This is a genomic window from Hamadaea tsunoensis DSM 44101 (genome assembly GCF_000428945.1).
Taxonomy (GTDB): Bacteria; Actinomycetota; Actinomycetes; order Mycobacteriales; family Micromonosporaceae; genus Hamadaea; species Hamadaea tsunoensis.
Genome location: NZ_KE386821.1, coordinates 287,872 through 328,494 on the forward strand (window position 1 = coordinate 287,872; position 40,623 = coordinate 328,494).

Sequence of the window (40,623 nt, forward strand, 5' to 3'; positions counted from 1 at the left end):
CATCGCGCCCGGCCAGACCGGCGTCTTCGACCTCACGGTGAAGAGCACGGGTACGGCGCCGCTGCCCGACCTGGAGGTGTCCGACCCGGTCCCGGCCGAGCTGGAGTTCGACGAGACCGGTGTCGGCGGCCAGCCGTACGCCATCCAGCAGTTCGACGTCCCCGCGGGGACCACCCCGCCGGGACCGGTGCAGTTCACCGCCGAGAGCGACAGCTCCGGCCGGGTGACCCGGCTCGTCTGGAAGTTCCCCGGGAACTTCGCTCCCACCAGCGTCCTCGTCATCCGGGTCGGCATGCGCATGGCCCCGGGTGTCAGCGCCGACAAGACCGTCACCAACGTGATGGGCGCCGGCTCGTCGAGCACGGACGACTTCGACTGCAGCGACAGCCCGCCCGACGGCATCGTCGACGGCGACCCGTTCCTCGCCGGCCGTAACTGCACCTCCCCGGCGCAGCTGACCACCCTCGCGGGCGCGGCCTTCACCGCCCGCAAGTGGTCGGCCGGCAACCCGGACCTCGGGCTCTACAACTCCGCCACCGACAAGTTCGTCGCCCTCGACGACGCGTCCTGCCCGCACCTGACCCGCGACGGCGTGCAGTTCACCCGGTTCCCGTGCGTACCGCTGGTGTATCCCGGCGAGAACTTCACCTTCCTGGCCCGCATGACCAACAGCGGCACCTTCAACGCCCTGGACGCCCGCGTGATCGACGTCCTGCCCCGGCCCGGCGACACCGGCGTCATCGACCCGTCCGACCGCGGCACCATGTGGGACGTCGCACCCACGCTGGTCGCCCCGCCCACCGTCACCCCCGCGCCGTCCGCCGCCACCGACGCCGAACTCACCTACACCACCGACATTCCGCCGTGCACCGACGACCTCCACCCGCCGTCGACCTGCCCGGCCGGAGACTGGACCACCGGCTTCGTTCCCGACGCCTCCGGCTTCCAGGCGTACGCGACGTTCGCCGCGCCCGGCCTCGTTCCCGGTGCCACCTTCGACATCACCTGGCAGATGACTTCGCCGGCCGACCTGAAACAGCCGGTGAACCCGTCGATCGCCTGGAACTCCTTCGGGCACACCGAACTCATCGACACTCCCGGTACGCCCACCCAGCTCGGCGCGGTCGAACCGCAGAAGGCCGGCATCGGACTCGTCTTCGGCGGCGTACGCGTCACCAAGACCGTCGATGCGGAACCCGGAGCCGTCGTGCCGTCGGGACCGTACACACTCGCGTACACGTGCACGGTCACCCCGGACACCGGCGATCCCGTGGTGGTACGCGACGGCACGGCCGAGTTCGGGCCGGACGCGCCCTGGCAGCTGGACGGCGTACCCGCCCACGCCACGTGCACGATCCACGAGACGGATGCCCAGGGCGGCACCACCGACCACGGCACCGACAAGCCGATCAGCGTCGTCATCCCGTGGAACGCCGACGCCACCCCGGTGACCGCCGCGGTCGTCAACACGTTCGTGGCTCCGCCGCCCTCACCGACACCGAGCGTCAGCCCGACCGGGGGCGGCACCCTGCCGACCACCGGTACGCCGCTGCTGCCCGTGGCGCTCACCGGTCTGGTCACCGTCCTGGTGGGACTGATGCTCAGGCTCGGCGCCGCCATCCGTCGCCGAGCCTGACCGGAGTGCCCTTTCCCCGCCGCGCCTTCGTCTTTCCGGGCGAGGGCGCGGCGTTGCCCATCCCCGACACAATGTCCTCATGGCACAGTGGGCCAATCTCGCCGCCCGGGTCACCCGCGCCGACCTGACGCTGCTCGGCTTGCGCTGCTACGGCGGCTTCGCGGTCGAGGTACCCGCCGAACTGCCGGAGCTGCTGCGCCTGCCCGGCGAGTTCAGGCTCGACCTGTCGCAGATCCGCATCGAGCACGCCCAGGTGACCCGGCGTCGCCTGCGTTCCTACGCCGCCGACGATCGGAGCTTCGCCAACCTGTACCCCGCCGACATCCGGCCCGGCGACGTACTCCTGTCACCGGAGGTCACCGGCACACTCGGCAACCCAACACGCCGGCGGGTCGTCGTCGCGGCGGTGTTTCGCAACTTCGGAGCCGAAGGTGCTCCCTTCTACATCGGCTGCTCCGACGGCAGTGCCGTTGCCCTTGACGCCGGTCAGCGCTACAAGATCCGACGGCAGCGGCTGCCCGCCGACGACGGCCCGTCCGACGAGGGCGCCGCGCTGTTCGGCGTACTCCAGGCCTTGTGGCAGCTGGACGACACGGCTGCCGCACGGCCCACGATCGACGACGTCGCCGCAAAGATCACTGGCGCGTATGCGGATGAGCATGCCCTGACCGCGGGTGTGGCTGCCGGCTTCGCGTGGAATCTCGTCCGGCTCGGCGACCTGTCAGGGCGCAGCCAGGGCTGGGAAAAGTTGGTCATGTGGCCGAGACTCCCCGCGGTGCTGCGCGTCGGGGAAGCATCGGGCCGAGTAAAGCCTGATGGGCGGCGGGACGGGTTGATGCTCATCGGCCAGTTGGCCATGCAGAGTTATATCGGTGGCTACATCGCGCCCGTGCACCTCCTGGGTACAGGGGCGGAGTACCTTCCGCGCGGGATGATGGCCCGGGCCAAAGACTCGAACGGCCAGTCGCGCTGGACCATCGCCGACCGCCGCACCCAGATCTCGATCACTCCGGCGGGCCGAATCTGGCTGCTCGCCGATTGCCGGCTGTCCGGAGTGGAACTGCTGGAGGATGCCCTGCCGACGCAACCGACCCCGCCCCCGAGCCAGTACACGGTGAACTTCCACGAGCAGGTCCACGGCTCGGCCTTCGCGGTCGGCGACCAGGCCAGCCAGGTCGTGCACATCGAGAACGACAGTGGTGCGCGCGCCACAGCCGCCGCGCTCCTGGAATACCTGCTGCTTCGCCGTGCGGACCTCGACCTGCCCGCCGCGGACGGCGCCGAACTGGACGAGTCCTTGACCGTCCTGGGCGAGGGGGCGGAGGGGAAGCAGCCGGTCTCGGCGCTTCGGCTGGCTGGAAGGACGGTCTACCGGCTGGCGGGGGAGTTGCTCGTCGGAGCCGCCGGCAACGCCCTCTGGGAAGCGTTCAAGGCCGCGGTCGGGCTGTAGCGCTGGGGGCCCGGGTGTTGTCGCATCGCAGGAGCGCTTTCTGATGACCGTCTCGGATCATCCCACTGTCCCGTGGCCTCGACCGTCCGGGCAGAGCCGCTGGTCCGCGCGGGCCGGGACGTTGGTTCCGGATCGGACATCACGGTGGTTGTTCATGGCCGCAGCACGTAGTTGAACGATCGCGTGGATTCGCTGAAACCCATTCCCCCGTACAGGCCGCGCGGGACCGGGTAGCCGTCGTCGCCTCGGGCGCACACGACCGCCTGTCGGCCGCCGGCCCGGGCGAACGCGTGCAGGGTCGCGATGCACACCGCCCGGCCGAATCCCTGGCGGCGGTGCGTACTCGCGGTGCCGACCGGCTCGAACTGGCCGATCCCGGTCACCGGGTCGAACCAGCCCTGGCAGTACGCGACGAACGCGCCGTCCGGTGCCTCGACGACCAGATCGAATGCGGACTGGTACGGCCAGCGGGTCGTCATCTCGATCTGCCGCTGCGGCGTGAACCAGGTGGAGCCCCAGGCGGCGCAGTGCACCTCGGCCCGGCGTTCGCTGTCGGCGCCGACCGGGCGGATGACGAAACCGGGCGGCAGCTCGGGTACCGGCGGCAGGTCCGTCAGCGGCCGGGCGAGGCAGTTCATCCAGGTGTCGTCGAGGCGGGCGAAACCCGCGCGCAGCAACGCTTCGCGCAGGACGGGTTCGTCGTCGGCGCAGCCTACGGTGGGCGGCTCCGGCGAATTGCCGGCCACCCAGGCGACGACCTCGTCGGCCAGGTCCGGGAAGGCCGGGTCGACCTGCGCCATTGCGTCGGCGGGCGGTTCCAGCCAGGCCCAGGCGCGGACGGTGCCGGTCTCGTCCCGCCAGGTCGCGGTCGGGCACTGCTCGTCCCGGTAGTGGTACATGGTCCAGTTCCAGGCCAGGTCGCCGACCTGCCGACTGCCGGTACCCGGGCCGACCCGCTGCGCCAGGCTCTGCATGTCCTCGATGTCCACTGGCCCGGAGAACTCGGTACGCCGCATGGGCCGCAGTCTGGTCCGCGCACCCCTGACGGGCAACCGGATTCGGGCGTGCCCGGGCCGATGTCCGGCCCGGGCACGCTCACGTGCGCCACTCAGGCGGCGAAGTCCACCTCGGCCGTCGTGACGGTGCCGCCGGTACGTCCCGGCGCCTCCTGGTACTTCCAGTACAGGTTGGTGTGCGCGATGACGAGGTCCGGCGTCGGCGCACCGTACTGGCTCAGGTCTCCGGTGGTGTGGGCGTCGCCGACCAGGGTCGCGTCGTAGCCGCGGGTGAACGCGCCGTGCAGCGTCGAGCGGATGCACGCGTCGGTCTGCGCGCCCGTCACGAACAGCCGGCCGACGCCCCGCTCGGCGAGCACCTGCTCCAGCTCGGTGTCCTCGAACGAGTCGCCGTAGTTCTTGTGGATCAGCGGCTCGTCGTCGCGGCGGACCAGTTCAGGAACGTACTGCCAGCCCTCTGTGTCCCGCTGGAGGTGCTCGTCGTTGTGCTGCACCCAGACCACCGGCACGGCCGCGGCGCGGGCCTTGTCCACCAGCGTGTTGATGTTGGCGACGACCTGGTCGCGGTCGTGACCGTCGGCCACGACGTTGTTCTGGACGTCGATGATCACCAGGGCGGTGTTCGGACGCTCGGGCAGGGTCGTCATGGTTACCTCACATCTCGGGCAATTGCGTGCGATGAAGCTGTGGATGAAGCTGTAGATGAAGCTGTCGATCTTGTCTCACCGGCAGCCTAAACGCGACCCCCGACATTTCCGCCGCGAGGCGTCGCCCCAAATGGGTCGCCGCCCGCACCCGTCGTCGCTACCGTGGCCGCGTGCCACTCCTCGCCCTGCCCGTCGCCGACCGCCTGCGGTCCGCGCGCCACGTCCTCATCGCCGGAGCCGGCGGCGGCTTCGACGTCTATGCCGGCCTCCCGCTGGCTCTGGCGCTGCGCGCGGCGGGCGTACGCGTGTCGCTGGCCAGCTTCGCGCTCAGCGAGCTCGGCATGCTCAAGCCCGAGGCGTGGCTGCGTACCGGGGTGGCCGCCGTCGGACCGGAGTCGCCCGGCAACGACCGGTACTTCCCCGAGCGGGCGCTCGCGCGCTGGCTGCACGTCCAGGGCCACGAACCCGTCGTGTACGCGTTCGAGCGCACCGGCGTACGCCCGCTGCGGGCCGCGTACAGGAAACTGGTGGAGGTGCTGGACGTCGACGCGGTCGTGCTCGCGGACGGCGGCACCGACATCCTGCTGCGCGGCGACGAGGCCGGCCTCGGTACGCCGGAGGAGGACATGACCAGCCTGGTCGCGGTCGCGGGCCTGGACGTGCCGACGAAGCTGGTGGTGAGCCTGGGGTTCGGCATCGACGCGCATCATGGCGTGTGCCATGCGCACGTGCTGGAGAATCTCGCCGAGCTGCAGCGGGCCGGCGGCTTTCACGGCGCGTGCACCGTCGCGCCGGACGGCTACCTGGACGCGGTGGCGCACGCCGCGCGCGAGCATCCGGCGACGGCGAGCATCGTGCACGGCCAGGTCGCGGCGGCGCTGCGGGGCGAGTTCGGCGACGTGCCGGTGACCGCCCGGACCGGTGGCACAGAGTTGTTCGTCAACCCGCTGATGGCGCTGTACTTCGTCGTCGGCCTGGACGCGCTCGCCGCCCAGTTGCGCTACCGCGACCTGATCGAGCACTCCCGTACGCCGGGCGAGGTGGCCCTGGCCATCGAGGAGTACCGGGAGGGGATCGAGGTCCGGCCGCGGCGCCTTATCCCGCACTGAATTTCGGGGGCATGGGGCAGGATGGTGCGATGCCCCTCGACCGTATCGCGCTGATCTCCGACGTCCATGGCAACCTGACCGCGCTCGAAGCCGTCCTCGCGGACATCGACGGCCGCGGCATCGAACGGATCTTCAATCTCGGCGACTACGTGGGCAAGGGTCCGCGGGGGCAGGCGGTCGTCGACCGGTGCCGCGAGCGGTGCGAGGTCAACATTCTGGGCAACTGGGACGACTTCCTGCCCGACCTGAGCCGCACCTTCGACTCCGAGGCGCTGCGGTGGTGGCAGGCCGAGCTGCGCGAGGACCAGGCGGAATGGTTGCGGGCGCTGCCGTTCTGCCATGACTTCCTGATCAGCGGCCGCCGCGTACGCCTCTTCCACGCCTCGGCGACGTCGGTGCACCGGCGGGTCCGGTTCGATCACGACGAGGAGGAGTTCCTCGGCATGTTCGCCAACACCCCGGCCACCGGCGACGGCCCGCTGCCGACCGTCGTCGGGTACGGCGACACGCACGATCCGTTCTACGAGGTGGACCGGCAGCGGCGTACGTTGTTCAACACGGGCAGCGTCGGCAACAGCATGGACGATCCGACCCCGGTGTACGTCATCCTCGAAGGCGTGTTCGGCTCCGAGCAGGACGCGCCGTTCTCGATCCAGTTCGTCCGCGTCCCCTACGACTGGGCCGCCGAACTGGCCGCCGCCGAGCGGCTGGGCATGCCGGAGCTGGACGCGTACACGTCGGAGATCCGCGACGGGATCTATCGCGGGGAGATGGGCCGGCCGGGCGGCCCGGAGTACCACCGCCGGCCCCGGGCCGTCTGAGCGCGAGCGGGACACCCGCCTGGATCAGGCCGCTTCGGGCTCGTGGACCAGTAGCACGATCTCGCCGGTGGCGGCCTTCTGCACCTTCTCGCCGGTCTCCACTTCGAACACCAGGCCCAGAGCCAGCTCGGTGAAGCCACGCGGCCGCGGGCGGTGCCCGGTGAGGGTGGCCGTCAGGCGTACGCGCGACCCGACCGGCACCGGCGCCCGCAGCTTCAGCTCCCGCAGGCCCTGGTTGACCATCATGTCGATGCCGGTGATCTCGAAGATCTCGCCCATCAGGGCGGGGGTGAGCGAGATCGTGAGGAAGCCGTGCGCGATCGTGCCGCCGTAGGGTCCGGCCGCCGCGCGCGCCTCGTCGACGTGGATCCACTGGTGGTCCCAGGTCGCGTCGGCGAACATGTCGACCTGCTTCTGCGTGATCTCGTGCCAGGCGCTGCTGCCCAGGGACTCGCCGAGGTGACCCGCGATGTCCTGCACCGGTATCGACATCGTCATCGTTCGTCTCCTCGCTGGGCCTTCTCGGCGGTACGGGACCGGGCGGCCACGTGTCCCGAGGCTATCAAGCCGGCCGGTCACCGCCCGTGACCGGCGTGGCGTCGTCCGGCCGGACCGGGGCGCGTACGGTCCCGGTGAAGTAGTCGCAGTGCCGTCGGAAGGCGGCTCGCAGGAGGTCCGCGCCCAGGTTCTGCCCGGCCGGTTCCTGGCTGACGACCACGGCCGCGCAGCCGAGACCGGCCGCCCGTTCGACGGCTGCGGGCAGTGCGCGCCGCGGGTCGGTGACCGCGGTGAGGAACAGGACCGGCCCCGGCGGCGCGTACACCGGCGGGGCCGCGACGGTCCGCGCCATGGCACCCGGCAGGTCGATCTCGACGCCGGCAGTCCCGCCCGCCGACCCCTCGATCTCCCGCAGCCACCACGACTCCGCCCGGTTCAGCCCGGCGGTCCGCGCGAACCCGGCCCGCCGCCGCTCGTGCGTCGGGCACACGAACCGGACCCGCGTACCGGCGGCGTCGGCGGCCAGCGCGGCCCACAGCAGCCGGCCGTCGCCCGCCCAGTCCTCTTCCTCGGCGTACGCGTCGTCGACCAGCACGCCGTCCCCTCGTGCGGCGGCGATCAGGACGGACCGGTCGGTGCGGTAACCCCGGCCGCCCGCCACCCCCAGGACGTACGCGAGATGGTCGCGATGGCGTTCGGCGGCGTCGGGGGCCGGCCGCCAGAACAGGGGAGCGTGTCGCACGAGGGGTTCGCGGCGGCGGCGGAGGACCTCGACCGCCCAGTCCACGTCGTCGAGGGTCATGAGCCGGGCGGTCATCCGCCGACCCTAGCGAACGGACGGGCACGGTGGACGCGGCGAGCGCCGGCCCGGCGGGGGATCCGGGCCGGCGTCGCGTCCTCGTCAGTCCGGCGGACCGACGGTCAGCGGTCCCCGTCCTCCGCCGAGCCGCAGGGACAGCTCCTGGAACACCTTCCCGTCCGGCGTCAGCTCGATCACCCGGTTGCCGGTCGTCGCCAGGAGCTGGTCGTCGGTCGCCCAGACCGCGTCGTACGGGAAGGACCTGGCCGTGCCGGTCGCCACCTCGATGAGCTGGAACCTGCTCTTGGTCAGGTCGGCGTTCGCGATCACGTAGCGGCCGTCCGGCGACCATGAGTACGCGCTGGCCGGCGTGGCGCGTACCGGCAGGGAGCGGGTGGGGCGGCCGGTGGCCGCGTCGAACAGTTGCAGGCGCTGGACGAGTTCGGCGCCTTCGCCGCCCGAGCGGTCGGCGATCGCCAGCACGACCTCCTTACCGTCGCGGGTCCACGTGTACAGGCATTCGCTGCAGTCGTACGTCGTGTGGTCGATCCAATGTGTACTGACATGGCCGGTACGCGTGTCGATGACCGCGAAGCCGATGCGGAACGGCTCCTTCTGGCTGATGCCGCTGACGACCCGGGTCCCGTCGGGCGACCAGCGGTAGTCGCCCCGCATACCGGCGATCGGTACGCTCACCGCCCCGGTGCCGTCGACGTCGACGAAGCGCAGGCCGTCGGGCGTGCCGTCGAGCATGACGCGGCCGCCGGCAGGGGCCGGTAGGACGGCTTCGCCCGGGTTGTGCCGCACCGCCCGGTACCGGTCGGCGGTGCGGTCCAGCACGGCGTCGCCGGCGCCGACCACCAGCCAGCCGCCCGACAGCACGACCGGGCCGTCGAAGCCGGCGGCACCGGTCGACCCCGGCTGCGCTGACGGTCCCGCGTGCGAGCGCAGGACCGCGAAGGGCACGGCGATCGCCGCGACGGCCACGACCGCGAGCGCGGCGACCGCCAGCCGGTTGCGGCGGCGCAGCCGGTGACCGCGGGCGACGGCGGCGTCGGCCAGGGCGTCGGTGGGGCCGGGCATCTCGCCGGCCAGGTCGCTGATCGTCGTGCGGAGCAGCCGGTCCACCCCGGTCATCGCTCGCCTCCTGTCATGGCGGCCGGCCACAGGTCCGGCACGAGTTCCCGAAGTTTGGCCAGGGCGCGGGAGGCCTGGCTGGCGACCGTCCCCTCCCGGCAGGACAGCGCCGCCGCGGTCTCGGCGAGGCTGAGGTCCTCGAAGTAGCGCAGGACCAGCACGGCGCGTTGCCGCGGCGGCAGGGCCAGCAGCGCGTCGCGCATGAGCAGCCGCAGGGCGGCCTCGGACTCCAGCCCGGCGAAGTCGGACCGCTCCGGTGGTTCGGCGACCACCACCTCCGGCCGCCGCTTGCGGCTACGCCGGTCGGACACGAAATCGTGGTAGATCATTCTGCGGATGTAGGGCTCGGGTTCGCTGATACGCCGCCACCGCGCGAACGTCTTGGCCAGCGCCGACTGCACGAGGTCCTCGGCCGCGTGCCGGTCGCCGGTCAGCGCGTACGCGGCTTTGAGCAGCGTGTGCGCCCGGCCGGCGACGAAGTCGCGGAACTCCTCCTCGGGGGATGCTCCCACAGCGTTACCTCCTTCACCGGGTATGACGCCGGGGAGGCTCGTGGCCTTGCACGCGTACGCCGGAATCTCGGAGGCGCGGACTCTCAGAGGGGATCGGCGAGCCAGCGGCAGCGGCGCCGGGCCAGCAGGTCGCGGTGGACCCACCAGCGCGCCTCGATCGTGCGGCCGTTGTCGAGCTCGTGCGTTGCCGGGCCGGGGGCCGGCACGAAGCCGCCGGAGCTCAGCCAGCGGCTGCTCGCGCCGTTGGCGACCTCGCAGCCGGCCCGCACCTCGCGGATGCCGAAGTGCCGGTGGGCGAGGTCGAGCACCGCGGCCAGCGCCTCGCCGCCGTAGCCGCGGCCGCGGAACGCGGCGCCCACCGTGCCGCCGAGGTGCAGGTAGCCGTCCGGCTGCCGGACGAGCGACAGGCCGGCCACCGCGAGGTCGCTGCCGTGCTCGACGGCGGTGAACGCCAGCCGTCGCGGCGACGGTCGCAGGACCGCGCCGGAGCGCAGCGGGCGCTCGACGCGCGCGGGCAGGGCGGCCCGGATGTCGGTGGTACGCCAGCCGAGCCAGTGCTGGGCCGCCGGGTCCGAGCCCAGGGCGTCGTGGTGCGCGAGGTCGCTGAGCCGGGCGCTGATGATCCACAAGCGGGGCGTACGCACCAGGTGGAGGCCGGTACGCCGGCAGGAGCGCAGCACATCCGGGATCGTAGTCGGTGGATCGGGCCCACGTCAGGCGTAGGGATGCCGGCCCGGACCGGTGCCGCCCGCCCGGACCAGTCCCGTCTCGTACGCGACCACGACCGCCTGGGCGCGGCTGGCCAGTCCCAGCTTCGACATGAGCCGGTTGACGTGCGTCTTCACGGTGCCCTCGGCGACACCGAGCGAGCCGGCGATGTCCGTATTGGACAGTCCGCGGGCGATCAGGGTCAGCACGTCGATCTCCCGGGCGGTGAGGCGGCCCAGGTCCGGGACGGCCACCACCAGCGGGGTGTGCCGCCGGACGTACGCCTCGACGAGCCGGCGTACCGCGCCGGGAGCGAACGGCAGGTCGCCTTCGGCCACCGCCGCGATCGCCGCGAGCAGGCGCTGCGGCGGGGTGTCCATGGGCAGGAAGCCGCACGCGCCCGCGCGCAGCGCCGCGTACAGGTACTCGTCGAGATCGTGGGTCGTCAGGATCAGGACGCGCGGAGCCGGGCCTTCCCGGTGCCCGGCCACGATCCGCGCGGTCGCGGCGATGCCGTCCAGGCCGGGCAGCCGGACGCCCATCAGGATCACGTCGGGGCGGTGCCGCGCGGCGGACTCGACGGCGGCGGGCCCCGAGGCGGCCTCGTCCACGACGCCGATACCCGCCGCGACCCGCAGGATCGCGGCGACTCCCGTCCGGAACGGCTCCTGGTCATCGGCCACGAGGACGCGCGTGGTCATCGTCGCCCGGACCGGCCGTCCGGCCCGTCGCGCAGCAGCGGCCGCATCCGGCGCAGCTCGTCCAGCGCCTCGTGACTCGTCGCCGCGATGGTGTCGACCGCCGCGCGGGCGGTGTCCGGATCGGTGGCGAAGACGTACTGCGCGAGCCCGGCCTGCACCGAGATCACCGCCAGCTGGCGGCTGACGGCCTCATGCGACTCCCGCGCGCGCGTGCCGGTGACCGCCCGTCGATCGCAGTCGGCGTCGGCCGCGCGCAGCCGTTCGACCAGCATCCCCAGCCGCGCGTGCCGCCCGGCCAGCCGCCAGACCATCGCCCCGGCGGACGCCAGGACCACCCCGGCCGCCGCCCACTGCACGACCGTGGGCACGACCCCGGGAACCAGGCCGTAGGCGGACAGCAGCCCGCTGGCCAGGACCGCGCCGAAAGCAGCGACCGGCCAGACCACGAGCACGAGATCGATGCCGAGCGCGCCGGGCCAGGCCGGCCGCCGCAACCCCCGCCGCCGTGCCCGCATCGGGCAAGGGTATTCCCGGCGGCGGGTGCGTCCATCAACCCAGGGATATACACCGCAGGTTGTACGCGCCGCGGCGTAGCCGTAGCCGCGACTGCCGCTCAGGTACGCGTACTGGATTCGCGGACGACCAGTTCCGGTTGGAAGACGACGTGGCGGTGCTCGTGGCGGCCGTCGGCCTCCGTCTCCTCCAGCAGCAGCTGCGCGGCCGTACGCCCGAGCTGCTCGCGCGGTTGGCGTACCGAGGACAGGGGGACGGCGGCAGCGGCGGCGAAATCGATGTCGTCGTAGCCGACGATCGCCACGTCGTCCGGTACGCGTACACCCCGCTTGGTGGCTTCCTGGAGGACGCCGAGGGCGAGCAGGTCGTTGGCGCAGAAGAGCGCGGTGGGGCGGCGGGCCGCGGGCAGGTCGGCGAGCTCGGCGACCGCGGCGCGACCGGCGGCGACGGTGAGGCTGGGGGTGGCGATGGTCGACAGGCGCGCGGTGCCCTTCGTGGCGAGGGTGACGCCGCGGTGGCGGTCGGCGACCTGCTGGATGCTCATCGGGCCGCCGACGAAGGCGATGTGCTCGTGGCCGGTCGCGACCAGGTGCTCGCCGGCCAGGCGGCCGCCGAGGACGTCGTCGACGGCGACCGAGCAGCGGTCGCGGCCGCCGGAGCCGCGGTCGACGAGCACGACCGGGGTGCCGCGCTGGATCAGCTGTTCCAGGCGGGAGTTGCGGGTGTCGTCGACGGGCGTGATGAGCAGGCCGCGGATCCGCTGCTCCTCCAGCAGGTCGAGGTGGCGTCGCTCGCGGTCGGAGTCCTCGCTGCTGTTGCAGACGACCACCATGACGCCGTGCTTCTCGGCCTCGACCTCGGCGCCGCGGACGACGTCGGTGAAGAAGGGGTTGGCGACGTCGAGGACGACGATCGCGATCTGGCGGCTGCTGCCGGCGCGCAGCTGGCGGGCGGAGTCGTTGCGGACGTAGCCCAGCTGCGCGATCGCGTCCAGCACCCGCCGGCGGGTGTGCTCGGCGACGCGTTCGGGCTGGTTCAGCACGTTGCTGACGGTGCCGAGGGAGACGCCCGCGAGTTTGGCGACCTCTTTGATGCTCGTGGTGCTCACGTCGGCTCGTCGGTCCCTTCGCGGCCGGGGGAACGGGAATTGGAACGTCTCAACGATTATGGGCCCGTGCGCCCCGGCGGGGAGGTTCCGGCGTCCGCATAACAACTCGGTAACCCGCTGGAAACTCTTGACTGTGGCGCAGCCCACATCCTACCGTCACTGTAGCGAGTCGCTGAAACGTTTCACAACCCCCGTGTTTCCCGAGCCCCCTTCGGAAACGAGGTCCCGAGGTGCCCCCACCTCTTCTCGCGCTGAGCGGCGTGAGCAAGTCCTTCGGAGCGGTCGCCGCGCTGCGCGACGTGCGCCTGGAGCTGTACGCCGGCGAGGCGCACGCGCTGATCGGGGAGAACGGCGCGGGCAAGTCCACCCTGGTCAAGATCCTGGCCGGCGTGCACGCGCCGGACGAGGGAACGGTCACGCTGGACGGCCGTCCGCTGGTGCTGCGCGGACCGGCCGACGCCCGGGACGCCGGCATCGCCGTCATCTACCAGGAGCCGACGCTGTTCCCGGACCTGTCGGTCGCGGAGAACATCTTCATGGGCCGCCAGCCGCTGCGCGGGCTGCGCCGGGTCGACCGGGCGCGGATGCGGGCGATGGCGGCCGAGCTGTTCGAGCGGCTCGGCGTACGGCTGGACCCGGACCGGCCGGCCCGCGGACTGTCCATCGCCGACCAGCAGCTGGTCGAGATCGCCAAGGCCATCTCGCTCGACGCCCGCGTGCTCGTGATGGACGAGCCGACGGCCGCACTGTCCGGAGTGGAGGTCGACCGGCTGTTCGCGGTCGCCCGGTCGGTACGCGACGCCGGCGCCGCCGTGCTGTTCATCTCGCACCGGTTCGACGAGGTGTTCGCGCTCTGCGAGCGGATCACCGTGATGCGGGACGGGCAGTGGATCTCCACCGACCCCGCCGCCGAGCTGACCGTCGACCAGGCCGTGCGCCGCATGGTGGGCCGCGAGGTGTCGACCCTGTTCCCCAAGCAGCAGACCACCGTCGGCGACCCCCGCCTGGAGGTACGCGGACTCACCCGGCACGGCGTCTTCGCCGACGTCGGCTTCACCGTCCGGGCCGGCGAGATCGTCGCCCTGGCCGGACTGGTGGGCGCCGGCCGCAGCGAGGTGAGCCGGGCGGTCTTCGGCGTCGACCGGTACGACGCCGGCGAGGTCCTCGTCGACGGCCGTCGGCTGCCCAACGGCGACACCGGTGCCGCGATCCGGGCCGGGCTGGCGCTGGTCCCCGAGGACCGCCGCCAGCAGGGACTGGTGATGGAGCTGTCGGTCGAGCGCAACGCGACGCTGCCGCGGCGGTGGTCCCTGTCCTGGGGCGGCCTGCTGCTCGGCGGCGCCGAACGCCGCTCGGCGGCCACCTGGACACAGGCCCTGCGGGTCAAGGCCGCGCGCCTGGCCGATCCGGTGTCCACCCTGTCCGGTGGCAACCAGCAGAAGGTCGTGCTGGCCAAGTGGCTCGCCACCAGCCCGCGGGTGCTCATCGTCGACGAGCCCACCCGCGGCATCGACATCGGCACCAAGGCCGAGGTGCACCGGCTGCTGTCGCAGCTGGCCGCCGACGGGGTCGCGGTGCTCATGGTCTCCAGCGAACTCCCGGAGGTACTGGGCATGGCGGACCGCGTGCTGGTGATGCACGAAGGCCGGCTGGCCGCCGACATCCCCCGCGACCGCGCCGACGAGGAGTCGGTCATGCTCGCGGCCACCGGTCAGGCGGGACGGGCATGACCGTGACGCAGAACCGTCCCGGCGTACAGGCCGAGCGCGGCACCCGGCTCGTCCGGCGTACGTTCGCGGTGCGGGAACTGGGCATCCTGCTCGCCCTCGTCGTGCTGGTCGCGGCCACCACGATCGCCAACCCCCGGTTCCTGTCCGCGCAGAACGTCAAGGACCTGCTGCTCGGCTCGACGATCCTGGCGATCCTCGCGGTCGGGCAGGCGGTCGTCGTCATCACCCGCAACGTCGACCTGTCCGTCGGCTCGATCCTCGGCCTGTCCGCGTTCGCGACCGGCAGCGTCTTCCTCGCCGCCCCCGGCCTGCCGATCCCCGTCATGCTGGTCATCGGCACGGCGCTGGGCGCCGTCCTGGGCGCGGTCAACGGGGGACTGATCGCGGCGGCCCGCGTACCGGCGCTCGTGGTCACGCTCGGCACGCTGTACGTGTTCCGCGGGCTCGACTACATGTGGGCCACCGGACGGCAGATCAACGCGGCCGACATGCCGGCCGGTTTCCTGAAGATGGGCACGGCCACGGTGCTCGGCGTACCGGTGCTGGCGCTGTTCGCGGTCGTCGTGCTGGTGGTCGTCGGCTACTACACGGCCAACTACCGCAGCGGCCGGGAGCTGTACGCGCTCGGCTCCGACCCGGCCGCCGCCCGGCTGTCCGGCATCCCGACCGGCCGCCGCATCCTGTACGCCTTCGTCACCAGCGGCGCGCTCGCCGGTCTCGCCGGGGTCCTCTACTCGGCCCGGTTCGGCACCGTCGACGCGAACGCGGGCCAGGGCATGGAACTCAACGTGGTCGCGGCCGTGGTCGTCGGCGGTGTGGCCATCTTCGGCGGCAGCGGCTCGGTCTACGGTGCGGCGCTCGGCGCGGTCCTGCTCACCACGATCCGCGCCGCGCTGCCCGTCCTCGGCATCAACGTGTTCTGGCAGGACGCCGCGGTCGGCGCGCTGATCCTGGCCGCGATCGGGCTCGACCGGGCGCTGTCCGCCCGGGTGGGCCGCAGCCTGCGAGAGAGGAAGGCCCATGTCTGAAGCTCCTCGACCGAGCCGGATGCGGGCACAGGGCGCCCGGGTACGCGGTGTCCTCGGCTCCTGGGACGTCATCGTGCTGCTGGCCGTGGTGGCCGTCGCGGTCGTCGGGTCGCTCAGCATCGACGGCGTCTCCAGTCCCCGGTTCTGGCGCTTCGTCACCCTCGAAGCGGTTCCGATCCTGCTGATCGCGCTGCCGATGACCCTGGTCGTCATCACCGGCGAGATCGACCTGTCGGTGGCCAGCGTGCTCGGGCTGTCCTGCACGGTGCTGGGCAAGCTGTGGGCGTCCGGCGTGACCTCGCTGCCGCTGCTGATCGCGGCCTGCCTCGTGCTCGGCGGCCTGCTCGGCGCGGTCAACGGGCTGTTCATCACCGGCTTCGGCCTGCCGTCGCTGGCGGTCACCATCGGCACGCTGGCGATGTACCGCGGGCTCGCGTACGTGGTGCTGGGCGACAAGGCGGTGGCGGACTATCCGGCGTCGTGGACGACCTCGGCCATCAAACCGATCCACGGCACCACGATCCCGTGGGTCATCCTCGTGGTCGCCGCGCTCGCGATCGTCTTCGGCGTGGTGCTGCACGCCACCCCGGTCGGCCGCGGCCTGTACGCGATCGGCAACAACGCCGAGGCGGCCCGGTTCGCCGGGATCAGCGTACGGCTGACGAAGTTCTGGCTGTTCGTGGCGACCGGGGCGATGTCGGCGCTGGCCGGTGTCTTCTGGACGCTGCGGTTCGCCAGCGCCCGTGCCGACAACGGCACCGGCATCGAGCTGGCCGTCGTCGCGGCGGTCCTGCTCGGCGGCGTCTCCATCTTCGGCGGGCGCGGCGGGCTGCTCGGCGTCCTCGCCGCCGTGGCCCTGCTCGGCGTGCTGCGCAACGCCCTGCAACTGGCCGACGTTCCGGCGAACACCCTGACCATCATCACCGGTTCGCTGCTGATCGCCTCGGTCGTCGGACCCAACGTCGCCGGCCGGCTGCGCGAGCGGCTACGACGGCGGCGGCCCATCGCACCAACCCTTTCGCACACCACCTGACGCCGCTCCCCGCAGCTCCTTCCCCCGCGGACCGAGGGGCGGCCATCGATGAAGGGAACCGACATGAGAGCAGGCACCGGCCGGGTACGCCTCGTGGCGATCACGGCTCTGGCGGCGCTCGCGCTGGCGACAGCGGCGTGCGCGGACGATTCGACCGACGGCACGAGCGCCTCGCCCGCGGCGTCCGGCGGCGGCAGCATGAAGAACGGTCTCAAGATCGCCTTCTTGCCCAAGCAGGTGAACAACCCGTACTTCACCACTTCCGACAACGGCGGCAAGACGGCGGTCGAGGAGATCAAGGGCACCTACAGCGAGACGGGGCCGTCCGAGGCCAGCCCGTCGGCGCAGGTGTCCTACATCAACACGCTGTCGCAGCAGAACACCGACGTCATCGTGGTCTCCGCCAACGACAAGGACGCCATCTGCGGCGCCCTCAACGAGGCCCGCCAGGGCGGCGCGAAGGTCGTCACGTTCGACTCCGACACCAACCCGACCTGCCGCGACCTGTTCATCAACCAGGCCACGGCCGAGGGCATCGCCAAGAACCAGGTGAAGCTGATCTCCGACGCGGTCGGCCCCGACGGCGGCGAGATCGCCATCCTGTCGGCCACGGCCAACGCGACGAACCAGAACACCTGGATCGAGATGATGAAGACGGAGCTGGCCAAGCCCGAGTACGCGAAGCTCAAGCTGGTCGACACCGTCTACGGCGACGACCAGGACCAGAAGTCGTTCACCGAGACCCAGGCGCTGCTGGCCAAGCACCCGAACCTCAAGGGCATCATCTCGCCGACCACGGTCGGTGTCGCCGCCGCGGCCCGGTACCTGTCCGGCTCCAGCTACAAGGGCAAGGTCCAGCTGACCGGCCTCGGTACGCCCAACCAGATGCGCGCGTTCGTCAAGGACGGCACGGTCAAGGCGTTCGCCCTGTGGAACCCGGCCGACCTCGGCTACCTGGCCGCGTACGCGGGCGGGGCGCTGGCCTCCGGGCTGATCACCGGCAAGGAGGGCGACAAGTTCACGGCCGGCAAGCTCGGCGAGTTCACCGTCGGCAAGGACGCGACCGTGCTGCTGGGCGACCCGTTCACGTTCAACGCCTCGAACATCGACCAGTTCAACTTCTAAGCGTCTTCGGATCCCCGTCGTAGCAACGTCCATACAGGACGGAAAGGAGGCATGGCGTGCGCCGGATCTGCTTCACCCTTCAGGTCAGACCCGATCGGCTGGAGGAGTACCGGCGCCGCCATGCCCAGGTGTGGCCGGACATGCTGGCCGCCCTGCGCGACACCGGCTGGCACGACTACAGCCTGTTCCTGCGCGGGGACGGCCTGCTGGTCGGCTACCTGCTCACCGACGACTTCGAGGCCGCCCTGGCGGCCATGGACGCCACCGACGTCAACGCCCGCTGGCAGGCGCAGATGGCCGAGTTCTTCGACACCGGCCGCCCCGACCAGCACATGCACGTGCTCACCGAAGTGTTCCACCTGGAAGACAGCCCGCAAGAAGAGCTGGGAGACCAACGATGACCGACCTCGCGCCGCGTACCGTCGCGCGGATCAAGGACGCACTGCGCGGGCAGCGCATCGAGACCGCCTCCTGGGCGTACGGCAACTCGGGGACCCGGTTCAAGGTGTTCGCGCAGGAAGGCGTACCCCGGGACCCGTACGAGAAGATCGCCGACGCGGCCACCGTCCACCGCTACACCGGCGCCGCGCCCACCGTCGCGCTGCACATCCCCTGGGACAAGGTCGACGACTACGCCGACCTCGCCCGCCACGCCCGCGAGCACGGGATCGCCCTGGGCACCATCAACTCCAACGTCTTCCAGGACGACGACTACAAGCTGGGCAGCGTCACCAACCCCGATCCACGCGTACGCCGGAAAGCGGTTGCCCATCTGGTCGAGTGCGTCGACATCATGGACGCGACGGGGTCGCGCGACCTGAAGCTGTGGTTCTCCGACGGCACGAACTACCCGGGCCAGGACGACGTGCGTACGCGGCAGGACCGCCTGGCGGGCGCGCTGGCCGAGACCTATGCGCGGCTGGGCGACGGGCAGCGGATGCTGTTGGAGTACAAGCTTTTCGAGCCGGCCTTCTACATGACCGACGTGCCGGACTGGGGGACCGCCTACCTGCACTGCGTGGCGCTGGGCGAGCGGGCGCAGGTGGTGATCGACACCGGTCACCACGCGCCGGGCACGAACATCGAGTTCATCGTGGCGATGCTGCTGCGGGCCGGGAAGCTCGGCGGGTTCGACTTCAACTCCCGCTTCTACGCCGACGACGACCTCATGGTCGGCAGCGCGGACCCCTTCCAGCTGTTCCGCATCATGCACGAGATCGTCCTCGCCGACGAGCTCGACAAGGACATCGCGTTCATGCTCGACCAGTGCCACAACCTGGAACCGAAGATCCAGGCGGTGATCCGCTCGGTGATGAACGTCCAGGAGGCCACCGCCAAGGCGCTGCTGGTCGACCACGCCGCGCTCCAGGCCGCCCAGGACGCCGGCGACGTGCTGGAAAGCAACGCGGTCCTGATGGACGCCTACAACACCGACGTACGCCCGCTGCTGCGCGAGGTACGCGAGGACCAGGGCCTGGACCCCGACCCGATCGGCGCCTACAAGCGTTCGGGCTACCTGGAGCGCGTCCGGGCCGAGCGCGTCGGCGGCACGCAGGCGGGGTGGGGTGCCTGATGCCGGCCGACGATCTGCTCGCCCGCTCGCGGCGGCTGGGCGCCGACCCGCGCAACACCAACTACGCCGGGGGCAACACCTCGGCCAAGGCGACCGCGACCGACCCGGTGACCGGCGAGCCGGTGGAACTGTTGTGGGTCAAGGGTTCCGGCGGCGACCTCGGTACGCTGACCGAAGCCGGACTGGCCGTCCTGCGGCTCGACCGGATGCGGGCTCTCGTGGATGTCTACCCGGGCGTCGAGCGCGAGGACGAGATGGTCGCCCTGTTCGACTACTGCCTGCACGGCCGGGGCGGGGCGGCGCCGAGCATCGACACCGCGATGCACGGGCTCGTCGGCGCCGAGCACGTCGACCACCTGCACCCCGACGCGGGGATCGCGTTCGCCACCGCCGCCGACGGCGAGGCCCTGACCAAGGAGTGCTTCGGCGACCGCGTCGTGTGGGTGCCGTGGCGGCGGCCGGGCTTCCAGCTCGGCCTGGACATCGCCGCCGTGAAGGCTGCCCATCCGCAGGCGATCGGCTGCATCCTCGGCGGCCACGGCATCACCGCCTGGGGTGCCACCAGCGACGAGTGCGAGCAGCGGTCCCTGGAGATCATCCGGACCGCGCAGGCGTTCCTGGACGAACGCGGCCGGCCGGAACCGTTCGGTCCCGTCATCCATCCGCCACTGTCCATCGAGGACCGTCGCGCGCGGGCGGCCCTGCTGGCACCGGTGCTGCGCGGCCTGGCGTCGACCGATCGGGCCCAGGTGGGCCATTTCACCGACGATCCGGTGGTGCTGGACTTCGTGGGCCGCGCCGAACATCCCCGGCTCGCGGCGCTCGGCACCTCGTGTCCCGACCACTTTCTGCGGACGAAGGTGCGCCCGCTCGTCCTCGACCTGCCGCCGACGGCCCCGCTCGACGAGACGGTGGCCCGGCTGCGGGAACTGCACGCCGCGTACCGCACCGAGTACGCGGCCTACTACGCCCGGCACGCCGCGCGGGACTCGCCGCCGATGCGCGGCGCGGACCCGGCGATCGTCCTCGTTCCCGGGGTCGGCATGTTCAGCTTCGGCCGGGACAAGCAGACCGCCCGGGTCGCGAGCGAGTTCTACGTCAACGCCGTCAACGTGATGCGCGGCGCCGAGGCCGTCTCCCGCTACCAGCCGATCCCCGAGTCGGAGAAGTTCCGCATCGAGTACTGGGCCCTGGAGGAGGCGAAGCTCGCCCGCATGCCGAAACCCCGACCGCTCGCCACCCGGATCGCGTTCGTCACCGGTGGCGGCTCCGGCATCGGCCGCGCGGTCGCGCTGCGGCTGGCCGCCGAGGGAGCCTGCGTCGTCGTCGCCGACCGTGACGGGGAGGCGGCCGCGCGGGTCGCCGCGGAGATCGGCGGTCCCGACGCCGCCGTGGCGGTCACCGCCGACGTGACCGACGAGGACGCGGTACGCGCCGCGCTGCGCGATGCCGTCCTCGCGTTCGGCGGCGTGGACCTTGTCGTCAACAACGCCGGCCTGTCGATCTCCAAACCGCTGCTCGACACGAGCCTCGCCGACTGGGACCTGCAGCACGACGTCATGGCCCGCGGCTCGTTCCTGGTCGCCCGGGAGACCGCCCGGATCATGGTGGCCCAGCGGATGGGCGGCGACGTCGTCTACATCGCCAGCAAGAACTCCGTGTTCGCCGGGCCTAACAACGTCGCGTACGGCGCGGCGAAAGCCGATCAGGCCCACCAGGTCCGCCTCCTGGCCGCCGAACTGGGCGAGCACGGCATCCGGGTCAACGGGGTCAACCCCGACGGCGTCGTGCGCGGTTCCGGCATCTTCGCATCCGGCTGGGGCGCGCAGCGGGCGGCCGTCTACGGCGTACCGGAGGAGAAGCTGGGGGAGTTCTACGCGCAGCGGACACTGCTGAAGCGCGAGGTGCTGCCCGAGCACGTGGCCAACGCGGTGTTCGTGCTGGCGAGCGCCGACCTGTCGCACACGACCGGCCTGCACGTGCCCGTCGACGCGGGCGTCGCGGCGGCCTTCCTGCGATGAGCGATGCGGTCACCGTCGCCGCGGTGGATCTCGGCGCGTCCAGCGGGCGGGTGATCACCGCCCGGGTCGGGCCCGACCGGCTCGACCTGGGCGCGGTCACCCGGTTCCCGAACACCCCGGTCCAGGTCGGCCCGACCCTGCACTGGGACGTGCTCGCCCTGTACCGGGACGTCCTCGACGGGCTGCGGCGGGCCGGCCCGCTCGACTCGGTCGGCATCGACTCCTGGGCCGTCGACCACGGCCTGCTCGACGCGGACGGGCGGCTGCTCGGCAACCCCGTGCACTACCGGGACGCGCGTACCGAGGGGATCGTCGACGAGGTGCTGGCCCAGGTGCCGGCCGCCGACCTCTACGCGCAGAGCGGGTTGCAGCTGCTGCCGTTCAACACCGTGTTCCAGCTGGTCGCCGCCCGGCCGACGGCCCAGTTCGCGGCCGCGCGTACGCTGCTGCTCATCCCGGACCTCCTCGGCTACTGGCTGACGGGGGAGATCGGTGCGGAGCGGACGAACGCGTCGACCACGCAGCTGCTCGACATCCGGACCGGCGGCTGGAACACCGGCCTGGCCGCGCGGCTCGGACTGCCGTCCGGGCTGCTGCCCCCGTTGCGGGAACCCGGCTCCCGGATCGGTCCCACGCGGGCGGAACTCGGCCTCGGCGCGACGCCGGTGACCGCTGTCGCCTCGCACGACACCGCCTCGGCGGTCGTCGCCGTGCCGGCGCGGGGTACGCGGTTCGCGTACATCTCCTGCGGGACTTGGTCTCTCGCGGGCGTCGAACTCGACCGGCCGGTGCTGAGCGCGGACAGCCTGGCCGCCAATTTCACCAACGAGATCGGGATCGACGGGACCGTACGCTACCTGCGCAACATCATGGGCCTGTGGCTGCTGCAGGAGAGCCAGCGGTGCTGGGGCGTCGACGACGTGGCGGAACTCCTGCGCGAGGCGGCCGGCGTGGCGCGGTTCAGGTCCGTAGTGGACGTCGACGATCCGGTGTTCCTGCCGCCCGGGGACATGCCGGCCCGCATCCGTGACGCCTGCCGGGACACCGGCCAGCCGGTGCCCGCGAACCTGGCCGAGGTGACCCGGTGCATCCTCGACAGCCTCGCCCTCGCCCACCGGCGGACCATCGACCAGGCCGCCGCCCTGAGTGGACAGGACATCGACGTCATTCACCTCGTCGGCGGCGGCGCCCGCAACGAGCTGCTGTGCCAGCTGACCGCCGACGCCTGCGGGCGCCCGGTCGTCGCCGGTCCGGTCGAGGCGACCGCCCTCGGCAACGTCCTGGTCCAGGCCCGGTCGCTCGGGGCCGCCGCCGGTGACCTCGACGGAATGCGCGCGCTCGTCCGCGCCACGCAGCCGGTGCGCCGCTACGAGCCGACCGGCCGCCCGGCCGCCTGGGCGCAAGCCGCCGAGCGCCTGCGTACCGGCGGTATGCCGATGGTAAGCGAACGGTAGGCGGCCGTATCCACACTTTCGGCGCCGGCCCGGCGTGCCGCCGGGCCTCGCGTCGAAGGAGCATGAGTGAGAACTCCTCGCCGCGGTGCCGCGAGACGGTACCGCGTCTTCCTGGTCACCCTCGCCACCCTGGCGGCGGTCACGATACCGACAGGACCGGGCGCCGAGGCCCAGTCCCCGGCGCCCGTCGCCTGCGCCGCGACGGCCGCGGATCAACCGGCCGCGACCGCCGCCGCCCGCCGGTGCCACCAACCGGTGGAGGTCCTGTCCGCGCGCGGCACCGACACGCAGCTGTACGCGAACCCGGACGGCTCGTCCACCCTCACCCTCGCCGCCGAGCCGCAGCGGGTACGCCGAGCCGGCGGCTGGGTCCCGTTGGACACCACGCTGACGGTGGCGGCCGACGGCTCGGTCGCGCCCCGGGCCGTCCTCGGCGATCTGCGCTTCTCCGGCGGCGGCCGCCAGCCGCTGATCAGTCTGGGCAGCGGCGCCGGCGCGTTCACGCTCAGCTGGCCGGCGCCGCTGCCCAAGCCGGTCGTCGCCGGCGACACCGCCACCTATCCCGATGTCCTCGCGGGCGTGGACCTGCAGGTCACCGCGACTCCGACCGGCTTCCGGCACGCGCTCGTGGTGCGTACGCCGCAGGCCGCCGCCGATCCGGCCCTCGACGAGATCCGGTACGCGCTCGGCGGCGGCGCGGACCTGTCCATCGACACCCGGGCGGACGGGACCCTGATCGCGCACGACAAGGGTGGCCGGCCGGTGGTCTGGTCGCAGGCGGCGTCCATGTGGGACGATCCGGCGTCCGGCGGGAGGTCGTCGGTCCACGGGCCGGGCGACGGTGCCCGGCTGGCCGCGGTGACCGTCAGGTCCGACCGCGCGACCCTGTCCGTTCGCCCCGACCGGGGACTGCTGCGCGGACCGGGGACGCGTTACCCGGTCTACATCGATCCGCCGTTCTCCTACGTCAGCGGCTCGTCGCGGTGGGCGTACTCCAACGACCACAACGGCACCAACACGGACACGAGCGTGGCCCGCGTCGGGCTGGATCCCAGCGGCGGCTACCTGTACCGCTCGTTCTTCGAGTTCCCGACCAGCGCGGGCGGCTACAACCTGGTCGGCGCCCGGATCATCTCGGCCAAGGTGGACGCCACGCTGTACCACTCGTGGTCGTGCGGCGCCACGCCGGTGACCCTGTGGCACAGCGGCGCCATCATGGCGACCCCGCGGACGGACTGGTCGCCGGGGCTCGTCACCTACCTGGACACCCGCAGCGCCAACGCGCACAAGGGCACCAGCGACTGCGGCGACCAGCCGAACGTGAACATGAGCTTCAGCGGCAACCTCGCCGGCGACCTGCAGGCGGCGGTCAACGGCGGCGCGGGCAGCTACACGGTCGCGTTCTCGGCCCGGGACTCCGCCGGCAACGGGGAGTCCACACAGGACCGGTGGAAGAAGTTCCTTCCCTCGACCGTCGCGCTGTCGGTGCAGTTCAACCACGCGCCCGGTACGCCGGCCATCGGGCAGCTATCGATCGATCCGTCGTTCACCTGCTCGACCAGCCCGGTCCTGATCAACGGGCGTAACGGGATCACGCTGCGGGCGACGCTGGGCGACGCGGACAACGACTCCATCACGCCGCAGTTCACCGTGAACGGCGTCGACCCGCAGTACGTGCACCCGATGGGGCCGGCCGTGCCGGGGTCCTTCACGGCCTCGGTCGACGCGGCCGGGCTGGCCGACGGCAAGGCGTACTCGTGGACGGTCCGGGGCGGCGACGGCCTGGACGTCGGCGGGACGAGCCCGGCCTGCCCGTTCCAGGTCGACGACTCCGTACCGGGCGATCCGGGGGTGACGAGCACGGACCTCGCGCTGAGCGGCAACCTGATCGTGCCGCCGGCCGCGGCCGGGGCCTACGTCGGCCGGGCCGGTGCCGTCGCGGTCGCCCCGGCGGCGGGATACACCACTACGGCCGGCTACCTGTACGCGGTCTCCACGAGCGGGCCGGCCGTCCCGGTCGTGTGGGTGCCCGCGCGCAACGACGGCACGGCGACGCTGCCGGTCGTCCCGCTCGACGCGACGCGGGTGAACTACCTGTCGGTCCAGTCGCGCAGCCTCACCGGTCAGGTCGGCGGCATCGTGACCGTCCGGTTCAACACCCACGCGGCGACGGGCACCCCGCACGTACGCGGCGACTTCACCGGTGACGGGCACGCCGATCCGGTGCTCGTCGCCCCGGCCGACGGCGGATCCGCGCTGTGGCGGTGGACGACCACGGCGAGCGGGACGTCCGTCCTGCCGCCGACCGCCGCGGGCGGGGTCACCGGGGCCACCTCCAGCGCCCAGTTCTACCCGGGCGACTTCGACGGTGACGGCCGCACCGATCTCGCCACGCTCAGCCAGCCGGGCGCCGCGCCCTTCTCGTTCTCGGTCGCACTGTCGGACGGCAACGCCGTTCGGGGGCAGGCAGTCGACACCTCGGCCTGGGCCGTCGCCACCGTTCCCGGCTGGGCGCCGCCGCAGCTCGCGGACGCCAAGGCGGTCATCGGCGACTTCACCGGCGACGGCCGGGACGATCTGGGGTTCGCGTACAACGCGATCGCGGGCAGCCGCTGGGACTTCTGGGTGGCCGCCTCGACCAGCACCCCGGGCACCGTCTCCTTCGCCGCGCCGGTGCTGTTCGTCATCAATCCCACCAGCGACCTGTCGAAGATCAAGGTGATGGCCGGCGACGTCAACGCCGACGGCAAGGCCGACCTGATGGAGGCGTACGACCAGGGCGGCTGCACGACCGCGTTCTTCCTGCACCTGTCGGCGGGCGGTTCGATGCCCAACGGCACCCAGAAGTACGCCAGCGGCGCGAACGGCCTGTGCTGGGGCAGCGCGGGATTCCTCATGGGCGACTTCAACGGCGACGGCCACGCCGACGTCGGCGCGTTCGTCGACAGGTCGCTGTGCCAGTCCGACCTGAAGACCTGGCTGACCGTCAACGGCTCGGACGTGGCCGCGCCGACGACCCCGTTCTCGGGGTCGGGCACCCAGTTCTGGTGCCAGGGCAACATCAGCCCGTTCGTGGGGGACGTCAACGGTGACGGCCGGGCCGACATCGCCTCGCCCTACGTCACCTCCAACAAGCAGGTACGCCTGAACCTGTTCCTGTCCAACGGCACCGGGTTCGCCGCGCCGAGCCTGTGGTGGGAGGGCGGGGTCGGGCCGACCGGCACCGGCAGCATCGTCATCGACACCACCGCGAAGTACCAGTTCTACGCCGGGTTCAGCAACCTCTGCCTCGGCATCGCCGGATCCTCCACCGCCTCCGGTACGCAGTTCACCGAACAGTCCTGCTCGGCCGGCCTCAACACGCAGTTCACGTTCGAACGGTTCGGCTCCGGGGCGTACTTCCATCTGCATCCGGCGCACAACACCGGGATGTGCCTGACGATCGGCAACAACGGCAACGGGGCCAACTTCACGCCGCTGGTCCAGCAGGCCTGCAACAACACCGTCTATCACCAGATGTGGCAGGTCAACTACGTGGGCGGGACCGGCGACATCGTCGTCAACGTCCAGTCCAACGGCTCCGGCAAGTGCGCGGACGTCCAGTCGGGCGGCACGGCCGTGGGCACCGGTTGGATCGAGTACGACTGCCACGGTGGCGACCCGCAGGAGTACCACCTGCGCCGGGTCGGCTGACCGTCCGTCACCGCCGGCCCCGGCGAGGCGCCGGGGCCGGCCTCCGCTCGGCCTCTCCCTTCCCTGATTCCAGCCTTTCCTTTGAAGCAGGTGTCTTCATGCGCATACGCGGTTTCACGGCACTGGGTGCCGGATTACTCCTCACGATGGCCTCGGCGGGCGCCGCCCTCCCGGCCGCCGCCGCGCGGCCGGCCCCACCCCGGGCCCAGGCGGTCACGCCGACCGCCGTGCGGGCGGTCGGCGTCGCGGCCCGAACCCCCGATCCGACCAGCGGACAGACCATGCGGTCCGCCCCGGCCGCGCGTACCCGGCCGCGGGCGGGCTCCGTGACGATCGCCGCCGGCACCGGGTCCGGCTGGCACGCCGCGTCCGGCCAGCCGATCGCCGTTCAGGCCGACACCGCCGTCCGCGTCGACGTCCTCGCCACGACCGGTGCCGCCCGGCCGTTCGTCGCCCGCGTCGGCCCGGGAGCGCGCGCGGTCCGCGTCGACTATCAGGCGTACGCGGACGCGTACGGTGCCGACTACGCCGCCCGCCTCCACCTGGCCCGCCTACCCGAATGCGCACTGTCCACACCGGACGCGCCCGGCTGCGCGCCGACGGCCCTGACGGCCACCAAGGACGAGGCGGGGGCCACGCTCGCCGCCACCCTCGGCGTACGCGAGGACACCGCCGGGCGTCCGGCGGCCGGGTCGGCAGCGGTCGGGCCGGCCGCCGCCCAGGGGACGCTCGTGGCTCTGGTCGCGGCGCCGTCCTCCTCGGCCGGCAGCTACACGGCCACCAAGTTGCAGGCGTCGCAGACCTGGTCGGCGGGTGCGGAGTCCGGTGACTTCGCGTTCAGCTATCCGCTGCGCGTACCGCCGTCGCAGGGCGGACCGGCGCCGCAGGTGCAGCTGTCCTACTCCAGCCAGTCGGTCGACGGTCGCACGGCCGCGTCCAACGCGCAGCCGTCCTGGCTCGGCGAGGGCTTCGACTACGAGCCCGGCTCGATCGTGCGCGCGTACGCCGACTGTGCCGACGACGGCCAGGCGAACGACCACGACCAGTGCTGGGGCGGCGACAACGGGACGCTGTCGCTCTCGGGCCACAGCGGGGAGCTGATCCAGGACGCCACGAACCCGGCGCGCTGGCATCTGAAGAACGACGACGGCACCAGGGTCGAGAAGCTGGCCGACGCGGCCGACGGCAACGGCGACCAGACCCGCGACTCCGGCGGGAACCTGATCGCGGAGGGCGAGTACTGGAAGGTGACCACCACCGACGGCACCCAGTACTACTTCGGCCGCAACAAGCTGCCCGGCTGGTCCTCGGGCAAGCCGACCACCGAGTCCACCTGGACGGTGCCGGTCTTCGGCAACAACACCGGCGAACCGTGCCACGGCTCGACCTTCGCCGCCTCATGGTGCGCGCAGGCCTACCAGTGGAATCTGGACTACGTGGTGGACGTGCACGGCAACAGCATGTCGCTGTGGTACGACCAGGAGACCAACCAGTACGCGCGCGCCAACACCGCGTCCAGCGTCTCGACCTACGTCCGCGGCGGGACGCTCGCGCACATCGACTACGGCACCCGCACCGACACGGAGTTCACGGCCACGGCGCCGTACCGGGTGGTGTTCGACCGGCAGGACCGGTGCGTCACCCAGGGCTCGACCTGCACCTCGGCCACCCCCGCCAACTGGCCGGACGTGCCGTGGGACCAGCAGTGCACGTCGACGACGTCCTGCACCGACCACTACTCGCCGGTCTATTTCAGCCAGAAGATGCTCGGCGCCGTGCGTACGCAGGTGTCGACCGGCGGCGGCTACCGGGACGCGGAGACCTGGACCCTCAACCACGTCTTCAAGGACCCGGGCGACAACCACGCCAAGATCCTCTGGTTGCAGTCGTTGTCGCACACGGGCAACGTGGGGACGGCCACGACCCTGCCGGACGTCACGTTCACCCCGATCCAGATGAACAACCGCGTCGACATCACCGGCGCCCGCGATCCGATCGTGCGCTACCGCCTGCACGCGGTGGACGACGAGTACGGCGGCGAGCTCACCGTCACCTATTCGGCCGCGGAGTGCTCGGCGGCGAACAAGCCCTCGGCGCCCGAGACCAACACCAAGCGGTGCTATCCGATCTGGTGGACCCCCTACAACGAGACCACGGCAGTCTTCGAGTACTTCCACAAGTACGTCGTCACCGACGTCGTGCAGCGGGACCTGACCGGCGGCGGCAAGGCCGTCGAGCACCACTACTCCTATCTGGACGCTCCGGCGTGGCACTACGACGAGGCGGCCTTCGTCCCCGCGGCCCACAAGACCTGGGGGCAGTGGCGGGGCTACAGCCGCGTACGGACGGTCACCGGCGGCACCGACACCACCCGCCAGCAGGAGGACACCGTCTACTTCCGGGGGATGAACGGGGACAAGCTCCCGTCCGGCACCCGCGCCGTGACGATCGCCGCCGACCCCGACTTCGGCACCGCCGCGATCGCCGACGAGCCCTGGCGCGACGGCAGCGTCCGCGAGAGCATCGTCTACAACGGAATCGGCGACACGGCCCCCGTCGTCACCAAGACGCTCGACGAACCGTGGGAGCACGGCCCGACCGCCAGCCGCGTCCGCGACGGCGTGACCGTCTCCGCGTACGCGACCGGCACCCGGACGGTCACCGTCAAGAACGCGCTGGCGGCCGGGGGCTGGCGGACGACGCAGACCAACAGCACGTTCGACTACGACGCCGGTGCGGCCGACCCGACCGGCCGGGTGACGAGCACCGAGGATCTCGGCGACCTCGCCACCACCGCCGACGACACCTGTACGCGCAACACCTACGCGCTCAACCCGGCGAGCTGGCTGATGGACAAGACCGCCGAGGTCGAGACGGTCGCCGTCCGCTGCTCGGCGACCGTGGCCCGGCCGGCGGACGTCGTCGGCGACACCCGGACGTTCTACGACGGCGGCACGACGTTCCCGACCGCCGTCAGCCTGGGCGACGTCACGCGTACCGAGCGGGCGACCGCGTACAACGGGACGACACCCGTCTACAGCCCGGTGTCCACCGCTACGTACGACCGGTACGGCCGCGTACTCGACAGCTATGACGCCCTCGGCACGAAGAGCTCCACGGCGTACACCCCGGTGACCGGCGGCCCGGTCACGGCCGTCACCACGACCAACGGGATGGGCTGGGCCGAGACGGTGAGCCTGGAACCGGCGTGGGGGTTGCCGACCCACAAGGTCGACGTCAACGGCAAGGCGACCGACGTGACGTACGACGGGCTCGGCCGGCTGACCGCCGTCTGGCTGCCCGGCCGCGCGGCACCCCAGCTCGCGGACATGCGCTACACCTACGTCGTGCGCGGCTCCACCGGGCCCACGGCCAGTTCGACCGCCACGCTCGACAACACCGGCGGCGGCTACAACACGAGCTGGACGCTCTACGACGGGCTGCTGCGGGCACGGCAGACGCAGGGCGTGTCGGCCGCCGGCGGCCGGATCCTGACCGACACCGGCTACGACTCCGCCGGGCGTACGGCCCTGGCCTCGACCGTCTACTACGACACGGCGGCCCCGGGCGCGGACCTCGTGACCCCGGTCAGCGTGGCGCCCGGCCGCACCCTGACCAGCTACGACGGCGCCGGCCGGGCCACGGTGGCGGCGTTCCAGATCAACGGCGTGGAGAAGTGGCGGACCAGCACGGCGTACTTCGGCGACCACATCGAGGTCACCCCGCCGGCCGGCGGCACCGCGACCGCCACCTACTCCGACGCGCGCGGGCGCACGACGAGCCTGCGCCAGTTCCACGGCAGCACCCCGACCGGCGCGTACGACACCACCGGGTACACCTACAACCACCTCGGCGACCGGGCCACGGCCGTCGACCCGATGGGCGACACCTGGCGGTACGGCTACGACCTGAACCACCAGACGATCAGCGTCGACGACCCCGACAAGGGGCACACCGCGACGACCTACGACGCGGCCGGCGACCCGCTGACCGTGACCGACCAGCACGGGCAGATCACGTACGCGTACGACGCGCTGGGCCGCAAGACGTCGGCCCGGAACGGCACGACCGCGCTCGCCGACTGGACCTACGACACCCTCGCGAAAGGACAGCTCACCTCGGCGACCCGGCACACCGCCGCCGGCGACTACACCACCGGGGTCACCGGCTACGACAACTCCTACCGCAGCACCGGCGGGTTCGTGACGCTGCCGGCCGGTGAGGGGATCCTCGCCGGCACCTACACCAGCACGATCACCTACAACGCCGACGGCAGCACGGCGACCGCGACCGCCATGCGCAACCCTTCGGTCAGCGACGGGCTGCCGGCCGAGACCATCCGGTACGGCTTCAACAAGCTCGGCCAGGCCACGACCGTCGCGGGCACGGCCACCTACGTCACCGGCATCGGCTACGACGAGCTCGGCCGGCGTACGCAGCTCGACCTGTCGACCGGCAACGGCCGTACGCTCAGCCAGGTCTGGGCGTACGAGACCGGAACCGGGCGGGTGACCGAACACGGCGTGCTCGACAACGCGGGCGCGGTGTACCAGGACACCTTCACCTCCTATGACGCCGTGGGCAACGTGTCCACCCTGGACGACCGGACCGCGCAGTACGGCGGACCGGCGAACGACACCCAGTGCCTGCACTACGACTACCTGCGACGGCTGGATGACGCGTGGACGCCGGGCGCCGGCAGCTGCGCGGCGGCCCCGTCCACCGGTACGCTCGGCGGCCCGAGCCCGTACTGGCAGTCCTACGGCTACGACCTCGCCGGAAACCGGACGACCCGGACCGACCACACCGGAGCGGGCAACCTGCTGCGGACGCTGTCCTACCCGGCCGCGGGGCCGAACGCGGTCCGGCCGCACACCGCCACCACCGTCACCCAGCAGGGTCCGGGCGCGGCGGGCCCGGCGACCTACGCGTACAACGGCGCGGGCGACACGACCAGCCGGCCCGGTCAGACGCTCGGCTGGGATGTCGAGGGACACCTGTCCAGCGTCACCGCCGGCGGCCAGACCACGACCTACGTGTACGACGCCGACGGTCACCGGCTGCTGGCCAAGTCGCCGGCGGCGACCACGCTGACCATCGGCTCGGCCGAGTTCCGGGCGGCCGGCGGCACGGTCACCGCCACCCGGTACTACGGCGCGGACGCCGTACGCACGCCGGCCGGGGTCGCCTGGCTCACCCTCGACCAGCACGGTACGCCGGAAGCCTCGTACGACGCCGCCACGCTTTCCGGCCAGCGCCGGCGGACGACGCCGTTCGGCGAGGCGCGGGGCAACCCGGTGACGTTGGCGGGCAGCCACGGTTTCGTCGGCGGTACGCCCGACGCGACCGGCACGACGCACCTCGGGGCCCGCGAGTACGACGCCGAACTGGGCCGGTTCCTGTCGGCCGATCCGCTGTTCGACTCGTCCGATCCGCAGAGCTGGCAGAACTACGCGTACGCCGGTAATTCGCCCGCGACGTTCAGCGACCCGGCCGGGACGAGCCGGGAGCCGGTGTGCGACGTGAACGGCGACTGCCTGATGAACCCGGGCCAGCGCAAGCCGGCGGGCTGGGACATCAAGGTGCCGGACCCGGTGAAATGCGACGCGAAGTGCGCCGCCAACCGGATCAAGAACAGCGGCGACCGCGACAAGGACGTGGCCGATCTGAAGGCGCAGTACTGCAAGCAGAACCCGACCTGCCAGGTCTACACGGCCGAGTACGACACCCCGTGGAGCGACATGACGAAGTACTCCGGCATCCGCCTCGGCGAGGCCCAGGAGATCGGCGACGGCACCCTCCTGAGCTGGAGTGAGGAGGCGCAGAAGGAATGGGCGAAGTCGGCCACCCTGACGGTCAGCGCCGGGGTGGAGGAGAGCCTCACCGCCGACTTCAAGGTGCTCGGCGGGTCGAACACCACCAAGGTGGACATCTCGGCGTCGGTCACCGTCTCCGTCAGCGAGACCACGACGGTGGGCCAGGGCCGGCAGACGGAGGTCAAACCCGACGGGGCGAACCAGATCTACTACCTGAGCCCCGTCATGGCCACGCGCTGGCACGTCACGGCCGACACGGTGGTCGACCGGGACGGCCGGCAGCACACGACCCTGCACTACAAGTTGGAGGTGGACATCTCCAGCACCCGCGCGATCACCAAGGTGTCGAGCTGGAACATGGTGCCGGTCAGCAAGCCTGACGTGCTGCAGCAGCTCTTCGGCTGAGGGCGGGCCCCGGTCCGCTGTCGGCCCGGTGCCGACCTGGAAGACGCGGGGGCGTCCCGGCTTCGGCCGGGGCGCCCCCTGTCGTACCCCGGCGGTAGCGTCGAGCACATGGCCGGACGGGGAGATGTGCCACCGCTGATCGAGGACAGGCTGCGGGCGGTGTGCCGGCGCCTGCCCGACGCCTACGAGGAGCCCGCCTGGACGGGTACGCGCTGGCGGGTGCGCAAGCGCACCATCGCCCATGCGTGTGTGGTGGAGGCCGACCATCCGAACTCCCTCGCGAGCGCGTTCGCGGCCGAGGGGCCGGTCTGCGTCGTCACGTTCCGGGCACCGGGCGGCGAGGCGGGCGGCCTCATCGCGTCCGGGCTACCGTTCTACTGGCCGGGGTGGGGGACCAACGTCGTCGGCATGCTCCTCGACGACGGGACGGACTGGACCGAGGTGGCCGAGCTGATCACCGAGAGCTACCGGATCCAGGCGCCGAAGATGCTGGTCAGACTCCTGCCCGAACCGTGATCATGAGGGCGGGACCGCCCGGGTTCAGGACCGTCGTGGATGGACCCGGCAGTTCGTGTGCAGGTAGCGCGCCCGGCCGTCCACGAAGTCGTAGATCGCCACCGTCTGCGGGTCCTCGAGTGGATCCGACGGCCGCATCAGGAAATGCGTCTCGCTCACCGGGAGCAGCGCGTAGCGGATGCGGTCGGGCTTCTGGAGGAACCGCGCCTGCATCGGGTCGACGACCACCGTCAGGCACAGCCCGCCGTCCTCGGCCGACACCTCGAACCGGGCACCGGGCCGCTCGTAGACACCCTCGTACCGGGACGGATCCAGGCGCAGCGCCGGGTCGGGGGCGGGCAGGTCCGGGACCGTCCCCAGGCCGAGGTCGGCCAGGATCTCGTTGAACACCTTGCGGTAGAAGCTCTCCCGCGGCCCGCCGTTCGTCAGCATCGTGATCGCCGTGTCCGCGTCCGGCAGGATGCGCAGGCGGGCGTTCTGGCCGATCGTGCTGCCGTCGCCGGCGTACACCGTCCGGCCGTGCCAGTCGCAGACGATCAGGCCGAGCGCCCACTCCGGCCCGAACATGTAGGGATCCGGCACCGGCACGCGCGAGGTCATCATCTCCCGCACGCCCGCCGCCGACAGCAGCCGCGTGCCGTTGCCCGCCACGCCGCCGCCAAGCAGCACCCGCGCCATCGCGAGCACCTCGCGTACCGTCGAGGTGATGTTGCCGCCCGGCCCGAACGCCCGTGGCAGGTGGTCGATCGGCGTCACGATCGGGCCCTCGGCCACGGACCGCAGCAGGTGCCCGGTCGCGGCCCGCGCCGCGTCCACCTGCTCGTGCCGGCTGTTCGTGTCGGTCAGGCCCAGTGGATCGAACAACCGGTCGCGCATCAGGTCGTCCCACCGCCTGCCGTCGGCGACCTCCAGGATTCTCGCCAGGATCGCGTACGCGAGCGCGGCGCTGTACCCGTGCGTCCAGCCGAGCGGGAACACCTGCGGCGCGTCGGCGATCCCGGCGACCATGCGCTCGTAGACGTCGTCGTCCTCGCCCGGATCCCCGTACGCCTCCTCGATCCCGTTGTCGTGGTAGAGCAGATGACGAGGCGTGACCCGGGCGCTGACCTCGGGGTCGCCGACCCGGAAGCCCGGCAGGTAGGTGCGGACCGGCTCGTCGAGGTCGACCCGGCCCTCGTCGACGAGCTGCAGGAAGGCCAGGGCGGTCCAGGTCTTGGTCATGGAACCGCACTGGTAGACGGTGTCGGTCGTCGCGAGCCGGCCCGTCTCGACGTTCGCGACCCCGACCGCGAACTCGGTGACCTCCCCGCCCCGCAGTACGCCGATCGCCGCGCTCGGGATCCCGTACTCCGCGAGCAGGTCGACGACCCGCGTACGCAGGCGGGCCACGTCCACCGTCATCGGGGCAGCCCGACCGCGTTCGCGGCGTCGGCCTCGAAGTACTCGGTCGTCGCGTAGCCGCCCGCGTACGTTTCGATGAAGTCGCGTACGCCGTCGATCGAATCGTGGGTGAGGAGGTTGACCGCCTTCGCGCCGTCCTTGCTCGCGACGGCGAGCTTCCACTGGGCGCCCTTGGGGAGCCGGGAATGCGCCTTCTTCAGTGCATCCCAGAACTTCGCTTCGTCCGAGACCGCCGACACTGCCATCACATGCATCGTCATTCCTCCTGAGTCGGGGAGAATCCTTTCCGGATGAAAAAACGCTACGTTGCGTTTTATCAAGCGTCAACGCAGATCGGGCTCAAAAGGCGAGATTGGGAGCAATCGTTGCAACAGGATTGCGAGTGAATGCAATTACCGCCGACAGCCCGTTGCAATGTACTGTGCGTAAAGGCAAGCAGGGAGGACGCACCGATGCCCGGGGGCAGGCTGACCGAGGAAGACCGCGAGCGCATCGCGGCCTGGCTCGCCGACGGCCTCGGCTACGCCGAGATCGCCCGCCGCCTCGGCCGCCCGACCTCCACGATCAGCCGCGAGGTCGCCAGGAACGGCGTACCGGGGGACTACCTGGCCGGCCACGCGCAGGAGGCGGCCGGGCGCCGGGCGCGGCGCGGCAAGCCCGCCCGGCCGCCGAAGATCGTCCCGGACGGCCCGTCGGCCGCGGCGGCGAGCGCCTTCGTCGACGAGTTCGCCGCGCTGCTGGCCGCGACCGGCCTGGCCAGGATGACCGCGAGGGTGTTCGTCAGCCTGCTCGTCGTGGACGCCGCGGGCCTGACCTCGGCCGACCTCGTCCACCGGCTCCAGGTCAGCCCGGCGTCGGTGTCCAAGTCGATCGGCCACCTCGCCGCGATGGAACTCGTCGTACGCCGCCCGGACCCCGGCGGCCGCCGCGAGCGGTACGCGATCGACGACGACGTCTGGCTGCGGGCATGGCAGGCCGACACGGGCGCGCACGGCGACATCGCGACCGCCGCCCGGCGGGGGATCGACATCTTCGGCCCGGACTCGGCCGCCGGTGGCCGGCTCGACCGGATGGGGCGGTTCTTCGGCCGGCTCAGCGAGCACATGGGCGGCAGCGCGCTCGCCGATCCCGTGGTGGACGACGCGCTGACGATCGTGGCCGCCCTGGTGCACGCAGCCCGTCCGATGCGGCCGACGGCCCTGGCCACCGCGCTCGGCTGGCCGCCGGACCGGGTCGCCGCGGCACTGGAACTGATCGCCGCCCGGCCGGAGATCGCCGATCCGCTGATGCTGCGTACCGCCGGACGCACCGCGTACGCGATCACGGTCCGCCCGGACCGCCTCACCGCGACCCAACAGACCGCCCTACACCCCTGACTCGCCCTCACCGCCCCGTCCCGCCGCGCCGCTGTCCACAGTGACCCCCTGCGACGATCTTGCGCGAATGTCTCGAATTTCGCGGCGAATGCCGGAAAAGCCCGGACATTCGCGCAAGATCGTCGGAACTCGGCGGGCAGGTCAGCAGGTGGCGAGCATGCTGGTGAGAGCGGACTTCTCGGCGCTGTCGACCGTCAGGGCGTAGTACCACTTCACCTGGATCCAGGCCCGGGCATAGGTGCAGTAGAACGAGGTCAGCGGCGGCTTCCACTCCGCCGGGTCCTTGTCGCCCTTGCTCTGGTTCACGTTGTCGGTGACCGCCCACAGCTCGGGGCCGCCGAGGTCGTTGGCGTACGTCTGGCGCTGCGCCGTGGTCCACGCCCAGGCGCCGGACGCCCACGCCTCGGCCAGCGGCACCATGTGGTCGATGTCGACGTCGGACGGGCTGGTCCAGGTCGCGCCGTCGTACGGGCTCTTCCAACTGCCGGCGGTGGGGTAGCAGCTGCTGTTGACCGTGACGCCGGTACCGTCCCGCTTGAGGACCGTCTCGCGGGTGTCGCAGGTGCCGCTGATCGTGATCCAGTGCGGGAACAGGGCTCTGTCGTAGGTCGACCCGTGCGATTCGGCGGCCACGGTCAGGGCGGCCAGCCGGGTCGTGGCGGTCGCCGCCGAGGGGATGTTCGGCGGCGTCGCGTACGCCGATTCCGGCAGCACGATCGTGAGCACGGAGACGGCGGCGAGGGCGAGGGTGATGCGCAGGAGTCGTTGCTTCATGGGGGCTCCCGGTGTCGGGCCGCGGCCGGTCGGGGGTGTCCGGCGGGGAACGCGGCCACGATCGCATCGAGTATCGACGATGGAATGCGATCGCGGAACGCGCGCGGGCGACGAGCGGATGAACTTCGCGTCGGCTACTACCCGAAGTAGGCACACTCGGCACTGACAATCTTCGATATAAACGAAGGCGTGTGGCTACCCCCGGCCACGTCAGGAGGATCCCGTGAAGATTCGCAGGAGGTACGCCGTCGCCACCACCGTGGCCGCGGCGTTCGTGCTGGTGGTCGCGACCACCTCGCAGGCCAGCGGCGCCGGCGGCCGAACCCCGGTCGCGCCCGTGAACTCGTTGGCGGCGGCCACGGCCGGCGCGGACGCGCTGGTCGCCGCCCGGCCCGAGGCGATCAGGAGCAGTGCCGGCGAGGCGTACGTGCGCGGCGGAGCGATCGCCGCCAACGGTCTCACCTATGTCCCCTACGAGCGGACTTACCAGGGTCTGCGCGTCGCGGGCGGCGACTTCGTCGTCGTGACCGACGGTGCGGGCAAGGTCGTGCTCACCTCGGTCGCCCAGGATGCCGCGATCGGTACGCTGAGCACCACGCCCGCGATCACGGCGGGCGCGGCCGAGAAGGTCGCCCGTCGCCAGCTGACCAAGGTGTCGGCGGTGGAGGGTACGCAGCTCGTCGTCTCGACGCTGACCGGAACCGCCCGGCTGGCGTACCAGACGACGCTGAACGGGCAGGGCGCCGACGGCTACAGCCGGCTCACCGTCACCGTGGACGCGCTGAACGGGGCGGTCCTCGACCGCGTCGAGCACGTCACGCGCGGCACCGGCACCGGCAACTGGGAGGGCACGGTCACGATCGCGACCAAGCTCAGCGGCAGCACCTACTCGCTGTCGAGCCCGACCACCAGCAACCTGCCGTGCCAGAACGCGACCGGCAACGCGACCTTCACCGGACCGGACGACCTGTGGGGCAACGGCGTCGGCACCAACCGGGAGACCGGCTGCGTCGACGCGCTCTACGGCGCCGAGAAGGAAGCCTCGATGCTCAGCGCGTGGCTCGGCCGCAACGGCATGGACGGCGCCGGCGGCGCGTGGCCGATCCGCGTCGGCCTGGCCGACCTCAACGCGTACTACGACGGCACGCAGGTCCAGATCGGCCACAACCAGGCCGGCGCGTGGATCGGCGCCACCGACGTGATCGCGCACGAGATGGGCCACGGCGTCGACGACCACACCCCCGGCGGCATCTCCCGCCGCGGTACGCAGGAGTTCGTCGCCGACGTGTTCGGCGCGTCGACGGAGTTCTACGCGGCCAACCCGGCCGACCCGTCGGACTTCCTGGTCGGCGAGGAGGTCAACCTGGTGGGCAGCGGCCCGATCCGCAACATGTACAACCCGTCGCTGCTGGGCGACCCCAACTGCTACTCCAGCAGCATCCCGAACGGCGAGGTGCACGCCTCGGCCGGTCCGGGCAACCACTGGTTCTACCTTGTCGCGATCGGGAGCAACGCGTCCGGCCAGCCGGTCAGCCCGACGTGCAACAGCACCACGGTCACGGGTATCGGCGTACAGAAGGCACTGAAGATCTTCTATGGCGCGATGCTGTTGAAGACCACGCAGAGCGGCTACCCCAAGTACCGCCTGTGGACGCTGCAGTCGGCCAAGAGCACCTACCCGGGCAGCTGCACGGAGTTCAACACGGTCAAGGCCGCGTGGAACGCGATCAGCGTGCCGGCGCAGTCGGGCGAGCCGTCCTGCCCGTAGTGCGCATCATCCCTGACGGCCCCACCGGGAAGGTGGGGCCGTCAGGCCCCGGTATCCATCAAATTCAAGATCTTTTTAAGATCATTTTGTCCCGGGTGCGTCGATCTCACCTCCGCTCCTCCCGCGGGAGACCGTTCCGGCGCGGGGCGCCTCCACTGCCACCTGAGTGGGGCGACGCATCATCCACCGTCGCATCGTCGCCCTTCACCTCACGCTGCGCCGGCCTTTGTCGCGACTGTCCAACCCGCGCCCATGCAAGGGTCTCCTCCTTGGAGCCTTCGTGGCTCTCGATCCCAGCAACCTGGTCCGCCGTCGGCGTGCAGCCGGCCTTCGAATCGTTGCGCCAGGCCGGATTCGCGCCACGCTTTGGCGTCGTGCATCGAACCGGGCTGCGGCGTGCCGGTCAGTACCAGGGTGCCGTGGTGGGATCCGACGACCTGGACGTTGAAGCCGCAGGCGTGGCGCTTGCCGGAGTACATGCCCGATCCGGGACAGTGACGCTGCAACAGCGCGGGCCGCCCTCGCAAATCCAGTCGTGGGGGTGGCGCGTTACGTGCGAGCCCTGGGTCGGGCCTGTCGTACGCAGAACTCGTTGCCGTCCGGGTCGGCCAGCTCGGCCGATCTGTCCTCGTCAGTCGACATCAGGGTCGCTCCGAGCGATACCAGCCGGTCGACCTCCGTACGCAGATCGGTGTCGGTCGCGGCGAGCAGAAAACGCTGCGTGTTGCGGACGGTCTTCGGGGCGACAGGTGGTCCGCCCCAGGCGACCTTCGTCCCGCCGAGCGGCGACTGGACGACCGTCTCCTGATTCTCGTCCCACACCAATGGCCAGCCGAGCCCCTCGCTCCAGAACAGACCGACGTCCCGCGTACCGTCGCAGGCGACCTCGGCGAGGTGGCCGCAGCCTGACAGGAATCTGTTGTCGGGCTCCATCACACAGAAATGGTTGCCAGCCGGGTCGGCCAGGACAATATGGCCCTCGTCGGGCAGCTGGCCGACGTCGACATGCACGGCCCCGAGCGCCACCGCCGCTGCCACCGTGTCCTGCTGGTGGGCGAGGCTGGTGCTGGTCAGGTGTAGGTGCAGACGGTTGAGGTGCTCCTCCTGCGGCCGCCCCGGAACGAATCGGAGGCCGACCTGCGTCGGCGTACCAGGCAGGAGCAGACCGCCCGCATCCTCGACCGCATCTCGGCGGAGCATGCCGCCCCAGAATCGGGCCAGCCGCGTGGGGTCATGGGCGTCGTAGGTCACTGCCAGCAGTTGTACGGCCATCTCCGGACGGTAGGCGTACACCGACAACCTCGCCACAGATATTTGCTAGACACTTTTCGGGGTGGGGGTCAGGGTGGTCGTGGTGGAGATAGACCCGTTCCGGTGAGGAAGCCATCGATGAGGCCGGTTCGGTACTGCATGCGTTTGAGGCGGTTCTTGACCGCGGCGGTCAGCGCGGTAGCGGTACGGGCGGACAGGTTGGCCAGGCTGCGTTTCATCGCTGACCACACCTTCTCGGCGGGGTTGAGTTCCGGGGCGTATCCAGGCAGCCGGTAGACGCGCAGCCACGGCCGGGCAGCGATCAACATCCGCATGCGGGCCGAACGGTGCGCACCCAGGCCGTCCCACACAAGCACGATCGGCCCGCCGAGTTGCTGATGGGCGGCGTCGACCAAAGCGGCGAAGTCGTTCTCCCGGAAGCCTTTCGGTTCACCTTTACGACCGCGGGAGGTGATCGTGCGGTAGATCAGCCGGCTGCGGTCGCCGGGCCGGTAGCAGACCATCCCGGCCACCGACACCCGCGCGTTACCGGCCGCGGTCACCTTCACCACCGGCGTCACGCCACGCGGTGCCCAGGTCGTGGCCTTGGCCGCCCGCAGCGTCTGACCGCACTCGTCAGCGAAGCAGATCCAGGCGTTCAGCCGTGTCGCGACTCTTTTAGCGCCGGCCACTGATAGCGGCGCCACCGGGCGATGGCCTGCTCGTCGCGTTCGATCGCCCGGTGGATCGGCTGCTGCGGGGGATAACCCAGCCGCCGCATCGCCTGCCACACCGTGGTGACACCCACCCGGACATGGAACATGACCGCGATCAGGTCACCAATACGCGCCAGGGTCCAGCGTTGGTCCTCGCCATGCCCGGCCGCCGCCGGACCCAGCTCCAACCGCGCCTTCAACCTGGCCAACTGCTCATCGGACAACTTCGGCTCCGGACCCGCAGCACCCCTGGAAGCCAACGCCTGCACACCACCGGCCAGCCACGCC

34 protein-coding genes (1 of these 34 only partly in view) are annotated in these 40,623 nt (G+C 71.6%); 17 read left to right on the forward strand and 17 right to left on the reverse strand.

Features of this window, described 5'->3' with window-relative positions; translation table 11 throughout:
* Window positions 1-1,636, forward strand: the end of a protein-coding gene (locus tag G401_RS0140330; RefSeq protein WP_027346949.1) for a DUF5979 domain-containing protein. The gene continues 2,903 nt to the left of window position 1, outside the view; only the last 1,636 of its 4,539 coding nucleotides appear in the window; the start codon falls outside the window, past its left edge; the stop codon is at window positions 1,634-1,636.
* A gap of 79 nt (window positions 1,637-1,715) precedes the next feature.
* Window positions 1,716-3,086, forward strand: coding sequence for a hypothetical protein (locus G401_RS0140335; RefSeq protein ID WP_027346950.1), 1,371 nt, complete (start codon window positions 1,716-1,718; stop codon window positions 3,084-3,086).
* 152 nt (window positions 3,087-3,238) lie between these two features.
* Here the strand turns inward: G401_RS0140335 and G401_RS51760 are convergent, their stop codons facing one another.
* Both G401_RS51760 and G401_RS0140345 read right to left on the reverse strand, forming a co-directional pair.
* On the reverse strand, window positions 3,239-4,102 hold the full coding sequence (locus G401_RS51760) for an N-acetyltransferase (protein WP_034594564.1): 864 nt from the start codon (window positions 4,100-4,102) through the stop codon (window positions 3,239-3,241).
* Window positions 4,103-4,194: 92 nt separating this feature from the next.
* Entirely contained in the window at window positions 4,195-4,749 is a 555-nt protein-coding gene (locus G401_RS0140345; protein WP_027346951.1) for a cysteine hydrolase family protein, read from the reverse strand.
* Window positions 4,750-4,919: 170 nt separating this feature from the next.
* Between G401_RS0140345 and G401_RS0140350 the strand changes: the two genes are divergently transcribed.
* The gene (locus G401_RS0140350; RefSeq protein ID WP_027346952.1) at window positions 4,920-5,858 is read left to right on the forward strand and encodes a DUF1152 domain-containing protein; all 939 of its coding nucleotides are present in this window, start codon (window positions 4,920-4,922) and stop codon (window positions 5,856-5,858) included.
* A gap of 29 nt (window positions 5,859-5,887) precedes the next feature.
* Window positions 5,888-6,679, forward strand: coding sequence for a metallophosphoesterase family protein (locus G401_RS0140355; protein ID WP_027346953.1), 792 nt, complete (start codon window positions 5,888-5,890; stop codon window positions 6,677-6,679).
* 24 nt (window positions 6,680-6,703) lie between these two features.
* Here the strand turns inward: G401_RS0140355 and G401_RS0140360 are convergent, their stop codons facing one another.
* The 8 genes from G401_RS0140360 to G401_RS0140395 all read right to left on the reverse strand — a co-directional run bounded on the left by G401_RS0140360 (window position 6,704) and on the right by G401_RS0140395 (window position 12,655).
* Window positions 6,704-7,177: a MaoC family dehydratase gene (locus tag G401_RS0140360; protein ID WP_027346954.1), complete on the reverse strand. Its 474-nt coding sequence runs from the start codon at window positions 7,175-7,177 to the stop codon at window positions 6,704-6,706.
* Between the two features lie 64 nt (window positions 7,178-7,241).
* Entirely contained in the window at window positions 7,242-7,994 is a 753-nt protein-coding gene (locus tag G401_RS0140365; RefSeq protein WP_157546812.1) for a hypothetical protein, read from the reverse strand.
* Window positions 7,995-8,078: 84 nt separating this feature from the next.
* Entirely contained in the window at window positions 8,079-9,113 is a 1,035-nt protein-coding gene (locus G401_RS0140370) for a WD40 repeat domain-containing protein (protein ID WP_027346956.1), read from the reverse strand.
* Window positions 9,110-9,625, reverse strand: coding sequence for a SigE family RNA polymerase sigma factor (locus tag G401_RS0140375; RefSeq protein WP_027346957.1), 516 nt, complete (start codon window positions 9,623-9,625; stop codon window positions 9,110-9,112). Before G401_RS0140375 ends, G401_RS0140370 begins: the two co-directional genes overlap by 4 nt.
* A gap of 83 nt (window positions 9,626-9,708) precedes the next feature.
* Window positions 9,709-10,305: a GNAT family N-acetyltransferase gene (locus G401_RS53940; RefSeq protein ID WP_027346958.1), complete on the reverse strand. Its 597-nt coding sequence runs from the start codon at window positions 10,303-10,305 to the stop codon at window positions 9,709-9,711.
* 33 nt (window positions 10,306-10,338) lie between these two features.
* Complete coding sequence (locus G401_RS0140385; RefSeq protein WP_027346959.1) at window positions 10,339-11,034, reverse strand: response regulator; 696 nt, start codon at window positions 11,032-11,034, stop codon at window positions 10,339-10,341.
* Window positions 11,031-11,549: a histidine kinase dimerization/phosphoacceptor domain-containing protein gene (locus G401_RS57410; RefSeq protein WP_027346960.1), complete on the reverse strand. Its 519-nt coding sequence runs from the start codon at window positions 11,547-11,549 to the stop codon at window positions 11,031-11,033. The genes G401_RS0140385 and G401_RS57410 overlap by 4 nt, the downstream gene beginning before the upstream one ends.
* A gap of 98 nt (window positions 11,550-11,647) precedes the next feature.
* Entirely contained in the window at window positions 11,648-12,655 is a 1,008-nt protein-coding gene (locus tag G401_RS0140395) for a LacI family DNA-binding transcriptional regulator (RefSeq protein WP_027346961.1), read from the reverse strand.
* A gap of 230 nt (window positions 12,656-12,885) precedes the next feature.
* Between G401_RS0140395 and G401_RS0140400 the strand changes: the two genes are divergently transcribed.
* From G401_RS0140400 to G401_RS0140450, 11 genes are all read left to right on the forward strand, one after another.
* Window positions 12,886-14,385 carry a sugar ABC transporter ATP-binding protein gene (locus G401_RS0140400; protein ID WP_027346962.1) on the forward strand — a complete coding sequence of 500 codons (1,500 nt, stop codon included), beginning with the start codon at window positions 12,886-12,888 and terminating at the stop codon, window positions 14,383-14,385.
* Window positions 14,382-15,413: an ABC transporter permease gene (locus G401_RS0140405; RefSeq protein ID WP_027346963.1), complete on the forward strand. Its 1,032-nt coding sequence runs from the start codon at window positions 14,382-14,384 to the stop codon at window positions 15,411-15,413. The genes G401_RS0140400 and G401_RS0140405 overlap by 4 nt, the downstream gene beginning before the upstream one ends.
* Complete coding sequence (locus tag G401_RS0140410; protein WP_245602082.1) at window positions 15,406-16,446, forward strand: ABC transporter permease; 1,041 nt, start codon at window positions 15,406-15,408, stop codon at window positions 16,444-16,446. Before G401_RS0140405 ends, G401_RS0140410 begins: the two co-directional genes overlap by 8 nt.
* A gap of 63 nt (window positions 16,447-16,509) precedes the next feature.
* On the forward strand, window positions 16,510-17,571 hold the full coding sequence (gene rhaS / locus G401_RS0140415; RefSeq protein ID WP_027346965.1) for a rhamnose ABC transporter substrate-binding protein: 1,062 nt from the start codon (window positions 16,510-16,512) through the stop codon (window positions 17,569-17,571).
* Window positions 17,572-17,627: 56 nt separating this feature from the next.
* Window positions 17,628-17,972: an L-rhamnose mutarotase gene (locus G401_RS0140420; RefSeq protein ID WP_027346966.1), complete on the forward strand. Its 345-nt coding sequence runs from the start codon at window positions 17,628-17,630 to the stop codon at window positions 17,970-17,972.
* On the forward strand, window positions 17,969-19,144 hold the full coding sequence (gene rhaI / locus G401_RS0140425; RefSeq protein WP_027346967.1) for an L-rhamnose isomerase: 1,176 nt from the start codon (window positions 17,969-17,971) through the stop codon (window positions 19,142-19,144). Before G401_RS0140420 ends, rhaI begins: the two co-directional genes overlap by 4 nt.
* Window positions 19,144-21,165, forward strand: coding sequence for a bifunctional rhamnulose-1-phosphate aldolase/short-chain dehydrogenase (locus G401_RS0140430; protein WP_034594661.1), 2,022 nt, complete (start codon window positions 19,144-19,146; stop codon window positions 21,163-21,165). The genes rhaI and G401_RS0140430 overlap by 1 nt, the downstream gene beginning before the upstream one ends.
* Window positions 21,162-22,619, forward strand: coding sequence for a rhamnulokinase (locus G401_RS0140435; RefSeq protein ID WP_027346969.1), 1,458 nt, complete (start codon window positions 21,162-21,164; stop codon window positions 22,617-22,619). The genes G401_RS0140430 and G401_RS0140435 overlap by 4 nt, the downstream gene beginning before the upstream one ends.
* 66 nt (window positions 22,620-22,685) lie before the next feature.
* A complete protein-coding gene (locus G401_RS53945) occupies window positions 22,686-26,312 on the forward strand; it encodes an FG-GAP-like repeat-containing protein (protein WP_051367950.1) in 3,627 nt (1,208 codons plus the stop codon).
* Between the two features lie 98 nt (window positions 26,313-26,410).
* A complete protein-coding gene (locus G401_RS51775; RefSeq protein ID WP_157546813.1) occupies window positions 26,411-32,533 on the forward strand; it encodes an RHS repeat-associated core domain-containing protein in 6,123 nt (2,040 codons plus the stop codon).
* A 108-nt stretch (window positions 32,534-32,641) separates the two neighbouring features.
* A complete protein-coding gene (locus G401_RS0140450; RefSeq protein WP_027346970.1) occupies window positions 32,642-33,049 on the forward strand; it encodes an MmcQ/YjbR family DNA-binding protein in 408 nt (135 codons plus the stop codon).
* A gap of 24 nt (window positions 33,050-33,073) precedes the next feature.
* On the opposite strand, the gene G401_RS0140455 is transcribed toward G401_RS0140450, so the two are convergent.
* Both G401_RS0140455 and G401_RS0140460 read right to left on the reverse strand, forming a co-directional pair.
* On the reverse strand, window positions 33,074-34,450 hold the full coding sequence (locus tag G401_RS0140455; protein ID WP_027346971.1) for a serine hydrolase domain-containing protein: 1,377 nt from the start codon (window positions 34,448-34,450) through the stop codon (window positions 33,074-33,076).
* The gene (locus G401_RS0140460; RefSeq protein WP_211240971.1) at window positions 34,447-34,695 is read right to left on the reverse strand and encodes a hypothetical protein; all 249 of its coding nucleotides are present in this window, start codon (window positions 34,693-34,695) and stop codon (window positions 34,447-34,449) included. The genes G401_RS0140455 and G401_RS0140460 overlap by 4 nt, the downstream gene beginning before the upstream one ends.
* Before the next feature lie 207 nt (window positions 34,696-34,902).
* Between G401_RS0140460 and G401_RS0140465 the strand changes: the two genes are divergently transcribed.
* Window positions 34,903-35,826 carry a helix-turn-helix domain-containing protein gene (locus tag G401_RS0140465; protein ID WP_027346973.1) on the forward strand — a complete coding sequence of 308 codons (924 nt, stop codon included), beginning with the start codon at window positions 34,903-34,905 and terminating at the stop codon, window positions 35,824-35,826.
* Window positions 35,827-35,967: 141 nt separating this feature from the next.
* Here the strand turns inward: G401_RS0140465 and G401_RS0140470 are convergent, their stop codons facing one another.
* On the reverse strand, window positions 35,968-36,600 hold the full coding sequence (locus G401_RS0140470; RefSeq protein ID WP_027346974.1) for an HNH endonuclease family protein: 633 nt from the start codon (window positions 36,598-36,600) through the stop codon (window positions 35,968-35,970).
* Between the two features lie 223 nt (window positions 36,601-36,823).
* Here G401_RS0140470 and G401_RS51780 point away from each other — a divergent pair, with 223 nt between their 5' ends.
* Window positions 36,824-38,368: a M4 family metallopeptidase gene (locus tag G401_RS51780; RefSeq protein ID WP_051367952.1), complete on the forward strand. Its 1,545-nt coding sequence runs from the start codon at window positions 36,824-36,826 to the stop codon at window positions 38,366-38,368.
* Window positions 38,369-38,577: 209 nt separating this feature from the next.
* Here G401_RS51780 and G401_RS58740 read toward each other — a convergent pair whose 3' ends face one another.
* The 4 genes from G401_RS58740 to G401_RS0140490 all read right to left on the reverse strand — a co-directional run.
* The gene (locus G401_RS58740; protein ID WP_084558141.1) at window positions 38,578-38,847 is read right to left on the reverse strand and encodes a transposase family protein; all 270 of its coding nucleotides are present in this window, start codon (window positions 38,845-38,847) and stop codon (window positions 38,578-38,580) included.
* A 70-nt stretch (window positions 38,848-38,917) separates the two neighbouring features.
* Window positions 38,918-39,640: a VOC family protein gene (locus tag G401_RS0140480; RefSeq protein ID WP_027346975.1), complete on the reverse strand. Its 723-nt coding sequence runs from the start codon at window positions 39,638-39,640 to the stop codon at window positions 38,918-38,920.
* Between the two features lie 68 nt (window positions 39,641-39,708).
* Window positions 39,709-40,326 carry a transposase gene (locus G401_RS0140485; protein WP_322787779.1) on the reverse strand — a complete coding sequence of 206 codons (618 nt, stop codon included), beginning with the start codon at window positions 40,324-40,326 and terminating at the stop codon, window positions 39,709-39,711.
* On the reverse strand, window positions 40,278-40,623 hold a 346-nt coding region (locus G401_RS0140490; protein ID WP_027346559.1), incomplete at its 5' end, for a winged helix-turn-helix domain-containing protein. The genes G401_RS0140485 and G401_RS0140490, both read right to left, overlap by 49 nt.

What these genes read in the sequence shown, in the direction of transcription:
- G401_RS0140435 (WP_027346969.1), top strand. Translation starts at nt 21,162, where the DNA reads ATGAGCGATGCGGTCACCGTCGCCGCGGTGGATCTCGGCGCGTCCAGC.
- G401_RS0140385 (WP_027346959.1), bottom strand. Translation starts at nt 11,034, where the DNA reads ATGACCACGCGCGTCCTCGTGGCCGATGACCAGGAGCCGTTCCGGACG.
- G401_RS0140430 (WP_034594661.1), top strand. Translation starts at nt 19,144, where the DNA reads ATGCCGGCCGACGATCTGCTCGCCCGCTCGCGGCGGCTGGGCGCCGAC.
- G401_RS0140360 (WP_027346954.1), bottom strand. Translation starts at nt 7,177, where the DNA reads ATGACGATGTCGATACCGGTGCAGGACATCGCGGGTCACCTCGGCGAG.
- G401_RS0140480 (WP_027346975.1), bottom strand. Translation starts at nt 39,640, where the DNA reads ATGGCCGTACAACTGCTGGCAGTGACCTACGACGCCCATGACCCCACG.
- rhaI (WP_027346967.1), top strand. Translation starts at nt 17,969, where the DNA reads ATGACCGACCTCGCGCCGCGTACCGTCGCGCGGATCAAGGACGCACTG.
- G401_RS0140405 (WP_027346963.1), top strand. Translation starts at nt 14,382, where the DNA reads ATGACCGTGACGCAGAACCGTCCCGGCGTACAGGCCGAGCGCGGCACC.
- G401_RS0140470 (WP_027346974.1), bottom strand. Translation starts at nt 36,600, where the DNA reads ATGAAGCAACGACTCCTGCGCATCACCCTCGCCCTCGCCGCCGTCTCC.
- G401_RS0140410 (WP_245602082.1), top strand. Translation starts at nt 15,406, where the DNA reads ATGTCTGAAGCTCCTCGACCGAGCCGGATGCGGGCACAGGGCGCCCGG.
- G401_RS0140355 (WP_027346953.1), top strand. Translation starts at nt 5,888, where the DNA reads ATGCCCCTCGACCGTATCGCGCTGATCTCCGACGTCCATGGCAACCTG.
- G401_RS57410 (WP_027346960.1), bottom strand. Translation starts at nt 11,549, where the DNA reads ATGCGGGCACGGCGGCGGGGGTTGCGGCGGCCGGCCTGGCCCGGCGCG.
- G401_RS51775 (WP_157546813.1), top strand. Translation starts at nt 26,411, where the DNA reads ATGCGCATACGCGGTTTCACGGCACTGGGTGCCGGATTACTCCTCACG.
- G401_RS0140460 (WP_211240971.1), bottom strand. Translation starts at nt 34,695, where the DNA reads ATGGCAGTGTCGGCGGTCTCGGACGAAGCGAAGTTCTGGGATGCACTG.
- G401_RS51760 (WP_034594564.1), bottom strand. Translation starts at nt 4,102, where the DNA reads ATGCGGCGTACCGAGTTCTCCGGGCCAGTGGACATCGAGGACATGCAG.
- G401_RS58740 (WP_084558141.1), bottom strand. Translation starts at nt 38,847, where the DNA reads ATGTACTCCGGCAAGCGCCACGCCTGCGGCTTCAACGTCCAGGTCGTC.
- G401_RS0140335 (WP_027346950.1), top strand. Translation starts at nt 1,716, where the DNA reads ATGGCACAGTGGGCCAATCTCGCCGCCCGGGTCACCCGCGCCGACCTG.
- G401_RS0140370 (WP_027346956.1), bottom strand. Translation starts at nt 9,113, where the DNA reads ATGACCGGGGTGGACCGGCTGCTCCGCACGACGATCAGCGACCTGGCC.
- G401_RS0140365 (WP_157546812.1), bottom strand. Translation starts at nt 7,994, where the DNA reads ATGACCGCCCGGCTCATGACCCTCGACGACGTGGACTGGGCGGTCGAG.
- rhaS (WP_027346965.1), top strand. Translation starts at nt 16,510, where the DNA reads ATGAGAGCAGGCACCGGCCGGGTACGCCTCGTGGCGATCACGGCTCTG.
- G401_RS0140465 (WP_027346973.1), top strand. Translation starts at nt 34,903, where the DNA reads ATGCCCGGGGGCAGGCTGACCGAGGAAGACCGCGAGCGCATCGCGGCC.
- G401_RS0140450 (WP_027346970.1), top strand. Translation starts at nt 32,642, where the DNA reads ATGGCCGGACGGGGAGATGTGCCACCGCTGATCGAGGACAGGCTGCGG.
- G401_RS0140455 (WP_027346971.1), bottom strand. Translation starts at nt 34,450, where the DNA reads ATGACGGTGGACGTGGCCCGCCTGCGTACGCGGGTCGTCGACCTGCTC.
- G401_RS0140345 (WP_027346951.1), bottom strand. Translation starts at nt 4,749, where the DNA reads ATGACGACCCTGCCCGAGCGTCCGAACACCGCCCTGGTGATCATCGAC.